Source organism: Crossiella sp. NPDC003009 (genome assembly GCF_053591555.1).
Genome location: NZ_JBSFUA010000031.1, coordinates 1 through 57,019, shown reverse-complemented (window position 1 = coordinate 57,019; position 57,019 = coordinate 1). Strand labels below are relative to the sequence as shown.

Annotated in this window: 49 protein-coding genes (1 of these 49 cut by a window edge); 15 read left to right on the top strand and 34 right to left on the bottom strand. The window is 71.4% G+C overall.

Annotated elements, in window-relative coordinates; translation table 11 throughout:
* The 3 genes from ACWDY5_RS27520 to ACWDY5_RS27510 all read right to left on the bottom strand — a co-directional run.
* Positions 1-842, bottom strand: the 5' portion of a protein-coding gene (locus ACWDY5_RS27520; protein WP_449725057.1) for a DUF58 domain-containing protein. The gene continues 133 nt to the left of window position 1, outside the view; 842 of the gene's 975 nt are visible here — the first part of the coding sequence; the start codon lies at positions 840-842; its stop codon lies beyond the left edge, outside the window.
* Entirely contained in the window at positions 839-1,921 is a 1,083-nt protein-coding gene (locus ACWDY5_RS27515; RefSeq protein WP_449725056.1) for an AAA family ATPase, read from the bottom strand. The genes ACWDY5_RS27520 and ACWDY5_RS27515 overlap by 4 nt, the downstream gene beginning before the upstream one ends.
* 130 nt (positions 1,922-2,051) lie before the next feature.
* Entirely contained in the window at positions 2,052-3,281 is a 1,230-nt protein-coding gene (locus ACWDY5_RS27510) for a cytochrome P450 family protein (protein ID WP_449725055.1), read from the bottom strand.
* 89 nt (positions 3,282-3,370) lie between these two features.
* Here ACWDY5_RS27510 and ACWDY5_RS27505 point away from each other — a divergent pair, with 89 nt between their 5' ends.
* On the top strand, positions 3,371-3,970 hold the full coding sequence (locus ACWDY5_RS27505) for a TetR/AcrR family transcriptional regulator (RefSeq protein ID WP_449725054.1): 600 nt from the start codon (positions 3,371-3,373) through the stop codon (positions 3,968-3,970).
* Here ACWDY5_RS27505 and mobA read toward each other — a convergent pair.
* Both mobA and ACWDY5_RS27495 read right to left on the bottom strand, forming a co-directional pair.
* On the bottom strand, positions 3,958-4,527 hold the full coding sequence (gene mobA, locus ACWDY5_RS27500) for a molybdenum cofactor guanylyltransferase (protein ID WP_449725053.1): 570 nt from the start codon (positions 4,525-4,527) through the stop codon (positions 3,958-3,960). The genes ACWDY5_RS27505 and mobA overlap by 13 nt on opposite strands.
* Before the next feature lie 9 nt (positions 4,528-4,536).
* Positions 4,537-4,986 carry a MarR family winged helix-turn-helix transcriptional regulator gene (locus tag ACWDY5_RS27495; RefSeq protein WP_449725052.1) on the bottom strand — a complete coding sequence of 150 codons (450 nt, stop codon included), beginning with the start codon at positions 4,984-4,986 and terminating at the stop codon, positions 4,537-4,539.
* 78 nt (positions 4,987-5,064) lie between these two features.
* Between ACWDY5_RS27495 and ACWDY5_RS27490 the strand changes: the two genes are divergently transcribed.
* Positions 5,065-5,652, top strand: coding sequence for a flavodoxin family protein (locus tag ACWDY5_RS27490; RefSeq protein WP_449725051.1), 588 nt, complete (start codon positions 5,065-5,067; stop codon positions 5,650-5,652).
* Positions 5,653-5,704: 52 nt separating this feature from the next.
* Here ACWDY5_RS27490 and ACWDY5_RS27485 read toward each other — a convergent pair whose 3' ends face one another.
* Positions 5,705-8,803, bottom strand: coding sequence for an NACHT domain-containing protein (locus tag ACWDY5_RS27485; RefSeq protein WP_449725050.1), 3,099 nt, complete (start codon positions 8,801-8,803; stop codon positions 5,705-5,707).
* Positions 8,804-8,963: 160 nt separating this feature from the next.
* Here ACWDY5_RS27485 and ACWDY5_RS27480 point away from each other — a divergent pair, with 160 nt between their 5' ends.
* Entirely contained in the window at positions 8,964-9,926 is a 963-nt protein-coding gene (locus ACWDY5_RS27480) for a DMT family transporter (RefSeq protein WP_449725049.1), read from the top strand.
* Here the strand turns inward: ACWDY5_RS27480 and ACWDY5_RS27475 are convergent.
* The 7 genes from ACWDY5_RS27475 to ACWDY5_RS27445 form a co-directional block, all read right to left on the bottom strand.
* A complete protein-coding gene (locus tag ACWDY5_RS27475) occupies positions 9,886-10,776 on the bottom strand; it encodes an SDR family NAD(P)-dependent oxidoreductase (protein WP_449725048.1) in 891 nt (296 codons plus the stop codon). The two genes, ACWDY5_RS27480 and ACWDY5_RS27475, sit on opposite strands and share 41 nt — an antisense overlap.
* Before the next feature lie 19 nt (positions 10,777-10,795).
* Positions 10,796-12,220 (bottom strand): rifampin monooxygenase, encoded by a 1,425-nt coding sequence (rox, locus tag ACWDY5_RS27470; RefSeq protein WP_449725047.1) that lies wholly within the window; start codon positions 12,218-12,220, stop codon positions 10,796-10,798.
* Positions 12,221-12,406: 186 nt separating this feature from the next.
* Positions 12,407-13,765 (bottom strand): NlpC/P60 family protein, encoded by a 1,359-nt coding sequence (locus ACWDY5_RS27465; protein WP_449725046.1) that lies wholly within the window; start codon positions 13,763-13,765, stop codon positions 12,407-12,409.
* 288 nt (positions 13,766-14,053) lie between these two features.
* Positions 14,054-15,592: an AMP-binding protein gene (locus ACWDY5_RS27460; RefSeq protein ID WP_449725045.1), complete on the bottom strand. Its 1,539-nt coding sequence runs from the start codon at positions 15,590-15,592 to the stop codon at positions 14,054-14,056.
* Between the two features lie 153 nt (positions 15,593-15,745).
* The gene (locus ACWDY5_RS27455; RefSeq protein WP_449725044.1) at positions 15,746-16,099 is read right to left on the bottom strand and encodes a glyoxalase; all 354 of its coding nucleotides are present in this window, start codon (positions 16,097-16,099) and stop codon (positions 15,746-15,748) included.
* Between the two features lie 16 nt (positions 16,100-16,115).
* The gene (locus ACWDY5_RS27450; protein ID WP_449725043.1) at positions 16,116-16,769 is read right to left on the bottom strand and encodes a hypothetical protein; all 654 of its coding nucleotides are present in this window, start codon (positions 16,767-16,769) and stop codon (positions 16,116-16,118) included.
* On the bottom strand, positions 16,766-17,485 hold the full coding sequence (locus tag ACWDY5_RS27445; RefSeq protein WP_449725042.1) for an ATP-binding cassette domain-containing protein: 720 nt from the start codon (positions 17,483-17,485) through the stop codon (positions 16,766-16,768). The genes ACWDY5_RS27450 and ACWDY5_RS27445 overlap by 4 nt, the downstream gene beginning before the upstream one ends.
* 192 nt (positions 17,486-17,677) lie before the next feature.
* Here ACWDY5_RS27445 and acnA point away from each other — a divergent pair, with 192 nt between their 5' ends.
* Positions 17,678-20,434 carry an aconitate hydratase AcnA gene (acnA, locus tag ACWDY5_RS27440; protein ID WP_449725041.1) on the top strand — a complete coding sequence of 919 codons (2,757 nt, stop codon included), beginning with the start codon at positions 17,678-17,680 and terminating at the stop codon, positions 20,432-20,434.
* Positions 20,435-21,129: 695 nt separating this feature from the next.
* Here acnA and ACWDY5_RS27435 read toward each other — a convergent pair.
* The 4 genes from ACWDY5_RS27435 to ACWDY5_RS27420 all read right to left on the bottom strand — a co-directional run bounded on the left by ACWDY5_RS27435 (position 21,130) and on the right by ACWDY5_RS27420 (position 24,915).
* Entirely contained in the window at positions 21,130-21,318 is a 189-nt protein-coding gene (locus ACWDY5_RS27435) for an MmyB family transcriptional regulator (RefSeq protein ID WP_449725040.1), read from the bottom strand.
* A gap of 252 nt (positions 21,319-21,570) precedes the next feature.
* Positions 21,571-22,422: a glutamate ABC transporter substrate-binding protein gene (locus ACWDY5_RS27430; protein ID WP_449725039.1), complete on the bottom strand. Its 852-nt coding sequence runs from the start codon at positions 22,420-22,422 to the stop codon at positions 21,571-21,573.
* 228 nt (positions 22,423-22,650) lie between these two features.
* Positions 22,651-24,261 (bottom strand): alpha/beta hydrolase, encoded by a 1,611-nt coding sequence (locus ACWDY5_RS27425; RefSeq protein ID WP_449725038.1) that lies wholly within the window; start codon positions 24,259-24,261, stop codon positions 22,651-22,653.
* An 81-nt stretch (positions 24,262-24,342) separates the two neighbouring features.
* Positions 24,343-24,915 (bottom strand): PadR family transcriptional regulator, encoded by a 573-nt coding sequence (locus tag ACWDY5_RS27420; protein ID WP_449725037.1) that lies wholly within the window; start codon positions 24,913-24,915, stop codon positions 24,343-24,345.
* A 54-nt stretch (positions 24,916-24,969) separates the two neighbouring features.
* On the opposite strand from ACWDY5_RS27420, the gene ACWDY5_RS27415 reads away from it, so the two are divergent.
* A complete protein-coding gene (locus tag ACWDY5_RS27415) occupies positions 24,970-25,683 on the top strand; it encodes a hypothetical protein (protein ID WP_449725036.1) in 714 nt (237 codons plus the stop codon).
* On the opposite strand, the gene ACWDY5_RS27410 is transcribed toward ACWDY5_RS27415, so the two are convergent.
* Positions 25,610-27,442, bottom strand: coding sequence for a LamG-like jellyroll fold domain-containing protein (locus tag ACWDY5_RS27410; RefSeq protein WP_449725035.1), 1,833 nt, complete (start codon positions 27,440-27,442; stop codon positions 25,610-25,612). The genes ACWDY5_RS27415 and ACWDY5_RS27410 overlap by 74 nt on opposite strands.
* 82 nt (positions 27,443-27,524) lie before the next feature.
* Complete coding sequence (locus ACWDY5_RS27405; protein WP_449725034.1) at positions 27,525-28,976, bottom strand: aminotransferase-like domain-containing protein; 1,452 nt, start codon at positions 28,974-28,976, stop codon at positions 27,525-27,527.
* An 86-nt stretch (positions 28,977-29,062) separates the two neighbouring features.
* Between ACWDY5_RS27405 and ACWDY5_RS27400 the strand changes: the two genes are divergently transcribed.
* Positions 29,063-30,238, top strand: coding sequence for a trans-sulfuration enzyme family protein (locus ACWDY5_RS27400; RefSeq protein WP_449725033.1), 1,176 nt, complete (start codon positions 29,063-29,065; stop codon positions 30,236-30,238).
* A gap of 162 nt (positions 30,239-30,400) precedes the next feature.
* Here ACWDY5_RS27400 and ACWDY5_RS27395 read toward each other — a convergent pair whose 3' ends face one another.
* Positions 30,401-31,021 carry a TetR/AcrR family transcriptional regulator gene (locus ACWDY5_RS27395; RefSeq protein WP_449725032.1) on the bottom strand — a complete coding sequence of 207 codons (621 nt, stop codon included), beginning with the start codon at positions 31,019-31,021 and terminating at the stop codon, positions 30,401-30,403.
* A gap of 72 nt (positions 31,022-31,093) precedes the next feature.
* Between ACWDY5_RS27395 and mca the strand changes: the two genes are divergently transcribed.
* Together mca and ACWDY5_RS27385 are read left to right on the top strand one after the other, a co-directional pair.
* Positions 31,094-31,945: a mycothiol conjugate amidase Mca gene (gene mca / locus ACWDY5_RS27390; protein WP_449725031.1), complete on the top strand. Its 852-nt coding sequence runs from the start codon at positions 31,094-31,096 to the stop codon at positions 31,943-31,945.
* 20 nt (positions 31,946-31,965) lie between these two features.
* Positions 31,966-32,421 (top strand): SRPBCC family protein, encoded by a 456-nt coding sequence (locus tag ACWDY5_RS27385; RefSeq protein ID WP_449725030.1) that lies wholly within the window; start codon positions 31,966-31,968, stop codon positions 32,419-32,421.
* On the opposite strand, the gene ACWDY5_RS27380 is transcribed toward ACWDY5_RS27385, so the two are convergent.
* From ACWDY5_RS27380 to ACWDY5_RS27350, 7 genes are all read right to left on the bottom strand, one after another.
* Positions 32,418-33,236 (bottom strand): hypothetical protein, encoded by an 819-nt coding sequence (locus ACWDY5_RS27380; RefSeq protein WP_449725029.1) that lies wholly within the window; start codon positions 33,234-33,236, stop codon positions 32,418-32,420. The two genes, ACWDY5_RS27385 and ACWDY5_RS27380, sit on opposite strands and share 4 nt — an antisense overlap.
* A 39-nt stretch (positions 33,237-33,275) precedes the next feature.
* Positions 33,276-33,746, bottom strand: coding sequence for a nitroreductase family deazaflavin-dependent oxidoreductase (locus ACWDY5_RS27375; protein ID WP_449725028.1), 471 nt, complete (start codon positions 33,744-33,746; stop codon positions 33,276-33,278).
* A 12-nt stretch (positions 33,747-33,758) separates the two neighbouring features.
* Positions 33,759-34,733, bottom strand: a complete 975-nt coding sequence (egtD, locus tag ACWDY5_RS27370; RefSeq protein WP_449725027.1) for an L-histidine N(alpha)-methyltransferase — start codon at positions 34,731-34,733, stop codon at positions 33,759-33,761.
* Positions 34,730-35,479: an ergothioneine biosynthesis protein EgtC gene (gene egtC / locus ACWDY5_RS27365; RefSeq protein ID WP_449725026.1), complete on the bottom strand. Its 750-nt coding sequence runs from the start codon at positions 35,477-35,479 to the stop codon at positions 34,730-34,732. Before egtC ends, egtD begins: the two co-directional genes overlap by 4 nt.
* A 2-nt stretch (positions 35,480-35,481) precedes the next feature.
* Entirely contained in the window at positions 35,482-36,828 is a 1,347-nt protein-coding gene (gene egtB / locus ACWDY5_RS27360; RefSeq protein ID WP_449725025.1) for an ergothioneine biosynthesis protein EgtB, read from the bottom strand.
* Entirely contained in the window at positions 36,825-38,072 is a 1,248-nt protein-coding gene (gene egtA, locus ACWDY5_RS27355) for an ergothioneine biosynthesis glutamate--cysteine ligase EgtA (protein WP_449725094.1), read from the bottom strand. Before egtA ends, egtB begins: the two co-directional genes overlap by 4 nt.
* A 434-nt stretch (positions 38,073-38,506) precedes the next feature.
* On the bottom strand, positions 38,507-41,047 hold the full coding sequence (locus ACWDY5_RS27350) for a PQQ-dependent sugar dehydrogenase (protein ID WP_449725024.1): 2,541 nt from the start codon (positions 41,045-41,047) through the stop codon (positions 38,507-38,509).
* A gap of 289 nt (positions 41,048-41,336) precedes the next feature.
* Between ACWDY5_RS27350 and ACWDY5_RS27345 the strand changes: the two genes are divergently transcribed.
* Positions 41,337-41,933, top strand: a complete 597-nt coding sequence (locus ACWDY5_RS27345) for a TetR/AcrR family transcriptional regulator (RefSeq protein WP_449725023.1) — start codon at positions 41,337-41,339, stop codon at positions 41,931-41,933.
* A gap of 5 nt (positions 41,934-41,938) precedes the next feature.
* On the opposite strand, the gene ACWDY5_RS27340 is transcribed toward ACWDY5_RS27345, so the two are convergent.
* Positions 41,939-42,646 (bottom strand): GntR family transcriptional regulator, encoded by a 708-nt coding sequence (locus tag ACWDY5_RS27340; RefSeq protein ID WP_449725022.1) that lies wholly within the window; start codon positions 42,644-42,646, stop codon positions 41,939-41,941.
* A gap of 80 nt (positions 42,647-42,726) precedes the next feature.
* Between ACWDY5_RS27340 and ACWDY5_RS27335 the strand changes: the two genes are divergently transcribed.
* Positions 42,727-43,515, top strand: a complete 789-nt coding sequence (locus ACWDY5_RS27335; RefSeq protein ID WP_449725021.1) for a sulfite exporter TauE/SafE family protein — start codon at positions 42,727-42,729, stop codon at positions 43,513-43,515.
* Positions 43,516-43,555: 40 nt separating this feature from the next.
* Here the strand turns inward: ACWDY5_RS27335 and ACWDY5_RS27330 are convergent, their stop codons facing one another.
* Positions 43,556-44,356, bottom strand: coding sequence for a S1 family peptidase (locus ACWDY5_RS27330; RefSeq protein WP_449725020.1), 801 nt, complete (start codon positions 44,354-44,356; stop codon positions 43,556-43,558).
* 20 nt (positions 44,357-44,376) lie between these two features.
* Entirely contained in the window at positions 44,377-45,825 is a 1,449-nt protein-coding gene (locus tag ACWDY5_RS27325) for an alpha/beta fold hydrolase (protein WP_449725019.1), read from the bottom strand.
* Between the two features lie 225 nt (positions 45,826-46,050).
* Between ACWDY5_RS27325 and ACWDY5_RS27320 the strand changes: the two genes are divergently transcribed.
* Together ACWDY5_RS27320 and ACWDY5_RS27315 are read left to right on the top strand one after the other, a co-directional pair.
* Positions 46,051-46,608 carry a TetR/AcrR family transcriptional regulator gene (locus ACWDY5_RS27320; RefSeq protein WP_449725018.1) on the top strand — a complete coding sequence of 186 codons (558 nt, stop codon included), beginning with the start codon at positions 46,051-46,053 and terminating at the stop codon, positions 46,606-46,608.
* Complete coding sequence (locus ACWDY5_RS27315; protein ID WP_449725017.1) at positions 46,605-47,882, top strand: cytochrome P450; 1,278 nt, start codon at positions 46,605-46,607, stop codon at positions 47,880-47,882. Before ACWDY5_RS27320 ends, ACWDY5_RS27315 begins: the two co-directional genes overlap by 4 nt.
* Before the next feature lie 23 nt (positions 47,883-47,905).
* Here the strand turns inward: ACWDY5_RS27315 and ACWDY5_RS27310 are convergent, their stop codons facing one another.
* The 4 genes from ACWDY5_RS27310 to ACWDY5_RS27295 all read right to left on the bottom strand — a co-directional run bounded on the left by ACWDY5_RS27310 (position 47,906) and on the right by ACWDY5_RS27295 (position 52,698).
* Positions 47,906-49,375 (bottom strand): peptide MFS transporter, encoded by a 1,470-nt coding sequence (locus tag ACWDY5_RS27310; RefSeq protein ID WP_449725016.1) that lies wholly within the window; start codon positions 49,373-49,375, stop codon positions 47,906-47,908.
* A 190-nt stretch (positions 49,376-49,565) separates the two neighbouring features.
* Positions 49,566-50,387 carry a sugar phosphate isomerase/epimerase family protein gene (locus ACWDY5_RS27305; protein ID WP_449725015.1) on the bottom strand — a complete coding sequence of 274 codons (822 nt, stop codon included), beginning with the start codon at positions 50,385-50,387 and terminating at the stop codon, positions 49,566-49,568.
* The gene (locus tag ACWDY5_RS27300; RefSeq protein ID WP_449725014.1) at positions 50,387-51,544 is read right to left on the bottom strand and encodes a dihydrodipicolinate synthase family protein; all 1,158 of its coding nucleotides are present in this window, start codon (positions 51,542-51,544) and stop codon (positions 50,387-50,389) included. The genes ACWDY5_RS27305 and ACWDY5_RS27300 overlap by 1 nt, the downstream gene beginning before the upstream one ends.
* A complete protein-coding gene (locus ACWDY5_RS27295) occupies positions 51,541-52,698 on the bottom strand; it encodes a Gfo/Idh/MocA family protein (protein WP_449725013.1) in 1,158 nt (385 codons plus the stop codon). The genes ACWDY5_RS27300 and ACWDY5_RS27295 overlap by 4 nt, the downstream gene beginning before the upstream one ends.
* Before the next feature lie 124 nt (positions 52,699-52,822).
* Between ACWDY5_RS27295 and ACWDY5_RS27290 the strand changes: the two genes are divergently transcribed.
* The 3 genes from ACWDY5_RS27290 to ACWDY5_RS27280 all read left to right on the top strand — a co-directional run bounded on the left by ACWDY5_RS27290 (position 52,823) and on the right by ACWDY5_RS27280 (position 56,480).
* The gene (locus ACWDY5_RS27290; protein ID WP_449725012.1) at positions 52,823-53,851 is read left to right on the top strand and encodes a LacI family DNA-binding transcriptional regulator; all 1,029 of its coding nucleotides are present in this window, start codon (positions 52,823-52,825) and stop codon (positions 53,849-53,851) included.
* Between the two features lie 227 nt (positions 53,852-54,078).
* Positions 54,079-55,440: a hemolysin family protein gene (locus ACWDY5_RS27285; protein WP_449725011.1), complete on the top strand. Its 1,362-nt coding sequence runs from the start codon at positions 54,079-54,081 to the stop codon at positions 55,438-55,440.
* Positions 55,437-56,480, top strand: a complete 1,044-nt coding sequence (locus ACWDY5_RS27280; protein ID WP_449725010.1) for a hemolysin family protein — start codon at positions 55,437-55,439, stop codon at positions 56,478-56,480. Before ACWDY5_RS27285 ends, ACWDY5_RS27280 begins: the two co-directional genes overlap by 4 nt.
* The last annotated feature ends 539 nt before the right edge of the window (positions 56,481-57,019 follow it).

Below are 57,019 nucleotides of genomic sequence, written 5' to 3'. Positions count from 1 at the left end.
CGGTGCGCGGCTGCCGCGGCGCCGAACTCCTTGCGCAGCAACGGGGTGGTGTGCACCTCGCGCTGTTTGCCGGTCTCCGGGTCGGACAGGACGACGGTTCCCACGTCGGGCAGCTCCACGTCTCGCGGGTCGAGCACCTCGATGGCCAGCAGGTCGTGCCGGGCCGAGAGCGCGCGCAGCGGGCGCTCCCAGGTCAGCGGGCCGAGGAAGTCGGAGATCACCACGGCCAGGCCGCGCCGCCGGGGCGGGCGGCGCAGCTGTTCCAGGGCCAGCGCCAGATCGCCGCGGGTGCCGTCGGGGGCGCGTTTGGTCTGCGCGATCCGGCGCAGCAGCCCGCTGCCGTGCGCCAGGCCACCGCGGGCGGGCACGCGTTCGGTGTGCTCGCCGGTGGAGACGATCGCGCCGATCCGGTTGCCGCCGCCCCCGGTCAGGTGGGTCACCGCGGACACCGCGGCCACCGCCAGCTCCCGCTTCTCGCAGGCGGCGGTGCCGAAGTCCAGGCTGGGCGAGAGGTCGACCACGACCCAGGTCTCCAGCTCGCGGTCGGCCACCGTCTCCCTGATGTGCGGCACGGTGGTGCGCGCGGTGACCGCCCAGTCCATCCGGCGCACGTCGTCGCCCGGCTGGTACGGCCGCGCCTCACCGGGCTCGGTGCCGGGACCGGGCACCAGGCCGAGGTGGTTGCCCTGCAACAGCCCGTCCAGCCTGCGCTTGACGGTCAGCTCCAGGGTGCGCAGCGCCACGTCCAGGCGGGACTCGTCCAGCGCTGGCGGGGCCCAGGACGGCCGGGTGGCGCGCACCGGCCCGGCGTCGGGGGTGTCGGGGCTGGGCGTGCCGGTCACGGGCGCTGGACCGGCGCGGCCTGCGGGACGATGGGCGCCTGCGGCGCGTGCTGCGGCTGCGGCAGCTGCGGGCGCGCGGAGACCTGGGGCAGCGGCACGGTCTGCAGCACCCTGGAGACCAGGTGGTCCATAGGCACGCCGTCGGCCAGCGCGTCGTAGGAGAGGACCAGGCGGTGCCGCAGCACGTCCGGCACCACGTCCACCACGTCCTGCGGCAGCACGTAGTCGCGGCCGCGGACCAGGGCCAGCGCGCGGGCGCCGGCCACGATGCCCAGGGTGGCGCGCGGGGAGGCGCCGTAGGCGATCCAGCCGGCCACGTCGCCCAGGCCGTGCTCGGCGGGCGCGCGGGTGGCCAGCACCAGGCGGACCACGTAGTCGACCAGCGCGTGGTGCACGAAGACCTTGCTGGCCACGCCCTGCAGCCGGGACAGCTCCTCCGGGCTGAGCACCTGGGACGGCTCCGGCGGGGTCACGCCCATCCGGTAGACGATCTCGCGCTCTTCCTCGGCGGTCGGGTACTCGACGATGATCTTGAACAGGAAGCGGTCGCGCTGCGCCTCCGGCAGCGGGTAGACGCCCTCGTTCTCGATCGGGTTCTGGGTGGCCAGCACCAGGAACGGGCTGGGCATCGGGAAGGTCTGGCCGCCGATGGAGACGTGCCGCTCGGCCATCACCTCCAGCATCGCCGACTGCACCTTCGCGGGCGCGCGGTTGATCTCGTCGGCGAGCACGAAGTTGGCCACCACCGGGCCCAGCTCCACGTCGAAGCTCTCGGTGCCCTGCCGGTAGATGCGGGTGCCGAGGATGTCGGCGGGCACCAGGTCGGGGGTGAACTGCAGGCGGGAGAAGGAGCCGCCGACGACCTTGGCGAAGGTCTCCACCGCGAGGGTCTTGGCCACGCCGGGCACGCCCTCCAGCAGCAGGTGTCCCTTGGCCAGCAGGCCCACCAGCATGCGCTCGACCAACCGGTCCTGGCCGACGATGACGCGCTTGACCTCGAACACGGTGCGCTCGAGCAGCTGTGCGTCGCGCGCGGGCGTGGTCGCGGCCGCGCCCTCGGCGTACCCGGGCTCGGTCACTGGCGAACCTCCTAGAACGAAGAACTGTGTACCGGCACATACCCCACTTGTGCCGGTACACAGCAAACCCCGCGTTGGGTATGACCCCTGTGAAAGACCTGGGCGAGCGCAGCGACGGGGTGAAGATCACTCAGTTGAGCTGGACGGGCAGCTCGGCCAGTGCGCGCATGCCGCTGACCCGCAGCTTGAGCTCCGCCGGCGGCACTGCGAGCCTGATCTCCGGGAAGCGCCGGATCAGGGTGCCGATGGCCACCTCGCCCTCCAGCCTGGCCAGCCGCGCGCCGAGGCAGAAGTGGATGCCGTGGCCGAAGCCGAGGTGCTTGCCCGCGTCCCTGGTGACGTCCAGCCGGTCCGGGTCGGTGAACAGCTCGGGGTCCCGGTTGGCCACCGGCACCGCGATGAACACCGCGCTGCCCGCCGGGATCACGGTGTCACCCAGCCGCAGGTCCTCGGTGAGCGCCCGGTTGAGGCCGGGGTTGATCGGGCCGTCGAAGCGCAGCAGCTCGTCCATGGCCGGGTTGAGCAGCTCGGGGCGCTCGCGCAGCAGCTGGAGCTGGTCGGGGTGGGTGAGCAGGGCGCGCATGCCCAGCGAGATCAGGTGGGTGGTGGTCTCGTGCCCGGCGAAGATCAGCAGCGCGGCCATCGCGACCATCTCCGCGTCGGTGAGCGCCTGGCCGTCGACCTCCACCGCGGCCAGGTCGCCGAGCAGGTCCGCCGCGGTCGCGTCGCCGCGCTTGCGGACCATCAGCTCGCGCAGGTACTCCCCCATCTCCAGCAGCTTCGGGATGTGCACCGGCGCCTGGGCGAGGTCGGCGAACAGCGCGGTCATCGCGTGCGACCAGTCCCGGAACAGCGCGCGGTCCTCGACCGGGGTGCCGAGCAGCTCGCAGATCACCGTGATGGGCAGCTGGAAGGCGAACTCCTCGATCAGCTCGACCGGCTCGGTGCGCTCGGCCAGCCGGTCCAGCAGCTCGGCGGTGATCTGCTCGATCCGCGGTCGCAGCGCGTCCACCCGGCGGGCGCTGAAGGCGCGCACCACGAGCTTGCGCTGCCGGGTGTGCTCCGGCGGGTCCAGGTGCAGCATCGAGCCGCCCACCAGCGCGCCGATGGCCATCAGCGCCTCGCCGATCTCCCCCGCCGGCGACTCCGCCGAGATCTCCGGCTGGTGGATGCGCACGGTGGTCTGCGGCGCGGCCAGCACCGCGACCGCGTCGGCGTGCCTGCTGACCGCCCAGTGCTGCCGGCCGCCGAGCTCCCAGAGCAGCTTGGGCGGCTGCGGCTCGGTGATCTCCGCGACCGCCGGCCCCAGGGCCGCCAGGGCCTCCGCGATGTGCTCGGTCTGGTCCTGCTTGGTCGACATTTCCCCTCCTCAGCGCACGTTCACTACGAACGTAGTACTACCGTAGCAGTGAATCTGTCGGCGGTGCGCGGGTGGGGCAGACTGTGCGGGTGCCACCCCAGAACGAGCAGCGCAAGAAGCACCTCGCGGACGCCGCGATCGACGTGCTGGCCCGCGAGGGCGGCCACGGCCTGACCCACCGGACGGTGGACAAGGAGGCCGGGGTGCCGACCGGCACGACCTCGAACTACTTCCGCACCAGGGACGCGCTGTGGTCGGCGGTGGCGCACCGGGTGGCCGAGCGGCACTGGGAGATCATCAGCACCATCGAGGGCTTCCCGGAGAAGATGGCCACACCGATCGAGGCCTCCGAGGCGATCAGCCTGATGCTGACCGGACTGGAGGAGGAGGGCCGGATCTTCAACCTGGCCATGCTGGAGCTGAACCTGGAGGCGATCCGGCGACCGGGCCTGCGGCCGACCCTGCACGAGCTCAACGAGCTGGTCACCAAACAGATGGGGATCAACCACCGGCTCCAGGCACTGCCGGATGACCGGGAGACCCTGGACCTGATCGGGATCTTCCTGCGCGGCTTGCAGCTGAGCATGCTGATGCCCTGGACCCTGGGCCAGGCCTACGATCCCTCGAAGCTGATCGAGCGCGCCTACGGGGCCATGCTGGCCAGCGCGCCACCGCCTCAGCCCGGGTGAGCCGCCCGCCAGGCGGCCAGATCCTCAGGCGTGTCCACGTCGCGCCCCTCCCGCACCACCGCGGGCACCTCGACGACGTGCAGACCGCCGAACACCGCGCGCAGCGGCGCATCGGCCAGCTCGGCCGGCATCGCCGCACGCAACGCGGCCAGCCGCCACACTCCGGTCAGCCACTGCTTCCGCCCGTCGGCCACCAGCACCGCGCCGTCCACACCGTCCACTTCGGACAGTGCCGCACACAGGCGGGACACCGTGGCGGCGGTGACACCCGGCTGGTCGGCGGCCAGCACCGCCACCAGACCGTCTACTTCGGACAGTGACGCCAGTCCGGCCCCCAGTGCCGCGAGCGGCCCCGATCCGACTGGTACCTCACGTGTCCAGGACACCGGACGGCTGACCGTCCGTTGTGGACCGACCACGACCACCCGCTCCGCCGCCGCGACGGCGGCCAGCGCGTGTTCGAGCAGGCTGCGCCCGCCGAGCAGCAGCCCCGGTTTGTCCACGCCGCGCATCCGGCTCGCCCTTCCCCCGGCGAGCACCACGGCCGTCAAGCGCACGTCCACCGCTCAGTTCGCCGCCCGCAGCGCGGCCACCGCGTCGGCCAGGTCGGGATCGTTGGCGGCCTTGTCCAGCGCGGCGCTGAGCGTCTCCCGGTAGACCGGTTCGGCCAGGGCCTGCCGCTCCCTGCCCTCGGGGGTGAGCATCGAGTACACGCCCCTGCGGTCGTTCTCGCAGGGGTCGCGCACGGTCAGCCCGGCCTCCTCCAGCCGCGCCACCAGCCGGGACACCGAACTCTGGTTGAGCCCGATGGCGTCGGCGAGCACCTGCATGCGCAGGCTGCACCCGTCCACCTCGGCCAGCCTGCTCAGCGCCCGGTACTCGGTCAGCCCGAGCCCGAACCGCCGTTGCAGGGCCTTGGCCAGCTCCTGCTCGATCCGCCCGTGCAGGGTGATCACCCTGCGCCAGGCCGGTTCGTCCACCGCGTCCCGCGCGGCCACTGTGTTCTCCGCTGTCACTGTCGACCCCACAACCACGCCCCTTGACCGGAGCCTACCTCCGGTGCAAGTATCCCGGTCAGAAGTACATGTAGGTGCATGCATCTACTCTATCCCCTAGAAAGGTCCCTTCTCATGCGCTCTTTCCTGTTTCTGCTCGGCAGCACACGCCAAGGTGGTAACACAGAGACATTGGCACGTAACGCAGCGGAAAATCTCCCTACGAACGTCGAGCAACAGTGGCTCAACCTGGCCGCGCTGCCCCTTCCGGAGTACGTGGACCGCCGCCATGCGCCCGGCAATCGTCTGCATCCCGCCCCGATCGGCACCGAGCGGCAGCTGCTGGACGCGACCCTGGCCGCCACCGACATCGTGATCGCCTCGCCCACCTACTGGTACTCGGTGTCCACCCCGACCAAGCGCTACCTCGACTACTGGAGCGACTGGTTCGACATCGAGGAGCTCGGTTTCAAGGGCCGGATGGCCGGCAAACGGCTCTGGGTGATCACCGCGCTGAGCGAGGAGCCGCACCAGGCGGACGCGCTGATCGACCAGCTCCGGCGGTCGGCGGCGTACTTGAAGATGGAGTTCGCGGGGGCGCTGACCGGGAACGGGAGCAAGCCGGACGACGTGCTGGCCGACACCGAGGCGATGAACAACGCGAAGGTCTTCTTCGCTTCGGTGTGAGCCGGTGACTGGGGGTTTGCCCGCTCTCAACGGGGAGAGCGGGCAACACGGCTCAGATGTAGCTGATCCGCACCCCGGGCCCCAGCTCGTCCAGGCCGCGGTAGGAGCCGTCGCGGTCCAGCCGCAGCCGGAGCTCCCGGCCGGCCAGCGCGCGCAGGTCGAGCGTCCTCTGAGGATTCCGGATCTCCAAGCTGCGCAACGGCAACCCTGCCAGCATCTCCAGCCTTTCGACGGCGAGCCCGTCGATGATCAGTGTCCGTATGTTGGGCATCAGGTCCGGCAGCCGGTGCGGCTCCTCGGCATCGGTCTCGGACAACAGCAACTGCCGAATGCTCGGCCAGGCCCGACCGGACGTGGTGCCCAGGGTCGCTCCTCGCCACAGGTTCAAGCGCCACAACGAGGTCAGCTCGTCCAGCGGGGAATAGTCCTCGATCCGCTCCAGCTGGTCCAGGGACAGGGTCTGCAGGCCGGGCAGCTCCCGGACGAAGCCGAGGTCAGGCATGGGCACGGAGCCGAACAGGGCCAGGTTGGCCAGGTGGGGCAACCGGGACAGCAGCTCGGTCCCCCGGTAGTCCTCGGCGGCGAACAGCTCCACCGTGTGCAGCAGCGGGTGTTCGAGCAGGGGTCCCAGGTCGATGGTCTCGTGCGAGAGGACGAGCCGGACCGTGGTGAGACAGGGCAGGCCCGCGATGATGTCCAAGGGCTCCAGGCCGCTGGGCATCAGGTCAACCTCCAGGCTGCGCAGGTTGGCCAGTCGGTCGAGGTGGGGCAGCAGGTGCTCGTCGCGCACCCGGATGTGCCCGTCCCGCAACGGGGCCCCGGCCAGCACCTCCTCGGCGTAGCGGGCGGGTTCGAAGTAGCGCCAGGCTGCGGCCAGCTCCTCCTGCACCCTGGGCCGGGGGTCGGCCGCGTACCCGCGCAGCAGCCGCAGCCCGTCCTCGTTCTCGGTGAAGGCCGCCGCCCGCACGGTGGCCGCCGCCGACGCCTCGGACAGATCGTCCACAGTGGACGGGAAGTAGCGCAGCACCCGGTGCCCGATGGCGGCCAGCGAACCGGCCTCGCGGACGCTGCGCGGGGGCACCAGGTGCGTCTCGATCAGGGTGTCCACCCGCGCGCGGACCGCGGGGTCCAGCTCCTCCACCGTTTCCAGGCAGGCGGCGGCGAGCAGGCGGAGGTGGCGGGCGCGGCGGGGTTCGGTGTCGGCGCGGTCCAGGATCTCGGTGAGCAGGGTGTCCGCCTGGGTGCGTTTGGCGTGGCCGCAGGCCATCACGATGGTCTCCCACCAGACGTCCAGGTGCGCCTGGGAGACCAGCTTCTCGATCCGGCCCTGCTCGGTGGCCTCGCTGGCGGCCAGGTACTCCTGGAAGGTGCGGTGCACGAAGTCGACCTTGCCCGGCACCGGTTCGCGCAGCACCCCGCTGCGCTCCAGCAGGTGGTCCAGGATCTGCCCGGCGGGGTCGGTGACGTTGGGCATGGCGAGCAGCTTGCGGGCCACGTGCTCCTCCGCGCGGGCCCGGTCCAGCTCGATCCGGTTGGCCTCGGTGAGCCGCCAGGCCATGTCCCGCAACAGGACCCGCTTGCGGCTGACGTCCAGCAGGCCGGCGATGCCGCGCTTGAGGTCCCTGGTCTCCAGCAGCATCTCCAGCGCGCGGCGGTAGAGCTCCATCCGGTTGCGCGGCAGTTCGCTGACCTGGTCCAGGTTCAGCGCGCACAACATGGCGCACAGCAACGGGTTCGCGGCCAGCACCCGCAGGTGCGGGCGGCTGGCGAGCTGGTTGAGCAGGCGGCGCTGGGCCGCGGGCAGCTCGGCCGGGTCGCCGGGCAGGCTGTGCGCGCGCTGGGCGGCCTCGTGCCAGCGGGCCACGAACCGGGTGATGTCCTCCCGGTTCATCGGTTCCAGGGTGACCGCGGTGAAACCCTCGGCGGCCAGCCACTTCGCCTCGGCCGCGGCGGGGCGGGCGGTGACCACCATGCGGGCCTTGGGGAACTCGCGGGCCAGTTCGGACAGCCAGGCGTGCACCTGCGGGCGGCGGTTCGGCGGCACCTCGTCCACCCCGTCGACCAGCAGGAGCGCGCTGCCCTCGTCCAGGCGGCGGTGCGTCCACAGTTCGGGCATCTCCGCCGAGCGCGCCGGCCAGGCGTCCTGGAGAAACTGCTCGGGACGCGGTAGGTCGCCGGTGGCGTGGCCGCGCAGGCGGATCACGAAGGGCACGCAGGAGTTCCAGTCCGCGAGCTGCTCGGTGAAGGCGGAACGGGCCGCGGTGACGGCGAGCCAGTGCAGCAGCGTGGTCTTGCCCGACCCCGCTTCGCCGCGCACGAACGCGCGGTCCGCGCCACCGAGTGCGGCCTCCACCCGGCCGCTGCTGGTGCCGCTGTCCCCGGTCTCGGCGAACCAGTGCCGGTCGGGGCGGCGGCGGGTGGCGCGGCTGTGCCGGTCCAGCACGCTGGCCACGCTCAGGCTCAGGTAGGCCGTGCTCAGCGCCAGCTTCGGCTGCTCGTGGGCGGCCAGGCCGAGCAGCGTCACACTGTCCAATGTGGACTCGATGTGCCGGAGGTAGGCGGCGGTGAACTCGGCGTCGTGGTCGGTGCCGCGCGGCGCGTGCAGGGTGGAGCGTGGGACCCTGGCCAGCAGCTCGTCCAGCTGGGCGGTCTGCGCGGTGAGCCGGGACAGCGTCTCGGCCAGCGCGCGCGGCGGCAGCGCGGGCAGGTGCTGGATGACCTGGGCCAGGTAGCGGCAGGACTGGTCCAGCGCGATGTCGTAGAGCTGGCCCGCGGCTTCGGCAAGGCCGGCCGGCGGCGGGCAGACCGAGCGGACGTGCGCGGCGAGCTTGTCGCCGTCGGCGTCGGTGGCGAAGACCAGCTCGTCGCTCAGCTCGACCTCGGCCAGTGCGTCGCCCGCACCGGCAAGGGCGGCGGCGACCTCGTGCGCCGGCAGGGACCTGAACCGGGTCTCCAGCACCAGTTCCAGGCGTTCGGCGACCTGGCCGCCGACGTTGCCGAGCAGCCGGTCCAGCTTGTTGCGCTGGATCGGACTGGCCAGTTCCTCCGCGGCCAGCTCAGCGAGGGTGGCGGTGCGCTGTCTGCGGGCCCGATGGCGGCGCAGCCAGGCGGTCACCGCCTTCTCGGCGATGATCTTGCCGAGGTCGAGCACTTCCAGCCCGCTGATGACGGCCTCCCCCAGTTCCGAATCCCGCGGACAGTGTCGAACGACCGGTCGGTCGGGTCAGCGGTAACCAGCACAAATCCGCCGTTCGGCCTAGGCCGGGAAATCCGCGCGACCCGAAGGCCCTGGTAGGTCAGACTCGGCGTACGTGACAGTTGTGGAGATCAGATCGCGGCGCGCGCTGGCGGTGGCGGCGACCGTGGCCGCCGGGGTTGGGCTGGCCGGGCAGGCCCGGTTGAACGGGGAGTTCGGCGCGCGGCTCGGGGACGGGATCGGCGCGCCGCTGCTGACCACCGCCATGGGCATGGTCGTGCTGCTGGCGCTGGTGCCCGCCTTCCCCGCCGGACGACGCGGCATCCGGCAGCTGCGGACCGCGGTGCGCGGAGGGCGGTTGCGCTGGTGGCACTGCCTCGGCGGGATCAGCGGCGCGCTGATCGTCGGCGGCCAGGGGATCACGGTGACCTCGCTGGGCGTCGCGCTGTTCACGGTGGCGATCGTGGCGGGCACCGTGGGCGGCAGCCTGGCCGCGGACCGGTGGGGGCTCGGGCCGGGCGGGGTGCGGCCGGTGACCGCGGCGCGGCTGGGCGGGGCGGTGCTGTGCGTGCTGGCGGTGCTGATCGCCGGGGCGGACCGGATCGGCGGCGCGAGCACCCTGGTACTGGTGGCGTTGCCGCTGCTGGCGGGGGTGACGGGGGCGGTGCAGTCGGCGTTCAACGGGCGGGTGGCCGCGGCCGCGGGCTCGCCGTGGCCGGCCACCATGGTGAACTTCGTGGTGGCCACGGCAACGCTGGCGGTGCTGCTGCTGGCCGGGTTCGCCGTGCGCGGCCTGCCCACCGGCGCTTTCCCGGCCGAGCCGTGGTTCTACCTGGCCGGGCTGATCGGGATCGGCGTGGTGGCGGTGGCCACCCTGGCCGTCGGCGAGATCGGGGTGCTGGTCTACGGGCTGGCGAGCGTGGCAGGGCAACTGCTCGGGGCGATCGCGCTGGACCTGGCGACCGGGCCGCAGCCCACCATCGCGACCTGGGCCGGGGCCGGGCTGACGCTGGTCGCGGTGCTGCTGGCGGCGCGGGTCAACCGAAGTCCGGTGCCAGCCCGGTCAGCTCCACGCTGAGATCCCACAGCCGGGTCGCCGCTGCCAGGTCGGCCAGCGGCCCGCGCACCGGTTCCACCCTGGGCGCGCCGCGGAGGCCGAACACCCTCGGCCCCCACAGCTGCCCGCCGCGCACGGCGGGGTCGAGCACCGCCCTGACCGCGACCCTGGCCGCCTTGTCCTTGCCGTGCAACAGGATCCCGGCCGGCCGGCCGAGCAGCCGCTGACCGGCGCCGCGCACGTGCACCGGCGGGCGGGACGGGGTGAGCGAGTCCAGTGCCCCGCCGGGGTGGGCGACCACGCTGCGCACCGGGCTGCCGGTGGCGCGCAGGCGGCGGTCCAGCTCGAAGCCGAAGAGCATCTGGGCCAGCTTGGACCGGGCGTAGGTGCGCTTGGGCTGGTAGTCGCGGGTGCTGTGCGGGTCGTCGAAGTCAACGGTCTCGGACTTGGCGGTGAAGCTGCCGGTGGTGACCACCCTGGCGGCCGGGGCGGCGGCGAGCAGCGGGGCGAGCAGGGCGGTGAGGGCGAAGTGGCCGAGGTGGTTGGTGCCGAACATCAGCTCGTGGCCCTGCGGGGTCTCCTGGCGCGGCGGGTCGTCGAGCAGCACCCCGGCGTTGTGCACCACCGCGTCCAGCCGGTCCAGCCGCAGACCGTCCACAGTGGACTTGAGCGAGGGCAGGTCGGCCAGGTCGAGCGAAACCTGGCCGACCTGGGCGCCGGGCACCCGTGCGCGCAGGGCGGAGAGCACGGCCTCGGCCTTGGCCGGGCTGCGACTGCCGAGCAGCACGGCGCACCCGGCAGCCGCTAGCTGTTCGGCGACGAAGTACCCGATGCCCGCGTTGCCCCCGGTGACCAGGACGGTGAACGACATCCCGCCACGCTAACCGACCTCACTCGACGGGCTTGCCGAACCAACGGGCCAGTTGCCGGTCCAGATCCCGCTGATCGTGGCCGATCCAGGACACGTGGCCGTCGGGGCGGAGCAGGACGCAGGGCACGTCCAGTGCCGCGGTGGGATCGGCGAGGTAGTCGACGCGGTCTGCCCAGCCGCCGACGGTCAGGCGTTCGGTGCGGTCCAGCAGCAGGCCGCGGCCTCGGTGCAGCAACCCGTAGAGGGTGCCCTGTTTCACCTCGATGTCGGGCAGGCGGCGGCCGAGCAGGTCGGGGCCTTCGCCGAAGTCGTAGCGGATGCCGATCGCGGTGATCTTCTCGATCAGGTGGCGGTTCACCTCGTTGAAGTCCATCAGCTCGGTGAACAGCCTGCGCACGGCCCGCGCACCCGGTTCGGTGCCGGAGAGCTCCAGCTGGGCGCGGGTGTTGTCCAGCACGTCCGCGGCCACCGGATGGCGTTCGGCCTGGTAGGTGTCCAGCAGCGGGTCCGGTGCCCAGCCGCGGACCTGCGCGGCCAGTTTCCAGCCGAGGTTGACCGCGTCCTGCACGCCGAGGTTGAGGCCCTGCCCGCCGAGGGGTGGATGGATGTGCGCCGCGTCGCCGGCCAGCAGCACCCGTCCGAGGCGGTACCGCTCGGCCAGCCGGGTGGCATCGCCGAAGCGGGACAGCCAGCGCGGGGAGTGCACGCCGAAGTCGGTGCCCGCGATGGCGCGCAGCCCCTGCCGGAAGTCCTCCAGGGTGGGCGGTTCCGCGCGATCGCTGACTCCCACGGCGGGAACCACCACGCGGTAGACCTTGTCGCCGAAGGGACTGAGACTGAAACTCTTGTTGGTCTGGTAGATCGCGGCGGCCTTGGCGGCGATCTCCTCCTGCGGCACACCCACTTCCAGCTCGCCCATCAGCGTCTCGGTCCGTGAGGGCTCGCCGGGGAAGCCGACGCCGAGCAGCTTGCGCACCGTGCTGCGCGCGCCGTCACAGCCGACGAGGTAGCGCGTGCGCAGCCGTTCACCGTCGGCCAGCTCGACGGTCACGCCCTCGTCGTCCTGCTCGACACCGGCCACCGCGCAGCCGCGCCGGACCTGCGCGCCCAGCTGGACCGCGTGTTCTTCGAGGAGCTGGACGATGACCGGCTGCGGAATGCCCAGCAGATAGGCGTGCGCGGAGTCCAGGCCCTGCGGCACGGGTTTGGCGATGGCGGCGAAGAAGCCGGCGGCCGGACGCTGCCTTCCGTGCGGCAGCAGGCGGTCCAGCAGTCCGCGCATCGCCATCAGCTCAAGACTGCGGATGTGCAGACCGACGATGCGGACGAAGGAAGCGGGCTCGGTGTCCCGCTCCAGGACGAGTACCCGCACATCGTGCAGCCGCAGCTCGGCGGCCAGCATCGCGCCGGTCGGCCCGCAGCCGGCGATGATCACGTCGAACATGGTGTTGCCTTTCGGGAGTGCCTTGGTGGCGGCGCTCCCGGCGACACCTACGTCAGTCGCCAGACCGGGACGGGAAGGGGAAGCACCCACATCGCTACAGCGGTCATGGGTCTCACCTCCTCGGGCGGTGTCGCGGTCCGCCGCAAGCTACAAGACCGCGCGCCACCCCGTCGACTCCTTTTCCGCCTAGACCAGGCGCACCGCGTACGGCATCAGGCCGCCGTAGCGCACCGGCGAGATCCGCACCCGCGCGCCGGAGTGCGGGGCCTCCACCATCCGCCCGCCGCCCAGGTACATCGCCACGTGGTGGATGCGGCCGTTGGTGGCCCAGAACAGCATGTCTCCCGCGGCCATCTGGGACAACGGCACCTTGCGGCCGTAGTTGTACTGGTAGCCGCTGTAGTGCGGCAGGTTGATGCCGATCCCGGCGTAGGCGTAGATCATCAGGCCGGAGCAGTCGAAGCCGACCTTGCGGTAGTCGCCGAAGGAGTCGGCCACGCCGCCGTCGCGGATGCCGCGGGTCGGGCCGGAGCCGTTGCCGCCGCCCCAGGCGTAGATCACGCCCAGCTGGGACAGCGCGCGGTTGATCGCGATCTGCACGCCGCGGCCGGGCGCGGGGGCGACCGTGGGCCGGGCCGCGGTCTGCGGGCGGGCGGCCGGGCGGTTCTGCGCGGCGGCGGCCGCGGCGGCCTTGCGGGCCTCCTCGGCCTCGCGGCGCTGCCGCTCCTCCTCCTCGCGCTTCTTGGCCGCCAGCCAGTCCTCGTAGCGCTGCCGCTGGCCCTGCAGGCCGGAGACGCGGTCGCGCGCCTCGAACAGCTGCTTCTCCACCGCGACCCTGGTGGCCTCGATCTCGTTGGCCCGCTGCTCCTGGGTGTTGCCCGCCTGCACGGCGATGGCCTGCGCCGCGTCGGCGACCCGCTTGGCCTGCTCGGCGGCGTTCTGCTTGGCCTCAGCGGCCTCCAGGGCCTTGCGGGCCATGGAGTCCTTGTTCGCCTTGTCCGTGCGCGCCTTGCGCATGACCTCCAGCACGTCGGCCTGCGAGCCGCTGATCAGCTCCAGCATCTCGGAGCGGTCCAGCACCTCCTGCGGGCCCTTGGCGGTCAGCAGCGCGCCGGTGGTGTCCAGCAGGTTGCCGTTCTGGTAGGTCGCGGCGGCGAAGGCGTCGGCCTTGGCGCGCAGGTCCTCCACCGACTTGGCGGCGGCGTCGGCCTCGGCGCGGGCGCCCCTGGCCTCGCTCTTGGCCCGGTCCGCGGCCTCCTGCGCGGCCTCCAGGTCGACCAGGGCCTTCATCGCCTCTTCGCGGCGCAGCTCCACATCGGCCATCAGCTCGGCCAGGCGGGCCTCGGCGCGGCTGAGCTCGTTGGTGAGCCTGCCGACCTCGCCCGCCTTGGAGTCGACCTGGGCGCGGCCGTTGCGGATGTCGGCGTCGCTCGGGTTGGGCGGTGGCGGCGGCACGGCCGCGCCCACGCCGGGCGTGCCGGCCAGCAGCACACCCGCGATCGCGGTCGTCACGAGCCCCAGAACCAGGTTCCGTCGCGTCGGCATCACGCCCACCTCCGAACCTTTCCTCCGCCGGTCGCGCCCAGCCGACAACGCCCGCTCGGCCTACACGCCGGGTACCGAACGGCAGCGGTCGGACACGCTGAGCAACTGTGACATTTCGTCCCACCAGTCGCCAGTGATCCCAGCATGAACACGCGCCTCATCCCTCACACGTGTCACATTTACTGGGGACACTGTCGCCCGAAAGAGGCATTCAGCACACGCGCCGTGCACAAAAAAGCTCGGGGCACGCGAGGTGCCCCGAGCTGCGGAAACGATTCGGTAAACGGTCTAGTTCACTTTGCGGTCCAAACCGGCCCAGTAGGGCTCGCGGAGCTTGAACTTCTGAATTTTCCCGGTCGCCGTACGCGGTATGGACTGACGGAACTCGACCGTCGTGGGCGCCTTGTACCCGGCGAGCTTCTCCTTGCAGTGCGCGATGATCTCGGCCTCGCTGACCTGCGCGCCCTCGCTCACCACGACCAGTGCCTTGATCGTTTCGCCCCATTTGTCATCCGGCACCCCGATGACCGCCACCTCAGCCACGGACGGGTGACTGAACACGCAGTCCTCGACCTCGATGGAGGACACGTTCTCCCCGCCGGTGATGATCACGTCCTTCTTCCGGTCGGAGATGCTGAGGTGGCCCTCCTCGTCCAGCGTGCCGCCGTCGCCGGTGTGGAACCAGCCGCCCTCCAGGGCCGCCTCGCTGGCCGCCGGGTTGTCCCAGTACCCGGCGAGCACGGTGTTGCCGCGGGCCAGCACCTCGCCGGTGTCGGAGATCTTGAGCCGCACGCCGATGCCGGGCGCGCCCGCGCGGGAGAGCTTGCGGGCCCGCTCCTCGGCAGGCAGGTCGAGGTCGGCGGGGCGGGTGCGGTTGAAGGTGAGGAACGGGGAGGTCTCGGTGAGGCCGTAGAGCTGCTGGAAGCTCCAGCCCAGCTCTTCCTCGATGCGCGCGATGGTCCGGGTGGGCGGCGGCGCGCCCGCGCACACGATGCGCACCCGGTCCCGGCCGGGGATCTCGCCGTCCCACTCCTGCGCGGCGTCCAGCACCAGGTTCCACACCGCGGGCGCCCCGCAGGCCAGGGTGACGCCGTGCTGCTGCACCCGGCGCAGGATCTCCGCGCCGTCGACCTTGCGCAGCACCACCTGCGGCACGCCGAGGCCGGTGGCGGCGAAGGGCATGCCCCAGCCGTTGCAGTGGAACATGGGCAGGGTGTGCAGGTAGACGTCGCGTTCCCAGACCCTGGCGTGCAGGCCGAAGGTCATCGCGTTGATCCAGATGTTGCGGTGGGTCATCTGCACGCCCTTGGGGCGGGCGGTGGTGCCCGAGGTGTAGTTGATGGTGGCGGTGGCGTCCTCATCCGGCGCGGCCCACGGGCGCGGCTCGGTGTCGAAGCGCATCACCTCGGTCTCGGTCTCTTCGCCGAGGATGTGCTTGTGCGGCGCGGAGATCCCGCTCAGCGCGGGGGCCAGCTCGGGGTCGACCAGCAGCACCGAGGCGCCGCTGTGGCCGACGATGTACTCGATCTCCTCCGGCCGCAGCCGGAAGTTCACCGGCACGCAGATCCGCCCGCTGGCCGGGACGGCGTGCAGCAGCTCCAGCAGCCGGGCCGAGTTGTGGCTGACCACGGCCACGCGTTCGCCCTCGCCTGCCCCGAGCCGGTCCAGCCCGGCCTGCCAGGCCCGCGCCCGCCGGGCCAGTTCGCCATAGGTGGTCGTCGGCACCGCCGCGGCCGGTTGGCTGGGTTCGTCGATCACCGCGGTGCTGGTGGGAAAGACGGTCTCCGCCCGGTCGAGGAAGTCGGCGACGGTCAACGGTACCCGCATCGTTGAGGCTCCTCCGGTTCGTCCGAATGGGCACAGACGGTAGCCAGCGTGGGTACCCGGTGTCAGCTCGCCTGATCCCCCTGCTGGGTGACGCAGCGGCGGGCGCGCGACTGGGGGCGACGAGCGGTCGGGTGGGTGGCGGCCCGCCCCGGCTCAGCCGGCCAGGAACTCCAGGCGGTTGCCCACCGGGTCGGTGGTGTGGAAGCGGTCGCGGCCGGGGATCTCGGCCGGGTCGGCCCACTTCACCTGGTGGCCCGCGCCGGTGAGGGTGGCGGCCAGGGCGTGCACGTCGGTGACGAAGGCGGGGTGCGCCTTGGCCGAGGGGCGGAAGCCCTCCTCGGCGCCGATGTGCAGCTCGCCGCCGCCGGGCACGGCGAACCAGCAGCCGCCGCGGGCGGCCAGCAGCGGCGGCTTGGGGATCTCGGTCCAGCCGAGCACGCCGCTGTAGTAGGCGCGCATGCTGTCCTCGCAGCCGGGTGGGCCGGCCAGTTGCACGTGGTGGATCATCGCGGTTCTCCTTGTCTCACAGTCGTTTGCGGCCGACGGCGTACACCAGGGCGGCCGTGGCGGCGAGCAGCCCCGCGGACAGCGCGAGGTTGCCGGTGAGCGCGGCCAGCGCGTGGCTGCCGTCGCTGCCCTCCAGCAGGGTCATCAGGTTGCCGATCGGCGGGACCCGGCCGAGGAAGACGACCAGGACCACGCCGAGCAGGATGGTGCTGACCGCGTGCACCGGGCGGTGCAGCAGCGGCCGGGCGCACAGCAGGCCGACCGCGACACCGAGCAGGCCGCTGCCCAGGTGCGCCAGCGCGCCGGCCAGCAGCAGGCTCGGTGGTTGCGGGCGCGGGTTGACCAGCAGCGGGACCAGCAGGGCGAGCGCGGTGAGCAGCAGCAGGGCCAGCACGGCCAGTGCCAGCAGCGCGGCCAGCACCCGGCCCCAGCCGCGCGCGGCGACCAGGGTGACCTGGCGCGCGACCGGGTCCTCCGCGTTGGCGATGACCATGGTCAGCGCGGCCGCGACCGGGTAGATGACCAGCGCGGTGCCCTGGTAGGCCGACAGCGGCGGGCCGGGGTCGCCGCTGTTGAGCATGCCCAGCACGGCCAGGAACACCAGCGCGGGCAGGAAGAAGGCCTGCGAGCGCAGCAGGTCGGCGGTCAGGTAGCGGAGCAGCGCGGTCATCGGGTGACCTCCGTGCCGCCGAGCTCGCGGGCGGTGGCGCGCAGCGCGTCGGCGGCGCGCGCGGGCACCCGCAGGGTCAGCTCGACCAGGTCCTCCGGCAGGGTGTCGTGCACCCGGACCCGGCCCTGCGCGATCTCCACCAGGCGGTCCCGGCGGACCAGCTCGTGGTGCTCCTCGTGGTCGATGAGCAGCACGGCGGCCCCCCGCGCGGCCTCCTCGGCGAGCAGCTCGCCCAGCACCCCGGCGGCGGTGGTGTCCAGGCCGGTCCACGGCTCGTCCAGCACCAGCAGGCCGACCGGCGCGAGCAGGGCCTGGGCCAGCGCGATCTTCTGCGTGTTGCCCTTGGACAGCCGGTTCATCGGCTCGTCCGGCTCCCCGGCGAAGGCCAGCCTGGTGAGCAGCTCGGTCATCCGGGCCTCGGTGGCCGCGCGGGACTGGCCGCGGACCGCGCCGAGGTGTCGGAGGTAGCCGATCGGGGAAAGCCGCAGGTGTGCCGGAAAACGTTCGGGCACGTAGCCCACCTGGGCCGGTCTCCCGCGCACCCGGCCCAGGCTGGGCTGACACACCCCGGCCACGACTCGCAGCAGGGTGGACTTGCCGGAGCCGTTGCGGCCGCGCACCACCGTGGTCTGCCCAGCGGTCAGCGCCAGGTCGACCTCGGCGAGCACCAGCGGGCCGCGTCCGTAGCGCTTGCCCACTCCCTCCAGACGCAGCATCCCCAGTCCCTTCGCGTCCCGGTGTGTCCGGCGACACGTGCCATGTAACCCGACACGCGCCACCCCCGGTTGAACGTGAATATAGGACAAGCGTACTGTTAGAGCCAGGAGGGCACGGCGGCGCGCTCGGCTCGGGTGCGCAAGACTCGCCCTCGTTCCCCGAACTTGCACCGCCGCGAGATGGAGTTGCACGTGACCGCACCCGTGAGCAAGGACAGCTTCGGCGCACGCGGCACGCTGACCGTCGGTGACGCCTCCTACGAGGTGTTCCGGCTCAGCGCCGTGGAGGGCGCCCAGCGCCTGCCGTACAGCCTGAAAATCCTGCTGGAAAACCTGCTGCGCACCGAGGACGGGGCGAACATCACCGCCGACCACGTCCGCGCGCTGGGCAGCTGGGACCCCAAGGCAGACCCCGCCACCGAGATCCAGTTCACCCCGGCCCGGGTGATCATGCAGGACTTCACCGGCGTGCCCTGTGTCGTTGACCTGGCCACCATGCGCGAGGCCGTCACCCAGCTCGGTGGCGACCCCTCGAAGGTCAACCCGCTGGCGCCGGCCGAACTGGTGATCGACCACTCGGTGATCGCCGACATCTTCGGCCGCCCGGACGCCTTCGAGCGCAACGTGGACCTGGAGTACCAGCGCAACAAGGAGCGCTACCAGTTCCTGCGCTGGGGCCAGACCGCCTTCGACGAGTTCAAGGTGGTGCCGCCGGGCACCGGCATCGTGCACCAGGTGAACATCGAGCACCTGGCGCGCGTGGTGATGACCCGCAACGGCCAGGCCTACCCGGACACCGTGGTCGGCACCGACAGCCACACCACCATGGTCAACGGCATCGGTGTGCTCGGCTGGGGCGTCGGCGGCATCGAGGCCGAGGCCGCGATGCTGGGCCAGCCGGTCTCGATGCTCATCCCCAGGGTGGTCGGCTTCAAGCTGCACGGTGAGCTGCCCCCCGGCGCCACCGCGACCGACCTGGTGCTGACCATCACCGAGATGCTGCGCAAGCACGGTGTGGTCGGCAAGTTCGTCGAGTTCTACGGCACCGGCGTGACCGCGGTGCCGCTGGCCAACCGCGCCACCATCGGCAACATGAGCCCGGAGTTCGGCTCCACCGCCGCGATCTTCCCGATCGACCAGGAGACGGTGGACTACCTGCGCCTGACCGGGCGCCCGGCCGAGCAGCTCGCGCTGGTCGAGGCCTACGCCAAGGAGCAGGGCCTCTGGCACGACCCGGCCACCGAGCCGGAGTACTCCGAGCACCTGGAGCTGGACCTGTCCACCGTGGTCCCGTCCATCGCGGGCCCGAAGCGGCCGCAGGACCGGATCGCGCTGTCGGAGGCCAAGGAGAAGTTCCACACCGACATCCGCAACTACGTCGCCGACGAGGACGGCGTGGACGAGGCCAGCGAGGAGTCCTTCCCGGCCTCCGACGCCCCGGCGCACAACGCCCGCGCCAACGGCGCCCGCCCGCACCACACGGTGCCGGTGACCCTGGCCGACGGCACCGAGACGGTGCTGGACCACGGGCACGTGGCGATCGCCTCGATCACCTCCTGCACCAACACGTCCAACCCCTCGGTGATGCTGGGCGCGGCGCTGCTGGCCAAGAACGCGGTGGAGCGGGGCCTGTCCAGCAAGCCGTGGGTGAAGACCTCCCTGGCGCCGGGTTCCAAGGTCGTCATGGACTACTACGAGAAGGCCCAGCTGCTGCCGTACCTGGAGAAGCTCGGCTTCCACCTGGTCGGCTACGGCTGCGTGACCTGCATCGGCAACTCCGGCCCGCTGCCGGAGGAGATCTCCAAGGCCATCAACGACAACGACCTGTCGGTGGTCTCGGTGCTCTCCGGCAACCGGAACTTCGAGGGCCGGATCAGCCCCGACATCAAGATGAACTACCTGGCCTCCCCGCCCCTGGTGGTGGCTTACGCCCTCGCGGGCACCATGGACCTGGACCTCAACACCGAGCCGCTGGGCAACGACCCGGACGGCAAGCCGGTGTTCCTGGCCGACATCTGGCCGACCCCGCAGGAGATCCAGGACGTCATCGCCAGCTCCATCAGCTCGGAGATGTTCGTCAAGGACTACGCGGACGTCTTCGCCGGCGACGAGCGCTGGAAGTCCCTGCCCACGCCGACGGGCAAGACCTTCGAGTGGGCCGGTGACTCCACCTACGTCCGCAAGCCCCCGTACTTCGAGGGCATGGAGATGGACCCGAAGCCGGTCACCGACGTCAGCGGCGCCCGGGTGCTGGCCCTGCTGGGCGACTCGGTCACCACCGACCACATCAGCCCCGCCGGTTCCATCAAGCCGGACTCCCCCGCGGGCAAGTACCTCAGCGAGCACGGCGTGGACCGCAAGGACTTCAACAGCTACGGCTCCCGCCGCGGCAACCACGAGGTCATGATCCGCGGCACCTTCGCCAACATCCGCCTGCGCAACCTGCTGCTCAACGACGTCCAGGGCGGCTTCACCCGCAACTTCCTGGCCGACGGCGAGCAGACCACCATCTACGACGCCAGCGTCGCCTACGCCGAGGCAGGCATCCCGCTGGTGGTGCTGGCGGGCAAGGAGTACGGCTCGGGCTCCTCCCGCGACTGGGCGGCCAAGGGCACCAGCCTGCTGGGCGTCCGGGTGGTCATCGCGGAGTCCTTCGAGCGCATCCACCGGTCCAACCTGATCGGCATGGGCGTGCTGCCCCTCCAGTTCCCGGAAGGCCAGACCGCGGCCACCCTGGGCCTGGACGGCACGGAGACCTACGACTTCACCGGCGTCACCGAGCTGAACAACGGCACCACCCCCCGCACGGTCAAGGTCACCGCGACCAAGACCGACGGCGACAAGGTCGAGTTCGACGCGGTGGTCCGCATCGACACCCCCGGTGAGGCCGACTACTACCGCAACGGCGGAATCATGCAGTACGTGCTGCGAAAGATGGTCCGCAGCTGAGTGACCCCGTAACCGGGGCTCAGAAAACGGAGCGGGCGGGAAGGCCGAAAGGTCTTCCCGCCCGCTTTTTCACGTATCGCGACCAAGAACCAGCGGCCGGGGTGGCTTCTCGAAAACCTGTCCGAAGTCTTGAGGTTCCCCATGCCCGTCAACCTGGAGAAAACTAACCACATCCCAGCGAGCAGACGCTCACAGCAACCGCCGCCAAGGCCACGCCACGTGACGGCGGCTGCTCGCTGGGATGTGGTTCGATTTCGGAAGGTTGACGGGCATGGGGAACCTCAAGACCCGCTTGCGTCTTGGCCTTTGACTTTGATTTCCCCCCATGCTTTGATCTCTGCCCGTCCGGCGAGGACGCTCTTGACTTTGATCTTCGCTTGCAACCCCGAAGATCAAAAGAATGTCCTCGCCGGACGGGCAGACCCCCGGAGGGGTTGACAAGTCAAGAGCCGGGACGAGCAGGTTGCGGGGTTGAGCAGGCTGCCGACTCAAGACCCAGCGTGCTCGCGGTCCTCTCGTCTTCTCCGCACGACCTTCCGACAGCGAACCACATCTCATCGAGCGGCCCCGGTCACGTTGCGGAGCTAGGGCGGCGGCAGGTTGCAGGGGCCGCTCGATGAGATGCGGTCAGCAGTCTCCAGGCCGTACGGAGAAGACGAGAGGCCCGCTTTGTGGGTTTTCAACCCCGGCCGGTCTCAATCCCGCGCGACGGTCGTGAAATCCCGCGAAGCGTCCGCGCCCCAGCTGGCCAGCAACCGCGACCCCTCCACCGGCTCCGACCCCGGTTCAGCGTGAGCCGATGCCGTGTTGTTCCAAGCCAGCACATCGGTCCGGCGGCCCCACACGTACGCGGGCACGCCTTCCACCGCCGCCAGCAGTTCCACAACGCGGGGCGTACCCGCTGCCGCTGCGGCGCGCTCCGGCGCTGTTTCGGCTTGGCCAGGTGCAGCAGGTGGGCGTGCTCGGACTCGGAGAGTCGCAGCGCGGGAGATCGCGTCCAGCACCTCGGCTGAGACGTTGCGGCCGTTGCCCTGTTCCAACCGCGTGTAGTACGCCACGGAAACTCCGGCCGGCCAGGCCAGTGGAACCCCGCGCCCGGCGGAGGTGAGGCTCCGGCGGGCGGCTGGGGCGCGCGTTCAGCGCTCGTTCACCTCCGGTGGCGTGGGCACCGGGTAGCCCGAGGGGCCGACGTGCTTGTCCAGGGACTTCTTCCACTCCCCTGAACTGATCATCTTCTCGATCGCGGAGTTGATCTTTCCCTTGCCCGAGACGTCGTCCTTGGCCAGCCCGATCCCGTACCGCTCGGGGTTGAACGGCTTGCCGACCACCTTCAGCAGCTCCGGGTTCTGCGCGGCGTACCCGGCCAGGATGACGTCGTCGGTGGTCACCGCGTCCACGTTGCCCAGCAGCAGCGCGCTGATGCACTCGGAGTAGCGGAAGTACTCCACCAGCTGGGTGCCCTTGGCGAAGCGGTCCTTGATGGTCTGCGCCGAGGTCGTGTTCGGCACCGTGCACAGCTTCTTGCCGTTCAACGACTCGGGGCCGGTGATGTCGTTGGTGGTCATGCGCACCAGCAGTCCCTGTCCGGCGATGAAGTACGGCCCGGCGAAGGCGATCCTGGTCTTGCGGTCCTCGGTGATGGAGAAGGTGGTGACCACCAGGTCCACCGACCCGTCCATGATCGCCTTCTCCCGCTCGCCCGCCCTGCTCTCCTTCCAGGTGATGTTGTCGGCCTGCACGCCGAGCTCGCGCGCCACGTACTCGGCGACGTCGACGTCGAATCCTTCGATTTTGCCTTCCCCCACCCGCTCGGACAGGCCAGGCTGGTCGTAGGCGATACCGATGGTGAGCTTCTTGGTCTTGGCGGCCCGGTTGACCACCGAGGCGTCCCTGGTTTCCTCCGGCGCGGCCCCGCACCCGGCGACCAGCGCCACCGCCAGTGCGGCGATCGCGGCCGCGCGCAGGCCGAGCCTGCCTGACTTGCGCATCTCCTTGTGTCCTCCCGCCCGTTCGTTCAAGGCGTGCAGTCTGGTCATGCGCGGGCAAAGGATTTCACCCCTCGTGACCGTTCCGATGCGGGCACGTTGCGCTGCGGCTACTCGACCGTCCGTTCTCCGAGATCATCCGAAAGTCGCTGGCCGGAAGGCTTTCCAGTTGGGGAATCGACAACGGCCCCGCCCGGCGAACCGGACGGGGCCGCGTCGTGCCTGAGCAGGTCAGGCGAAGGGCTGCGCGTTGGGCTGGCAGACGATCCCGTTCGCCGGGGCCTTCAGGTCGGCCAGGTAGGCGGTGGTCAGGTCGTCGACGCACTTGGAGCGGCCCAGGATCGCGTGGCCGAAGGAGTCCACGCTGACCAGCCGGGCCGAGCCGAGCTGCTTGGCCATCCGCTGCGAGAACGCGTACGGGGTGGCCGGGTCGTAATAGTTCCCGATCACCACGATCGGGTGCTCGGTCTTCTTGTGCCACGGCCCGGCGTAGCGGTCCGAACCACCCGGCCAGGTCGCGCACGGCACCGCGTCGAAGGCCTGGAACCGGCCGAAGGTGGGGAACTGGCGCTCCCAGATCTTCGCGATCACCGGGTAGGCGGCGGGCAGCCGCAGGTAGGGCTTGTCGATGCAGTTGACGCCGTAGAAGGAGTCGTCGCCGGTGTAGGGCGTGTCGGCCAGCGCGTCCAGGCTGTGCGGCGGCGTCTGCTTGGTCAGGAAGTCCGAGGGGGCTTCGGCCCTGTCCCGGTCCAGGGTGTCCACCGGGCTCATCGCGGTGTAGGCCTGCTGCAGCGCCACCGCCAGCGGCGCGAAGCGGTCCGCGGCGTACATCGCGGTGCTCACGTTGCTGGTGAAGGCGCTCAGCGTCAGCTTGGCGCCGGTGGGCAGGGTGATCGGCTCGCGCTGCAGCCGGGTGCGCAGCTCGTCGAACTTCTTCCGCGTGTCGCCCTCGCTGAAGGCGCACTTGGGCCCGGCCGCGGTGCAGCGCTTGAGGAAGCCGTCCAGGGCCAGCTCGAAGCCCTCGGCGCGCTGCCGGTCGGACTCCAGACCGTCGCCGGTGCGCAGCTCGGGGTCGACGTTGCCGTCGATCACGATCGCCCGCGTCTTGCTGGGGAACATGTTGGCGTAGGTGGAGCCGATCAGCGTGCCGTAGGAGAAGCCGACGAAGGTCAGCTTGGCGTCCCCGACGGCCTGGCGCAGCACGTCCAGGTCCCTGGCCACGTTCTTGGTGGACATGTGCCGGATCAGCGGACCGGCGTTGCTCGCACAGGCCTCGCTGTGGTCCTTGCCCGCCTGGACCGCGTCCTTGACCTCCTGCCGGGTGAACGGCACCGCGATCTGCCGGTCGCTGACCGCCTTGGCCTCCTCGGCGGTGGTGAAGCAGCGCAGCGGGCTGCTGCGGGCCACCCCGCGCGGGTCGAACCCGACGATGTCGAAGCGCTTGAGCACCTCGGCGCCGTAGCGCCGGTCCGCCCGGATCGGCCCTAAGTAGCCGGAACCGCCCGGCCCGCCCGGGTTGATGAACATCGAGCCGATCCGGCGCGCCGGGTCATCGGCCAGCCGCCGCAGCAGCGCGATCTCCACCGAGCCGGTGGAGGGCTTGCGGTAGTCGATCGGCACCTTGTAGGTGGCGCAGCCGAACCGGGTGCGGTCGGCCTGCGGGTCGTTGACGAACACCGCGTCCGGGCACGGCGCCCACTTCACCGACTCCAGCGCGAACCGCTCGGTGCTCTCCTGTTCGGGCGCCGCCGCGCCGGTGCCGGTCAGCGCGGTGGCCGCGACCACCGCCACTGCGGTCACCGCCCCCGCCCCGCGCAGCCATGGGAAACCCTGTCGGGCCACCGCGTACTCCTTAAGCTGGGTCGAACACAAGTTTGTGTCGAACCCTCACAGCTCGCCATCGCAGCGGCAAGAACAGGCATTTCACTGAATGCGGCCGAGCAGTGCCCCGGTGTCCCAGCCCAGCGTGCCGGCGTCCAGCTCGGCCAGCAGCCCGCGCACCCAGCGCAGCTCCGCCTCGGCCATCGCCCGCAGGTACTCCTCCTCCACCAGGAAAACCCTGGGCAATCCCTCGGGCGCGGGCGGCGGCTCGGCCAGCCGCGCCGCCAGCACCCCGGCGCGCGCGGTGAGCCACCCGGCGACCTCGGCCACCGGGAACAGCGCCAGGAAGGACAGGGCCGCCGGGAACTCCGGGAACTCCCGGGCCGGCGCGCCCAGCATCTCGCGCATCCACCCCGCGAACAGCTCGCGCCCGGCCGCGGTGATCCGGTAGACCCGCCGGTTCGGCCGGTTGCCCTCGCTGCCGCGCTCCGCGACCTCGACCATCCCGTCCCTGGTCAGCCGGTCCAGCGCCTGGTGGATGCTGTTGCGCTGCTCGACGTTGACCACCCGGTCCTTGCCGCGCTCCTTGATCAGCTGCTGCATCCGGTAGGCGTGCATGGGCTCCTCGGCCAGCAGCGCCAGCACCACGAACGCCAACGGTGATCGTCGAGTCATGGTCGGCATACTGTCATTAGTCATACTATGTCTAGTTACTGTATAACTATCGCCATGGACCTTCGTCTGCTGACCAGAGGGGGCGCGGTCGCCGCGCTGATCGGCACGCTCGGCTACGCCGGACTGAGCGCGCTGCACGGCAACCCGCCGATCGAGGACCCGGCCGCCACCCTGGAGTTCGTCGCCGCCCGAGCGTGGTGGCGGGCAGCCCACTACGGCACGATCGCCGCGCTGCTGCTGTGGCTGGGCGCGTTCGGGGCGGTGACCCGCCTGCTCGCGCCGGGCGACCGCGGCGGGCTCGGCCGGTTCGCGCTGGGCGTGGCCACCTGCGCGGCGGCGGTGTTCGCCGTCTACTACAGCCTGCACGGCTTCGGGCTGCCCGCGCTGGCGCAGCGGTGGACCGCCGCCCCCGGCCCCGAGGTGCTGACCGAGACCAGGGCGGTGCTCACCGTGCTCGGCAGCACCGCCTTCACCGCGCAGGCGCTGCTCGGCCTGACCGTGCTGCTCTACGGCCTGGCCATGGCGTTGGGGCGCGGGTTGCCGCGCTGGCTGGGCTGGGCGGGCGCGGTGGCCGGCCTCGGCTGGCTCAGCGGCGCGCTGCTGGTCGACTTCGCGGTGATCGTGCCGTTCACCGTGGCCGCCTGGGCCTGGATGATCACCACCGGAGTCGCCCTGTGGCGGCAGGGCGAGTCCGTCAGCGCCCGGTCAGGAACTCCTCCCTGCGCAGCGGACGGTCCACGATCCGCAGGTCGCCGAGCCACCCGGTGAAGCTCTTCTCCACCTTCCGGTCATAGGCGTAGGCGCCGACCAGCCAGCCGCCGACCGCCGCCGGGATGCCGACCGCCGGCGTGTCGGGGTTGCGCAGCACCGGCGCGCCGTCGACGTGCAACACGCTGCGCCGCCCGTCGTTGACCACCGCGACGTGCCACCAGTGCGCGCGCGGCAGCTCGTGTCCCCAGTTGGTGGACAGGCCCTCCTGGTTGCGCGGGAACACCGCCCACTGGAAGGCGGCCCCGTCGGAGAGGTTGAGCGTGGCCAGCGGCTCCCTCGGGTCGTCGCCGGTCTTGCCCGCGTCGGCGCCGGTGGCCACCGTGCTGAACAGGCCGCACCAGGCATGCCGGTGGTCGAAGTCCTTGGGCAGCTTGACGAAGGCCTCGATGGTGTAGCCGCGCGGGAAGGTCAGCTTGGTCAGCGGCGCGTCGGCGGCGGTGCGCAGGTAGCCGCCGCCGTGCATGCGCAGGCTGCCGTGACCGGGCTGGTCCGGGTGGTGCTCCTCACTGTGGCTGAGCGCGTCGGAGGGCGCACCGGGCAGGGTGGCGCGGGTGAGGTGGTTGCCGTTGCCGGAGAGGTCGGCGAAGCGCTCGGCGTCCTCGAACCGCCAGTAGGCCACCGTGCCGGGGATGACCACTTCGGGCGCGGGCCGGGCCGGGCGCACCGGCGGCGGGGCGAACCGGCGGAACCGCTCGGTGAAGTCGATCTCCACGGTGAACCGGTCGGCCGCGCCGGTGCGGCGGATCTCCTGCTGCTCCAGCACGTTCAGCCGTTCCGGGCGGCGCCGCAGCAGCCAGGGCGCGACGGTCTCCACGTCGATCACGTTGCGTGCCAGGTCGAAGTGGTAGAGCCGCAGCATCGCGCCGCCGCCGTAGTAGCGGTCCTGGTAGTTGGTGATGTGCAGGTGCACCTCGTTGCCCGCCTTGTTGCGCAGCGTGGTGCGGCCGGGCGGCCAGAAGTGGCCGTTGAGGGTCAGGAAGATCCGGTCCTCACCGGCGATCAGCTTGTCCCACATCAGTTTCCCGGCGGCGGAGAGCTCGGCCTCGCCGGTGCCGCCGTCGGCGTGCACCAGCTCGTGCGTGGTCAGGATGACCGGCAGCCCGGGATGCTTGTCCAGCACCTGCCGGACCCAGGTGTAGCCGACCGCGGAGACCCGCCAGTCCAGCGCCAGCAGCAGCCATTCCCGGCCACCGGCGCGGAAGACGTGGTAGCTGTTGTAGCCGCCGGGCGAGGCGCCGCGGAAGGTCGGTGAGTGCTCGAACCGCTTGGGGCCGAAGGCATCCAGGTACGGGCTGCGGCCGCGCTGGTCGTCGGTGCGGGAGTTGATGTCGTGGTTGCCGGCCAGCACGCTGTACGGGAAGCGCTTTCGGTCCAGCACGCGGAAGGCCCGGCCGGCCTCGGCGACCTCGTCCGGCAGGCCGTTCTCGGTCACATCGCCCAGGTGCGCCAGGAACACGATGTTGTGCTCCTTGGCCTGGTCCAGCACGTGCTCGAAGGTGGCTTCCAGGGGTTCCCGGTCGCCGCGGTCGCGGTCGAAGAGGTACTGGGTGTCCGGCACCACGGCCAGGGTGAAGCGCGGGTTCTCCACGTCCGCTGGACCCGCCGCCGCGCTGGTGCCCTCCCCGCTGTGCCGCGCGTCGTCCTCGGGCGTGGCCTGGGCGCTCAGTCCCGCGCCGCCCAGCATGGTCGCGCTCATACCGAGCAGTCCGGTGGTGCGCAGGAACGCGCGCCGGTTCGCCGAGAATCCGTCACTCATGAGCGGATGTTAGGAACATCAACATAGATGGGTACAAGCCCGAGTCGGAACAAGGGCCGAACGCAGGGTTAACCGACCCAGATCACACGACCATCGCATGGACCGCGGCCGGGCTGTGCCCCGTTCGCCGGTAGGCCCGCCAGGCCGCGGCCAACCGGGTGACGCTCTCGGTCAGCTGCTCCGGCGGGGCGGTGAACGGGATACGCAGGTGGTCCGCGCCGCTGCCGTCGGTGGCCAGCGCGTCCCCCGGCAGCACCGCGACCCCGTGCCGCAGCGCGACCTGCGCGTAAGCCGAGGCGTCGCAGCCCGGCAGCCGCACCCACAGGCACTGCCCGCCACCGGCACGCCGGAACCGCCAGCCGGGCAGCTGCTCGGCCAGCTGGGCGCACAGGTGGTCGTGCCGGGCCCGCAGCTGCGCGCCGCGGCGGGCCGCGATCTCCGGCAGCGCGGGCAGCAGCTCGGCGGCGGCGAGCTGTTCCAGCACCGCGCTGCCCAGGTCGTGGATGGACTTGATCCGGGACAGCTGGGCGATCTGGCCCTCCGCGGCCCTGATCCAGCCCACCCGCATGCCGCCCCAGACCACCTTGCTCAGCGAGCCGACGGTGATCACCGCGCCGGGCGGGGCGAAGGAGGCCAGGTTCGGCGGATCCTCACTGCCGTCAAGGGAAAGCCCGGCCAGGATGTCGTCCTCGATCAGCGGCACGCCGTGCTCGGCGGCCACCTCGGCGATCCGGCGGCGGGCCAGCGTGGGCACGGTGGCGCCGGTCGGGTTGTGGTGGGTGGGGTTGAGATAGGCCAGGCCGGGGCGCTCAGCGGCCACCGCGGCGGTCCACGCGGCCACGTCCAGGCCGTCCGGCCCGGTCGGCGCGGCGCGGACCAGCGCGGCGGCCTCCCGGAACAGCTCCAGCGCGCCGGGGTAGGTGGGGGCCTGCACCAGCACCTGGTCGCCGGGCTCCAAGAACAGCCGGGCGAGCAGCGCCAGCGCCTGCTGGCCGCCGGTGGTGACCAGGATCTGGCCGGGGTCGGTGGGCAGGCCGCGGCTGGTGTGCCGCTCGGCGAGCGCGGCGCGCAGCACGGGGTGGCCCAGCGGGTGGTAGCCGATGTCGCCGCTGTCCAGCTCGGGCAGCATCGGCAGCGCGCGCTGGTAGGCCGCGGCCAGCTCCGGCGGCGGGCCGTGCGGGGCGGCGCAGGCCAGCGGCAGCACGTCGTCGAGCGGTTCCAGGTAGTTCAGGAACAGCGGGCTGGCCGGGGCGATCTGGGCGCCGCGCCAGCCGGAGAGCACCGCGGGCGCGACCCAGGTGCCCCGGCCCTGGTGCCGTTCCAGCTTGCGTTCCTGGCGCAGCCGGTCGTAGGCGGCGACCACCGTGGTGCGGCCGACGGCGAGCCGCTCGGCCAGGGTGCGGTCCGGCGGCAGCGTGGCGCGCGGGGGCAGCTGGCCGGAGTCGATGAGCTGGCGCAGCCGCTCGGCGAGCAGCAGGTACAGCGGACCGCGCCCGGCCGACCAGCGGCCCAGCTGTGCGACGAGCCGGTCCACCGGCCAAGGTATTGGCTCCATAGGCAAACCAATCTACCCGGGATTGGCGCTGTCCCCGCCCCTGTTGCCCGAGCAGGCTGAAACGCATGACGTCCACGCGCCCCGAGACCCGAGCCGTCCACATCACCGCCCCGGCGCTGCCGAACTCGCGCCCCATCAGCGTGCCGATCTACCAGGCGTCCAACTTCGCCTTCGACGACCCCGACGCGCTGGCCGCCGCACTGGACTCCCCGGAAACCGGCTTCGTCTACAGCCGCTACGCCAACCCGACCACCAGGGCCCTTGAGGAGACGGTCGCCGCGCTGGAGGGCGGGGTCGGCGCGGTGTCCACCGCCTCCGGCATGGGCGCGATCAACTCCGCCCTGCTCGGCCTGCTGCGCAGCGGAGACCACGTGATCGCGCAACGGTGCCTCTACGGCGGCACCTTCGCCACCCTGGCCGACCTGACCGCCCGCTTCGGCATCGAGGTCACCTACATCCCCGGTGACGACCCCGCCGAGGTCGCCACCGCCGTGCGCCCCAACACCCGCCTGCTGTACCTGGAAACCATCGCCAACCCGGTCACCAGGGTCATCGACCTGCCGGCCTTCCTGGCCGAGGGCAAGGCAGCGGGCCTGACCACCATCGTGGACAACACCTTCGCCACCCCGCTGCTGTGCCAACCCCTGGCGCACGGGGCGGACATCGTGCTGCACTCGGCCACCAAGTACCTGGGCGGCCACAGCGACGTCACCGGCGGCATCCTGGCCTTCGCCGACGAGGACGTGCACCGCAAGCTCTGGCACCACGCCATGGAACTGGGCGCGATGGCCGATCCCTTCGCCGCCTGGCTGACCATCCGCGGCATCCAGACCCTGCCGGTCCGGATGCGCCAGCACTGCGCGAACGCCGCCGTGCTCGCCGAACGACTCGCGGAGCACCCGGCGGTCACCGCGGTGCACTGGCCGGGATTGGTCTCACACCCGGACCACGGGGTGGCCACGCGGCTGCTGTCCGACTTCGGCGGGATGATCGCCTTCGAGCTGGCCGGTGGGCGGGAGGCCGGGCACGCGTTCAGCAAGGGAGTGCGGGTGGTGCAGCTGGCGGCCTCGCTGGGCGGGGTGGAGACCACGGTGCTGCACCCGGCCAGCACCTCGCACCGGCAGCTGAACGAGGAGGAGCTGGCGGCGGCCGGCATCGGGGCCGGGATGGTGCGGCTGTCGGTGGGGATCGAGCACGTCGAGGACCTGTGGTCGGACATCGAGCAGGCACTGCCGGTGTGAGCCGCTAGGCGCTGATCCTTTCCACGAGACTGGGCGTCCGGTGCCGGCGAACCCCACTGGGGGTCATCGGATGCCCGATGGGTGACGTTCCCGCGGCGGCGCACCGCCCGTCGCACTGCCCGGGAACGCCACCCGCGCCGCGCCGTCACCCGCGCCGCAGCCTCACTTGCGCGGCGCGAAGTCACCGATCGACGGCCGGAGCAGCTCGAACACCGCCCGCCCCGTCACCAGCAGGCGTTCGGCCAGCTCCTCGTGGCTGACCCCGGCCTGGATGGCGCGGAAGGCGTCCTCGAACAGCACCCGGTGCGCGCCGGCCAGCTGTCCGGCCACGGCGCGGACCAGGAAGTCGTCGGCCGCGGTCTCCTCGGCGGCCAGGGTGGCGGCCAGCGCGTGTTCGCGGGCCTCGTGCAACTCGCGCAGGCGGGCCAGCAGGGTCGGCGAGTCGTTGATCATCCAGATGAAGGCCGGTTCGGCGAAGCCGAGCAGCGGGTCGTGACGCGGGATGGCGGCCAGGTACGCCGCCCGCAGGGCCGCCCAGGCCGAGACGCCCTTGGCCCTGGTCCGGACCGTGTTGGCCAGGCTGCTGGCCAGTTCGGCGTGGATGTCCAGGACCAGGTCTTCCTTGCGTGGGAAGTGGTTGGTCACGGTCATCTTGGCCACCTTGGCCGCGGCGGCGACCTCGGCGATGGTGACCGCCTCGAAGCCGCGCTCGATGAACAGCCGGGTGGCCAGGTCCGAGATGGCCTGCCGGGTCTCCCGCTTCTTCTGCTCCCGCAGTCCCATGCGCCCAGGATAGCTTAGGTCGGACCTACTAATAGGTTTGACCCATCGATAGGTCGGACCTAAGTTTAGGTCATGCCCAACTTCCGCTTGCTGTCCGTGCACGCCCATCCCGATGACGAGTCCAGCAAGGGCGCGGCCACGCTGGCGCACTACGCGAGCCTCGGCGTGGAGATCCTGGTGGTCACCTGCACCGGCGGCGAACGCGGCGACGTGCTGAACCCGGCGCTGGACCGCCCCGAGGTGCGCGCCGACCTGCCGGCGATCCGGCGACGGGAGATGGCCGAGGCCGCCCGGATCCTGGGCGTCCGCCAGCACTTCCTCGGCTTCCCCGACTCCGGCCTGCCCGCCAACGGCGAAGAACTCCCCCGAGACTGCTTCGCCACCCGCCCCCTCACCGAGATCACCGCGGCTCTGGTCCGCCAGATCCGCGCGTTCCGCCCCCACGTCGTGCTCACCTACGACGAGACCGGCGGCTACCCGCACCCCGACCACCTGCGCACCCACGAGGTCACCCTCGCCGCGATGGCCGCCGCACCCGATGCGACCCAGTACCCGGAAGCCGGACCCCCTTGGCAGCCCAGCAAGCTCTACTACCACGCCGGACTCAGCCGAGCCTGGTTCCAGGCCCTGCACGAGGCCATCCTCGCCAGCGGCCGGGACTCGGCGATGGGCGAGGTGCTCGCCGAACTCCCGCCCGACCCACCGCACCCGATCACCACCAAGATCCACTGCCCCGAGCACTTCGCCACCAGGGACCGGGCCCTGCGCGCGCACGCCACCCAGTCCGACCCCGCCCACCCGTTCTTCGCCCACCCCAGGGACCTGGAACGCGAGGTCTGGCCCACCGAGGACTACCACCTGGCCTGGTCCAGAGTGCCGACGACCATCCCGGAGTCGGACCTGTTCGCCGGACTACGGGCCTGAGTCATGGGTAGCGTGGCTACATGCTCACTATCGAGGTCACCGAGACGATCGGCTGCACCCCGGACGAACTGCTCGAGTTCGTCATGGACGCCCGGCGCTACGCCGAGGTCGACCGCAAGATCCGCCCCGTGGTGTGGATGCGCCGCGACGGCGACCTGACCGAGTTCGCCTTCCGGTCCCGCCTCGCCGGCCTGCCGGTGCCGCCCACCGTGTCCCAGATGCGCCGCACCCCCGGCGAACGGGTCGACGTCCGCCTGGCATCCGCCCCCGCCAACCGGCTGACCCGGCTGTTCTCGGATTTCGACGCGAGCTTCGTGTGCACCCCGGTCGATGGCGGGACCCGGCTGACGCGGACGCTGAACTTCCACTTCCGGCCGTGGCTGCGCTGGCTGGAACCGGTGCTGCGCCGCAAGGTGACCGGGGAGGTGGCGGAGGAGGTCCGGCTGGCGAAGCGGTACCTGGAGGGCAGGGTTTAGCCGGGCGCGGGGGCGCGGTGCAGGGCGAGGACGCAGGGGCGGTCGAAGCCGGCGCGGTCGATGTGCAGGGTGAAGCGGGTGGTGCCGAGGGCCAGGACGGCGGTTGGCACCGCGGGGTCGGGGGCGGGGCGAGCGGAGTCGGCGGGCGTGCCGGTCGGCTGGGCTGAAGCGGTGGTGGGCCGGACGGAAGTGGCGGTCGGGTGAGCTGGGCCGGCGGTGGGCTGGGCAGGAACGGTAGTCGGCCAAGGGAGGCCGGCAGTGGGCCGAACGAGAGCGGCGGTCGCATGGGCGGGCTCGGCACCGGGCCGAACGAGAGCGGCGGTCGCCTGGGCGGGCTCGGCACCGGGCCGCGCGGAAGTGGCGGTCGGCTGGGCGGGCTCGGCACCGGGCCGCGCGGAAGTGGCGATTGGGTGAGCTGAAGCGGCGGTGGGCTGGGCGGAAGTGGCGGTCGGCTGAGCCGGGGTGGTGGTGGGCTGGGTGGGCTCGGTACCGGGCCGCGCGGGAGCGGTGGCGGACCGGGTGGCAGCAGCAGTCGAGCGGACGGCGAGGCCTTCGACGGTCAGCACTTCGACCGGCACCCCGGGCGCGGCGGCCAGCTCAGCGGCCGGCCACTTTGGGCGGGGCGTCACGGGGCACAGCTGCGCGGCGAAGGCGAGCTCGTCGTAGTCGGTCATCGCCTCGGCGACCGCGGTGGCCACGTCCTCGATCGGGTTTCCCCTGCGCAGCAACGGGACTACCACCAGCGCGGTCGCCGCCAGCACCCCCGCTCCCGCCAGCAGCCAGAGCTTGCGGGGCGGGGACGGGGGTGCGGCCACGGGGTGGAGTGGACCGTGGGCGGGCCGGGAGGGGTCCCGCTACTTCTTCCGGAGCAGGAAGACGCGGATCTCCCGGTCGCCCGCGCGTTCGGCGTAGGTGTCGTAGGCGGGCCAGACCTTGACGATCTCGGACCAGACCTTGGCGCGCTCCTCGCCGGTGACCAGGCGGCCGGTCACCGGGAACTGCTTGGCGCGCAGGGTGATCTGCGCGTCGGGGTTCGCCAGCAGGTTCGCCGACCAGGCCGGGTGCTGCTGCTGGCCCCAGTTCGAGCCGGTGACGATGAACTCCTCGCCGTAGGGCACGAACAGCAGCGGCACCGACCTCGGCTGACCGCTCTTGCGGCCGGTGGTGGTCAGCAGCAGCGCGGGCAGGCCGAGCAGCTCGGACACGCTGATCTTGCCCTTGGTGCGCTGCTGGATCTTGACGTCCAGGGGGACCAGCTTGCGGCCGAGCTTGGCGAACCACTCCTGGCGGCCGAGTTTGACCGTCAGGTTGCGAACAAGATTCATGTTTAGACCTTATTACCCCTCCGCGCGGGCGAGCGAGACCCCGAACCTACCGGCCGGGTCGGTCCACCATTTGCGCAGGTCGAAGCCTGTCGCGGCGAGCTCGCGGCGGACACCGGACTGGCGGAACTTGGCCGAGACCTCAGTGCGCAGCTCCTCCCCCGCGTCGAACTTGACCTCCAGGCCCAGTTCCTCGACCCGCACACTCATCGCCTTGGTGGCGCGCAGCCGCATCTCGATCCACTCCCAGTCCTCGTCCCACACCGCGACGTGCTCGAAGGCCTCCACCTCGAAGTCCGCCGCCAGCTCCCGGTTGAGCACCCGCAGCACGTTGCGGTTGAACTCCGCGGTCACGCCCTGGCTGTCGTCGTAGGCCCGCACCAGCGTGTCCGGGTCCTTGACCAGGTCGGTGCCCAGCAGCAGCCACTCCCCCGGCTTGAGGGTGGCGCGGACGCCGGCGAAGAACTCGGCGCGTTCGGCGGGCAGCAGGTTGCCGATGGTGCCGCCCAGGAAGGCGACCAGCCGCCTGCCTCCGACCGGGAGCTGGTCCAGGTGGCGGGTGAAGTCGCCGACCACGCCGCGGATCTCCAAGCCGGGGTAGTCCTCGGTCAGCGCCTGGGTGGACTGGACCAGGGCGGCGGCGGAGACGTCCAGCGGGATGAACCGGCGCAGGGAACCATTGGCGCGCAAGGCGTCCAGCAGCAGTCTGGTCTTGGCCGAGGAGCCGGAGCCGAGCTCGACCATGGTCTCCGCGCCGGTGGTGGCGGCGATCTCGTCCGCGACCGCGGTCAGCACCTCGCGTTCGGCCCCTGTCGGGTAGTACTCGGGCAGCTCGGTGATCTGCTCGAACAGCTCGCTGCCGCGTTCGTCGTAGAACCACTTGGGCGGCAACGTTTTCGGGTTGGCGGTCAGTCCACTGAGGACATCGGCGCGCAGCGCGGTGGCCGCGTCGTTCTCGGTCAGGTGGATGTCGAGCACGGGCAGGGTCATCGAAGATCCTCTAGGGGAGTCGTGTCCAGAGTGGACGGAGTGGCTACCACCAGGTGCCGGTCGGGAACCGGCTGCCAGTCGCGCTCATCAGAGGGTTCCGAGGCGACGATCACGGAACTTCCCGTGTGGCGCACGGACAGCGAATGCCACCAGGTGGTGGCCACGATGCTCGTGCCATCGGTCAGCAGGAGGTTGAGCCTGGAGTCCGGGGCGGCCTCCGCCACCGTCCGGACCAGGTCGGCGACCGCGGCCGCGGCGGGTTCGCCCGCGCGCAGCCGGTTGCGCAGCACGGCCCACAGCAGGGCCGAGTCGGTCGCGGCGTCCAGGGTCATCAGGTCGGTCACCGGCAGCGCCCCGGCCAGCGCGGCCAGTGAGTGCGGCCAGCCGGTGACCCGGCCGTTGTGGCTGAACAGCCAGCGCCCGTCGGCGAACGGGGCACTGGCGGTCTCGGTCACCGGCATGCCGACGGTGGCCGAGCGCACCGCTGCCAGCACCGCACCAGAGGACACCGCACCCGCCCAGGACGCGAACGCAGTGTCCGTCCACAGTGGACGGTCACTGCGGTGCCGGACCGGGTCGGCGCCGGGCGTGGGGTACCAGCCGACGCCGTAGCCGTCGGCGTTGACCGTGCCGCCGCCGCGCATGTCCGCGGGCGCCCAGGACTGCCGCAGCAGCGAGTGCGGCGGGGTCAGCACCAGGTCGACCAAGGGCATGGCGGGGCCAAGGTAAGCCAGATGGCGGCACACGCCTAGCGGTCCACTTCCCCTTGGCGGACATCGCGTGCGCACCTGAACCCGCTGAAGATCTGTCTGCGGATCGGGTGGTCCCAGTTGCGGAAGGTGCCGCGCACCGCGACCTGGTCGGTGCCGAAGCTGCCGCCGCGCAGCATCTTGTAGTCACCGCCGAAGAAGACCTCGGAGTACTCCTGGTAGGGGAAGGCGGCGAAACCGGGATAGGGCCGGAAGTCGCTGTCCACCCACTCCCAGACATCGCCGATCAGCTGCCGCACGCCCAGCGGGGAGGCCCCGTCCGGATAGGACCCGGCGGGCGCGGGCCGCAGGTGCCGCTGGCCGAGGTTGGCGTGCTCGGGCCCGGGATCCTCATCGCCCCAGGGATAGCGGCGGGAGCGGCCGGTGGCCGGGTCGAAGCGGGCCGCCTTCTCCCACTCCGGCTCGGTCGGCAGCCGCTTGCCCGCCCAGGTGGCATATGCCTTGGCCTCGTGGAAACTGACGTGCACCACCGGTTCGTTGTCCGGCAACGTCTCCAGCACGCCGAAGCGGCGGCGCAGCCAGCCGTGGTGGCCGTCGGCGCGCCAGAACAGCGGGGCGGAGAGGCCGGCGCGCTGGCGGTGTGCCCAGCCCGCCTCGGTCCACCAACGCTGGTCCTCGTAGCCGCCGTCGGCGATGAACTCGCGGTAGGCGCCGTTGGTGACCGGGGTGGTGTCCAGGAAGAACGGGTCCACGTGCACGGTGTGCGCCGGTCGTTCGTTGTCCAGCGCCCACGCCTCGGTGGAGGTGCCCATCTCGAAGCGGCCGCCCGGGATGAGCACCTCGGCGGGTAGTTTGTCCACATCGGACGGTGGGTCCGGTGGTGGCGGGGCGTGCAGGGCGGCCGCGCCGACGCGGAGCTGGTGGGTGGCCAGCATGGTCTCGTCGTGCTGCTGCTCGTGCTGGGCGATCATGCCGAAGGCGAACGCGCCGTCGAGGAGCCGCCCGCCCTCCAGCGGGGAGGTGTCCAGCACGTCCAGGACCTTCTCCCGGACCTCGCGCACATAGGTCCGGGCCTCGCGCGGGTTGAGCAGCGGGAGCTCCGGGCGGCCCGCGCGCGGGTGTTTGAAGGCGTCGTAGAGCTCGTCGATGTCGGAGCGGACCGGCTCGCGGCCGCCGACGTCGCGGACCAGCCAGAGCTCTTCCTGGTTGCCGATGTGCGCCAGGTCCCAGATCAGCGGGGACATCAGTTTTGAGTGCTGCTTTACCAGGTCGGACTCGTCGACGGCGTTGGTCAGGGTGGTGCTGCGGGCGCGGGCGCGCTGTAACGCCTCGCCGACGGATCCGCGTAGCTTCTCGATGGGCAGCTCAGTCGGGTTGATGGTCATGCCAGCTCCTCGGCGGCGCCGACCGGAGCACGGCCGGCCAACAGGTATCCCACTGTCTCCTCGACCAGCGCCGCGGTGGCGGCTGGCAGCCCGAGCTCGGGCAACGCGCGCAGCGCCAGGTCGAAGACCTGTGGCGCCACCATGGCCAGCACCGGATCGGTCAGCCCGTGCCGTGCCGCCTCGTGCCAGCGGTCGGCGGCCGCGCTGACCGCGTCCAGCGCGCTGTCCACTGTGGACTCGCGGTGGAACAGGGCGAGCAGCAGCGCCACCGGGACCACCCATTCGCCGGTCGGCTGGGTGTCCAGGTAGCGGATCTCGAGATACCCGCGCGGGCGGACCGGCGGGAACATGGTGGTGAGGTGGTAGTCCAGGTCGTCGGTGGTCGGACGGCGGTCCAGCGCGCCGTCGGCCCACGCGCCGAAGGTCAGGCCCGGCGGGGCGTCCCAGCAGGTTCCCGGACGCCGCAGGCAGATCACCGGCGTGTCCATCACCCGCCGCGCCCAGTCGCCGCCGGGGTCCTCGCTGACCTCGCCCGCGCGGGTGCGGTTGGGGTCGGTGCCGAACAGGGCGCGCATCCGGGCCGAGGCCCAGCCGGTGCGGCGCCCGGCGAACTCGGCGGAGTTGGCGAAGGCCGCCAGCATCAGCGGTCCCAGCGCGTGTGCGGTGGCCCAGCGGGTGGCGACCCGGCCGGGTTCACCCGCGTCCACGCACACCTGGAGTCCGGCGGTGCTGCACATCATGGTCCGGCCGTCCGGGCCACGCCGGTTGAACGCGGACTCCATCGCCGCGTAGCGCGGGACCTGGAGCAGGCGGTTCGGTAGCCGGTGCGCGTCGATGCCGTGCTTGCCCAGCCGGAGACCGGCCGAGCGGAGGAGTTCGACGAGGTAGGCGATGTCGGCGGTGGCCACGGGCAGCAGGCCCGCCAGGCTCGGCGCCGGTTGGGTGGAGATCTCGACCTGGCCACCGGGTTCGACGGTGATCAGGGAGCCGTTCGGGAGCGGGTGGTGCGGGCTGTCCGGCGCCAGGAGGGGCGGCGCGTGGGTGCCCAGAGCGTTACGGAGCGTGTCGGTGGTGAGTGGGCGGCGAGGGTGGTCCGTGTGGTGCACGGTCCATTCCAGCTCGACGCCGACGAGGGCGGGTGGGCCGGTTTTGAAGCAGACAGAAGCGACATATGCCTCTGCTTCCGCTCGGTCGTGGAGCGGTTGGGCTTGCGGTTCGGCGAACGTTGTTGTATCGGACGACAGCACTTTTGATCACCCCTTGTGATCGACCGACATCCGAAGCTACACGGCGAAGGTGAACCTCGCACTCCGTCGTTCTGGTTGCCGGCCGGGGGCGCTGGGGTGTCGCTGGGGCGCGGTGGATTTCTTGATTTGGTATGGGGCCCCTAGGCCATCCCTGATTGGGCTGAAGGGGCAGGCTGGTGAGGCCTGCCCAATCGCTGGGCTAGCTTATGGGATGGCCTCCCCCCAAACAAAATCAAGAAATCCACCGCCACGCTGTTGGTTGTGTTGCGCTGACGATTTTGGCGGTTCGCTGTTCGTGTTTCTACCTGCGGCTTTACTTCGTTCTTGGTTCCGGCCTTGGGGCGAGGCTTTCCGGATGCGAAATTGGTGTTGCCGCTGCCAGGGCGGGGTGAAGTTCCTCGCCCCGGCAGCGGTTTTCGGTCAATTGTGGGTCAGCCTGCCTTGGCGTTGGAGCGGCCGCGCAGGACGGTGTTGGCGGTGCTGTTGGCCTTGATCGCGGACTCGATCTGGGCCATGGAGGAGGTTGCCGTCAGGCCGGGGATGGTTGTGGTGTTCTGGGCGTACAGGGTGAAGGTGTAGGGGTTGGTGTTGCCGCCGGGGCAGGGGCCGAAGAACTTCTGGGTGTTGGCGCCGCTGCCCATGGCCTTCTGCTTGGCGCCGCCCTGGCCGGGGACGGCGAAGCCCGCTGGGAGGTTGTCCGGCAGGCCCAGGGTGGCGGCTGGGATGTCCCAGATCGCCCAGTGGAGTTTGTTGCCGTTGTTGACCCGGTCGGCGAAGACGATCGCGTAGGCCTTGGCGCCGGTGGTGCCCGCGCCCCAGGACAGGGGCGGGCTGGGGTCCTGGCCGGCTACCTTGTCGCCGGCGCAGGTGTGGCGGGTGGGGATCATCGCGTTGTCGGCGAAGGCTGAGCTGGTCAGCTTGAAGTCGCCGGGCTGGGGGTCGCCGCCGGAGTACTGGACGTCGATGCGCAGGATGCGGTCGTTGCCCGCGGTGCCGTCCTTGTCGGTGCTGGTGGTCAGCCAGATGTCGCCCTGCTTGTCCACCTCGACCGTGCGCAGGCGGCCGTAGCTGCCCTGGAAGTAGACCTTCTGCTCGACCAGGTTGGCGTTGGCGTCGATGCGCATCCGGTAGATCCGCTCGCCCTTGGTGGTGGCGACGAAGACGTGGTCGTTGATGATGGTCAGGCCGCTGGGGCTGGCGGCGCTGGTGGACCAGGTCTTCTTCGGCGGGATGGTGCCCGCGCAGCCGGTGCCGTGGATGCTGGTGGTGCCTTCGCACTTGTCCCAGCCGTAGTTGCCGCCCTTGGTGATCAGGTTGACCTCGTCCTGCTGGGAGTTGCCGAACTCCGAGGCCCACAGCCTGCCCTGGGAGTCGAAGTCCAGGCCCTGCACGTTGCGGTGGCCGTAGCTCCAGATCGCCTTGCCGGGGAAGGGGTTGTCGGCGGGGATGGTGCCGTCGGGGTTCAGGCGCAGGATCTTGCCCGCGTTGTTGTTCAGGTTCTGCGCGTTCGGGCCGTTCTGCGCGTCGCCGGTGGAGACGAACAGGTACTTGCCGTCGGGGCTGAAGCGCAGCCTGCCGCCGTTGTGGAAGCGGCTCTTCGGGGTGCCGCCGAGCAGGGTCTGCCAGCCGGAGAGGGTGTTGCCGGTCAGCTTGGCCCGCACGAGCTGGTTGCCGGAGCTGGCCGTGTGGTAGATGTACACAAATCCGTCGGCAGCGAAGTTCGGGGAGATCTCCAGGCCCAGTGCGCCGCCCTCGCCGCCGGTGCTCTGCGCGCCGGGGATCTTGCCCAGCACCGTCTTCTGGCCGGACGGGGTGACGCGCAGGACGTTGAAGGTCTCCCGTTCGGTCACCAGCGCGGAGCCGTCGGGCAGGAAGCCCAGGCCCCAGGCCACGTCCACGCCGCCGGCGATCTGGCTCACCGCGCCCGGCTCTGGCACGCCGGTGCCGCCGCTGGTGCCCGTGGTCACCGTGATCGGGGCGGAGAGGTCCGAGCGGTTGCCCGCGGCGTCCCTGGCGCGGACCTGGAAGGTGTAGGCCTTGCCTGGCTGCAAGCCCGCCGCGGTGTGCGTGGTGGTGTTGCCGTCGGCGGTGCCGGTCTGCTCGCCGTCGGTGAGGATCTCGTAGCCGGTGACCTTCACGTTGTCGGTGGAGGCGGTCCAGGCCAGGTCGACGCTGGTGGCGGTCTTGCCTGGCGAGCGCAGCGCGCCGGGCACGGTGGGCTTCTCGTTGTCCGGCGGGGCCGCGTCGGTGCGCACCGGCACCGCGTTGGAGGCCGGGGAGACGTTGCCCGCGGCGTCCTTGGCGAAGACCGTCCAGTCGTAGAGGGTGTCCGGCTCCAGGTTCTCCACCGTGGCCGCCAGCACCGCGCCGACGCTCTTCATCAACTGGCCGTGCTGGTAGATGTCGTAGCCGGTGACGCCGACGTTGTCACTGGCCGCGTCCCAGGCCAGCGAGACCGAGGTGGCCGACTTGCCGGTGGCGCGCAGGTTCGGCGGCGCGCCGGGCGCCTGGGTGTCGCTGCTGTCCACGGTCAGCTTGTCCAGGTTCGGGCCGCCGTCGGCGGTCACCGCGGTGGCCCTGATCTTGTTCGCGCCCGCCTTCAGCGGGGCGGTGATGTTCTTGGTCGCCCAGGTGGTCCAGGCGCCGGTGCCGCCGAAGGCCAGGTCGTTGGCCACGGTCGCGCCGTCCACGGTGACATCCAGGGCCCGGTTGGCCGCGGTGCCGTTGGCGTAGCGCAGGGTGAGGGCGTGCGTGCCCTCGGCGGCCGCGTTGACCGTCCACTCGACGTAGCCGCCGGCCGCGTTGGCGTAGTTGACGAAACCACGTCCGGTGAACCCGGCGTGGTTGGACTCCACCACGCCCTGGGAGACGGTGGCGTCCTCGGCCTGGTAGTCGGTGGGCGCCGCGCTGGCGGCGGGAGCGGCGGAGACGGCGAAGGCGGCCAGCGCCACCGCGATGGAGGCCGCGGTCACACGTCGTGACCGGGCTGGACTCGTTGCCACGGTTACCTCACAGCTTGCGGAGAAGCGGTCGTCTGCAGGGGGCGGCGGAGGTGCGCGAGCTGGCGGACTCACCTGGGTACGACAAGACCAACTGGGAGAGTAAATAAAGTTTCCAATCCTGCGGCCGAATGACACCACCGCCCGGCGAGACTGTCAACGGCCGGACGGCGGGAAATGAAAGCGTTTGCGATCAGCGGCGGACTGTGAAGTACGTACGTACGGTTTGCACCGGCCCGGTGCGGACTGTCACGATCAGTCCGTGCCACGGGTAAGCCAGGACCACCTCGACGCGCGCCGCCGCCAGATCCTCGACGGCGCGCGGAGCTGCTTCGCCCGCTATGGCTACGAGGGTGCCACGGTCCGCCGCCTGGAGGAAGCCACCGCGTTGTCGCGCGGAGCCATCTTCCACCACTTCCGGGACAAGGAGTCGCTGTTCCTGGCCCTGGCCGAGGACGACGCGCTCCGGATGGCCCAGGTGGTCGCCGAGCAGGGCCTGGTGCAGGTGATGCGCGAGCTGCTCAAGCACGAGTCGCACGAGGGCGGCGAGCACCCCGCGGACTGGCTGGGCACCCGGCTGGAGGTATCCCGGCGGCTGCGCACCGACCCGGACTTCCGCAGCCGCTGGGCCGAGCGCTCCGAGGCGCTGACCGCGGCCACCCGTGCCCGCCTGCAACGGCAGCGCGAGGCCGGGAACCTGCGCGACGACGTGGACGTGCACGTGCTGACCGCGTTCCTGGAGCTGGTGCTGGAGGGCCTGGTCTCCCACCTGGCGATGGGGCTGCCGGCCGACGACCTGGACCCGGTGCTGGACCTGGTCGAGGAGACCGTCCGCAGGCACCGCCGCTCGACGCCGTAGCCGGGTCAGGAACCGGGGCTCGCGTCGGTGAGGAGCTCGCCGAGGGCGGCCCTGGTGCGGCGGACGTGCTGGCGGGCCAGTTCGGCGGCCAAACCGGCGTCGCGGTTGCGGATCGCGGTGACCAGGGCCTGGTGCTCGGCGATGCTGTCCGCGCCGCGGGCCGGGGCCACCGCGGCGAAGTAGAACCGGACCCGTTTGGCCAGGCCCTCGCGGATGCCGGCCAGCACCTCGTTGTGCGCGCAGGCCGCGATCGCGGCGTGGAAGTGCTCGTTGATACTGGGCAGGCGTTCCGGCTCCTCGCAGTCCAGCGCCTCCCTGCCCAGCGCGACCAGCTCGGTCAGCCTGGTCAGCTGCGGCTCGGTGCGGCGCAGCGCGGCCTTGGCCGAGATCTCGCCCTCCAGCACGGTCCTGGCCTCGAACAGGTCCACCACCTCCTGGGCGGACCAGGTGCGCACGCAGGCGCCCTCGCGCGGGCGCTGCTCGATCCAGCCCGCCACGTCCAGCGCGCGCAGCGTCTCCCGGACCGGGACCCGGCTGACCCCGAAGTGGCGGGCCAGCTCGTCGGCGTCCAGGCGCTGGCCCGGCGCCAGGGTGCCGTCCAGGATCGCCTCCTCCAGCAGGCGGTAGAGCTGGTTGCCCAAGGGGGTCGGCGCGCTGAGTCCGGGCAGCTCGGTTACCTTGGCCGTCGGCGATTTTTTGCGCGGCCTGGGCACGAGCGCCTCCTAGTTGCCATATCAACAATCCGCCACAAATACTGTAGCCAGTTCCGCCAGCCGCCAAACCGAGGAAGCGCATGCCCGACCAGCTAGACCAGGTCCAGCAGTCCCCACTCCGGCAGGCCCCGGTCACCCTGCTCGCCATCGGGCTGACCAGTGGTCTGCTTTCCGGCCTCTTCGGGGTCGGCGGCGGGGTGCTCATCGTGCCCGCTCTGGTGCTGCTGGCTGGTTTTGGCCAGAAACTCGCGCACGGCACCTCGCTGGCCGCGGTGGTGCCCATCTCGATCACCGGCGCCATCGGCTACGCCATGGAGGGCTCGGTCAACTGGGTGGTGGCCGCCCTGCTCGCGGCCGGGTCCATGGCGGGGGCGCTGATCGGCACCTGGCTGCTGCACGTGCTGCCGGTGCGCTGGCTGCGCTACGGCTTCGCCGCGCTGCTGCTGCTCACCGCGGTGCGACTGGGTTTCGAGACCCCGCACCGGCTGGCCGAGGCGGAGCTGGACGTCGGCGGCGCGGTGCTGATGCTGGCGCTGGGGCTGCTGGTGGGCACGCTGTCCGGGCTGTTCGGCGTCGGCGGCGGGATCATCATGGTGCCCGCCATGATCCTGCTCTTCGGCATCAGCGACGTGGTGGCCAAGGGCACCTCGCTGCTGGTGGTCATCCCGACCGGGATCACCGCCACCGTGCAGAACCTCAAGCGCGGCAACGCCGATCTGCGCTCGGCCACGCTGCTCGGGCTGGCCGGGGTGGTCTCGGCCTACGGCGGGGTGCGGCTGGCGCTGCTGCTGCCGCCCAGGGTGTCGGTGCTGCTGTTCGCCGCGCTGCTGGCCTTCACCGCCTACCGGATGGTGCGGACCAAGGACTGAAGGCCAGACCGACCGGCCTGGCCTCCAGCGGAAATCCGGCTCAGGGCTTGGGCAGCAGGCAGCCCGCGCGGTGCAGGTCGAACCGGTTGCCCGGCCCAAAACAGCCCACCAGCCAGTGCGTCTGGGTGGCGTAGCCGATGCCCTTGCGCACGGTGATCCGGCCGTCGCGGTCCATCTCGCACGGGTTGTTCGCCGTGCACTGCTCGCCTTCGCGGTTGCTGGTGTTGTTGATGGCCACGATCTCACCGCTGGCCGCGTCCACCACGGGCGAGCCGGAGGTGCCGGGGCCGGTCTTGCAGTCCGGGGAGTAGCGCACCACGTCCTTGGTGACGTAGCCGGTCTCCAGCACCCGGTAGGCGAGCTGGTCGATCTTGCAGGAGAAGATCTGCTGCCAGCTGCCGGAGACCACCCGGATGTCGGCGCCGCGGGCGGGTCGCTTGGCCGAGACGGTCAGCGGGCGGACGCCCTGCCTGGCCAGGTCGGCGTAGCTGTCGTGCAGCCGGTAGAGCGCGAGGTCGGTGCCGGTCATGGTGGCGTAGAGGGCGCGCGCGGCGTGCACCCCGGCGACCACCTTGCCGGAGGCGTCGAGCAGGTCGAACAGCCGGTGCGATGGCTGGTCCACCAGCACCTCGTCCGGCACCGGGCGACCGTGCTCGTAGCAGTGGCCGTTGGTCAGCACCAGGGCCTTGTCGTTGTCGCGGGAGCTGGGCATCCGCACCACGGAGCCGGAGCAGCCGTTGACGTTGACCGCGCCGGTGAAGTCCACGGTCGCGGCCTGGGCGCTGGGGGCGGCCAGGAGCAGGCCCGCGAGGGCAGCGCCGAGGGCAGGGAGAGTGCGCATGGGAGAGGTCCGTTCCTGGGTCAGCGGGTGCCGGGGCAGCTGCCCTCGGTGGTGCGGCCGGTGCGGAAGAAGTCGACGGCCTTGGCCGCGCAGGGGATCTTGGACAGCGAGCCGTGCGAGTCGTCCAGCACGGTCAGCAGCGCGCCGCCGACGGCGTTCCTGGTGGCCACGGTCCACGGGTAGGGCGTGCTGCCCTCGTCGAGGTGGCCCACGTGCTGCAGCGGGCTCTTGCCGCGCACCGGCTGCAGGGCCTGACCGGGCCACGGCCACTCGGCACACCACACGGTGAGGTTGCCGCCGCCGGTGGCCGGGTAACGCCGCTGCCGCTCCTCGTTGTTCGCCCAGATCGCGTCGAAGTCCCTGGCGCCGGTGCCCTGGTTGCACATCATCGCGTTGTACTGCAAGGCGTTCATGCCCTTGTGCGGGTCGCCGAGGCCGAAGGTCCGCTTCGTCAGCTGCTCCGGCGCCGGGGCGGGCGCGCCACCCTCCAGCGCCTTGGCCAGCTCGCTCGCGGCATGGCCGTAGCCCGCGGGGCTGGCGCTGAAGTGGCTGCTCGCCCACTCCGCGTCCAGCCGGGTCTCGCCGACCATGCGGGGGTTGCGGCCAAGCTCGGCGCGCAGGTCGAACAGGGTCTTGCGGACCGCGGCCCCGGTGCTGCCGAAGTGGTACTCCTGGTCGTGCTTGGCCAGCCAGGTGAGCAAGGCCGGGAACGCCGCCTCGGACTGCTTGTCGATGCTCTCGTCCATCCAGGTGTGGTCCTGGACCGGCGGCATGCCGGAGTCCAGCAGCATCTTGTCCACCCGGTCGTCGAACAGCGCGCGGAAGCGGGTGCCGATCAGGGTGCCGTAGGAGATGCCGTAGAAGCCGATCTTCTGCTCACCGAGCGCGACGCGGAAGGCGTCCACGTCGCGGGCGGCGTTGTCCGGGGTGAGCTGCCGGACGAACTCGGGATCCTTTGCCGCGCAGAGCTTGTTGAGCCCGGCCTCGTAGTCGAAGCTGTTCTTGGCGCGTTCCTTGGCGGTGGCGGTGGGCGGCAGCACTCCGGGATCGGGCGCCTGGCAGGAGATGGGCTCGCTGTAGCCGGCGCCTCTGGGATCCATGCCGACGAAGTCGTACTCGGTGTTGAGCCCGCTGATCCGCCGCTCGGTCATGTCGTGCGGACCGGTGAGGTTGCCGATGCCGGGACCGCCGGTGCTGAAGAAGATCGCGCCCTTGCGCTTGGCCGGACCGGTGGCCTTCACCCGGCTCACCGCGACCGTGGTCTTGCGGCCCTGTGGTTTCGCGTAGTCCAGCGGAACCGTCAGCTCCGCGCACTCGGTCTTGGTGTCGTCCTTGTACGGCCAGTCCTTCGCGACTTGGGCGCAGGGCTGCCAGTTGAGTCCCGGTGCCGCCTGGGCCGCGGGCGCGGGTAGCACGGCGACCGCGGCGGCCACCATCCCCAGGCGCAGGACCCTCGTTGTTGTGATCATGCCAGCACGCTAGGAACGCGTTGTCCGCGTTCCGTGCGCACGGTGTCACGGGTTCGTCACAGGCGGGTTCAGCCGCGCAGCACGGCGAGTGATGCGCACCACGGGACGCGTGTCCTCAGCCGCGGTACCAACCAAATGGCCCTATCCGCACCCGCCATCCGGCTGCTTGCCCAGGACGTGGAGTGACGACACAGTGGAACAAAGTTGTTCCAGATGGGGCAGGGGATGTCCACCACACCACGCGGTACCCGCACCCGGAGCCGGGTGCTCGACGCCGCCGCCCGCCTGCTGGCCAAGGACTCCGGCGCCAGCCTCGGTGAGATCGCGGCGGCCGCGGGCATCGGCCGCACCACCGTGCACCGGCATTTCCCGACCAGGGACGTGCTGTTGCAGGCGCTGGCCTTTGACGCGCTGGCCACCATCGCCGAGGGCCTGGCCGAGGTCGACATGACCGCCGAACCGCCGGAGCGCGCCCTCTCGCAGCTGGCCGCCGCGCTGCTGCCGATGGGGCCGAGGGTGTCCTGGCTGGCGAATGAGAGCGCGCTGGCCAGGGACCGCGAGGTGATGGCCGGGTTCGAGCGGCTGGCCGAGCCGCTGCGCGCGCTGGTGGCGCGGCAGCAGGCGAGCGGGCACTTCACGCCGAAGCTGTCGCCGAACTGGGTGGTGCAGGTGTTCGTGGCGGTGGTCTGCGCGGCCTGGGAGGCCGTGGACAACGGCGAGCTCGCGCCCAAGCAGGCGCCGGAACTGGTGGTGGAGACCGTGTTGAGAGGCATCGCCCGATGACCGTGCTGACACACCTGCGGGAACAGCTGACCTTCCTGACCCACCGCGCCCTGCTGTGGGGCGGCTCGGCGCTGGGCGACCCCGGCGCGCGGCTGGTCCGCCGCGGCACCGGCGACCCCTATCCGCTCTACGAGCAGATCCGCGCGGCAGGCCCGCTGGTGCGCAGCCGGTTCGGCTTCTGGGTGACCACCGAGCACGCGCTGGCCGCGCGGGTGTTCCGGGACGACCGCTTCGGCATGCGCCACCCCGACGCGCCCCCTGCCGTGCGCGCCGAGGACGAGCTGGTGCACCCCATCGAGGACTCGTTCCTGATGATGGACCCGCCGGCGCACACCCGGCTGCGCAGGCTGGCCGCGCCCTGGTTCACCTCGCGCGCGGTGGTCAAGCACACCGAGCGGATCGAGCAGACCGTGCGGGCCAGCCTGGAGGAGTTCGGCGGCGAGGTCGACCTGATCCCGGCCTTCGCCAACCGGGTGCCGGTGCAGGTGATCTGCGACCTGCTCGGCGTGCCCACGCCGGAGCACGAGCGCTTCCGCGGCTGGGCGAACCGGATAGCGCCGGCCTTCGACGGGGTGCACTCCGTCGGGGAGCACGAGCGGCTGCGCCAGGTGATGGCCGAGCTGCAGGAGTTCTTCACCGAGCTGATCGCCTTCCGCCGCCGCCACCCGGCCGAGGACATCCTCAGTGGACTGGTGCACGCCAAGGTGGACGGGGAGCCGCTGAGCAACCGGGAGCTGCTGGCCACCAGCGGACTGCTGCTGCTGGCCGGTTTCGGCACCACGGTGAACCTGATCGGCAAGGGCGCGCTGGCGCTGCTGACCCACCCGGAGGCGCTGGACCGGCTGCGCCACGATCCCGGTCTGGCCGGGGCGGTGGTGGAGGAGACGCTGCGCTACGACCCGCCGGTGCACCTGACCGAGCGCTTCGCCAGGACCGAGGTGGAGCTGGGCGGACAGCGGATCCGGCGCGGTGAGCAGGTGGTGCTCTCACTGGCCGGGGCGAACCGGGACCCCGCGGTGTTCGCGGACCCGGCGAAGTTCGACCCGGCCCGGCCCAACGCCAGGGAGCACCTGGCCTTCTCCGGCGGCATCCACTTCTGCGTCGGCGCGGCACTGGCCCGCCTGGAAGGCACGATCGCGCTGCGCGAGCTGTTCCAGCGGCACCCCGGCCTGGAGCTGGCCGGGCCGCCACAACGCGGCGACGGCCGGACGCTGCCGATGCTGACCAGCCTGCCGACGCGCTGCCCGCGCCGGGCGGCCAGTTCGGCGGCCTGACCCGGTGCGGGCAGCGGGGTGCGTCAGTTGACGCCGTGCATCAGCCGCTTCACGCGGTTGGCGCCGATCCACAGGCAGACCGCGAGCAGGATCGCCGCGCCGCCGAGCAGACCGAAGTAGGCCAGCTCGGACATGGTGGTGGACAGCGGCGCGATCTGGCCCGCGATGCCGTTGCCGGCGGCGGTGGCCAGGAACCACAGGCCCATCATCTGCGAGGCGAAGGCGGCCGGGGCCAGCTTCGTGGTGGCGGACAGGCCCACCGGGGACAGGCACAGCTCGCCGACGGTCTGCACCGCGAAGACCAGCAGCAGCCACAGCGCGCCGACCTTCTCGCCGCTGAGCCCGGCCACCGCGAGGATGCCGAAGGACGCGCCGACCAGTACCAGCGCGACGGCGAACTTGCGCGGGGTGGTCGGCTGCCGGGTGCCCATGCGCAGCCACAGCGCGGCCACCAGCGGGGCCAGCAGCACGATGAAGGCCGGGTTGACCGACTGGAACCACGGCGCCGGGAACTCCCAGCCGAAGATGTTGCGGTCCACCCGCTCCTCGGCGTAGATGTTGAGCACCGTGCCGGCCTGCTCGAAGATCATCCAGAACAGGGTGGCGCCGATGAACAGCGGGATGTAGGCCTTGACCCGGTCCCGCTCCACGTCGGTGGTCTTGCCGCTGCGCAGCATGAACACGAAGTAGCCCGCGGGCAGCAGGATGGACAGCAGGCTGATCAGGTCGACCACGCCGCCCACGGCCAGCCAGCCCAGGGAGATGGCGGCCACGATCGCCAGCACCACCGCGATCACGATGCCGACCAACCGACCGATGATCTTGGCGCGGTGGTCGTCCGGCAGCGGGTTGGTCGGGCGCAGACCGGCCTCGCCGAGGTTCTTGCGGGTGAGCACGTACTGCAGCAGGCCGAAGAACATGCCGACCGCGGCCGCGCCGAAGCCCACGTGGTAGCCCCACTGGGCGGCCAGGAAGCCGCACAGCAGCGGCGCGATGCCGCCACCGATGTTGATCGACATGTAGAAGATGGTGAACCCGGCGTCGCGGCGCGGGTCGTCCTCGGCGTAGAGGCGGCCGACGATGCTGGAGATGTTCGGCTTGAGCAGGCTGGTGCCGAGCACGATGAGCACCAGACCGAGGTAGGTCGTGGACGCCCCGGCCGGGATGGCCATGCTGATGTGCCCGAACATGATCAGGATGCCGCCGTAGAGCAGCGCCTTCTGCGCGCCGAGCAGCCGGTCGGCGATCCAGCCACCGGGCAGGGACCCCATGTACACCGCGGCGGCGTACACCGAGCCGACCGCGATCGCGGTCTCCTTGGGAATGCCCAGGCCGCCCTCACTCACGGCCTTGTAGAGGTAGATGACCAGCAGCGCCTTCATCCCGTAGTAGGAGAACCGCTCCCACATCTCGGTGAAGAAGAGGCTGGACAGCCCTCGTGGTTGGCCGAAGAAGCCGCGTTGCGGCGCCGCTTCGTTGACGGTCGCGCTCACGGTGAGGTCCCTCCTGATGTCACACCGCCCGGGTCAACCGGACCTGTCAAGGGCGAAAGAGTACGCGCGTCCGATTTCGCCCGACAACGGCCCGTGTTTCACCGAATTGAGGGACACTAAAGACCCTGGTGACACGGGTCTCATTCACCGGTAAAAGGTTTGGTCGGCACCGGTGCCAGATTTGAGCGGTTCAGCCCGCCGTCAGTCCAGGCAGCACCAGTTCCCGGTGCGCCGCGACCACCCTGGCGAACACCTCATCCGGATCCGCCGCCCAGACCTCCTCGTGAAAGACCTCCACCTCGGCCACCCCGGCATAACCGGCCGCGGCCACGCACCGCCCCAGATATCCGAAGTCGATATGCCCCTGTCCCGGAATCCCGCGCCCGGCCAGCACATCCGCCGGCAATGGCGTGATCCAGTCGCATACCTGGTACAGCGCGATCCGCTCCCCCGCCCGCGCGATCTGCGCCTCGACCTCCGGGTCCCACCACACGTGCACGGTGTCCACCACCACCCGCACCGCCGGGCTCCCGATCGCCTCCACCATGTCCAGCGCCTGTTTCAGCGTGGACAGCACGCCTCGGTCCGCGCAGAACACCGGGTGCATGGGCTCCAGGGCCAGCACGACATCCCGTTCCGCGGCGTACGGGGCTAGTTCGGCCACCGCGTCCGCCACCCGGGTCCGAGCGGCCCGCAGGTCGCGGTCGAACAGGCCGCCGACGACCAGGACCAGGGACTGCGCGCCGAGCTCGGCGGCCTCGTCGATGGCGCGGCGGTTGTCGGCCAGGGCCTCGGACTGGTTCGCCGGGTTGGTGAGGAAACCGCCCCGGCACAGGGAGGAGACCTCGAGGCCGGACTCCCTGACCTCGCGGGCGGTCCGGGTCACGCCGTGGGTCTGCACCGGCTCACGCCACAGGCCCACCGCCGGGACCTCGTGGCGCCGGCAGGCCGCCAGCAGCTCCGGGACGGACAGGCTGCGCACGGTCATCTGGTTCATCGACAGGCGGTGCATCACAGGCCTCCGGCCGTGGCGAGCAGGGCGGTCCAGCGGTGCGCGGCCAGGTCGGGGTCGGGCAGCAGGCCGGTGCGGTCGGCCAGGCGCAGGACCTCGGCCAGGTGTGGCAGGGAGCGGGCGGACTGCGCGCCGCCGACCATGGCGAAGGCGGGCTGGTGGCCGGTCAGCCAGGCCAGGAAGGTCAGGCCGGTCTTGTAGTGGTAGGTGGGGGTGGCGAACAGGTGGCTGGACAGCGGGACCGTGGTGGCCAGCTGGGCGCGGAACCCCGCGGTGTCCCCGGAGTCCAAAAGGGACAGTGAGGCGGCCGCGATCGGCGCGATGCCGTCCAGGATGCCGAGCAGGGCGTCGCTGTGGCCCTGCTCGTCGCCGGCGATCAGCTCCGGGTAGTGGTAGTCGTCGCCGGTGTAGCAGCGCACGCCCTCGGGCAGCCTGCGGCGCAGGCCGATCTCGTGCCCGGCGTCCAGCAGCGAGACCTTGATCCCGTCCACCCTGGACCGGTGCGCGCAGATCAGGTCCAGGAAGTGCCCGGTGGCCTCGGGGACCTCCGTCGATCCCCAGTAGCCGGTCAGCGCGGGGTCGAAGGCGGGGCCGAGCCAGTGCAGGATCACCGGGCCGTCGGCCTGGCCCAGCACCCGGTCGTAGACCCGGTGGTAGTCCTCGGCCGAGCGCGCCGCGGCGGCCAGTGCCCTGCTGCACATCAGGATCGGCTGGACCTCGGCCTCGGCGGCCACCGCGAGCTGTTCGAGGTAGGCCTCGGCGACCTGGTCCAGGGTGGCCGGTCGGGTCAGCTGGTCGGTGCCCACCCCGGCGGCGATCCGGCCGCCGCAGGCGCGGGCCTCCTTGGCACTGCGGCGGATCAGCTCGGCCGCGGTCGGCCAGTCCAGGCCCATGCCGCGCTGGGCGGTGTCCATCGCCTCGGCCACGCCAAGGCCGTGCCGCCACAGGTGGTGCCGGTAGGCCAGGGTGCTGTCCCAGTCCAGGGCGGCCGGGGCGCCGGGGGTGTTGTCGGCGAAGGGGTCGGCGACCACGTGCGCGGCGGCCAGCACCTGCCGCGAGGTGGCCGCCCTGGCCGGCCGCGACCAGCGCCAGCCGCCGGTGTCGAGTGCGTGGCGGCGCAGGGTGCCGTCGGGCTGGGGCAGCAGGACCTCGGTCACGTCAGCTCCGGAACGCTCAGGCGGCGGCCCTCCGCCGAGGACCGCAGGCCCAGCTCGGCCAGCTGCACCCCTCGGGCGGCGGTGTGGAAGTTGTGCGGGTAGGCCGCGGCGGGCTCGGGATCGGCCAGGTGCCGCAGGAACTCCGTCCACTGCGCCTTGAACCCGTTGTCGAAGACGGTGTTGTCCGGCACCGGCTGCCACTGCGCGCGGAACTCCGACTCCACCGGCAGGTCCGGGTTCCACACCGGTTTCGGCGTGTGCGCGCGGTGCTGGGCCACGCACTCGCGCAGCCCGGCGACCGCGCTGCCCTGCACACCGTCCACCTGGAACTCGACCAGCTCGTCCCGCCGCACCCTGGTGCACCAGGAGGAGTTGACCTGCGCGATCACCCCGTCGCCGAGCTCGAAGATGGCGTAGGCGGCGTCGTCGGCGGTGGCTTCGTAGGGCCGGCCCTGTTCGTCCCACCGTTGCGGGACATGGGTGACCGCCCGCGCGGTGACCGCGGTGATCGGCCCGAACAGGCCCTCCAGCAGATAGCTCCAGTGCGCGAACATGTCCAGCACGATGCCGCCGCCGTCCTGCGCGCGGTAGTTCCAGCTGGGCCGCTGCGCCTGCTGCCAGTCGCCCTCGAACACCCAGTAGCCGAACTCGCCGCGCACGCTGAGCACCCGGCCGAAGAAGCCGCCGTCGATCAGCCGTCGCAGCTTCTGGATGCCGGGCAGGTACAGCTTGTCCGCGACCACCCCGTGCCGGATGCCCGCGGCCTCCGCGGCCCGCGCCAGCGCCAGCGCGGCCGGCACGTCCGGCGCGATCGGCTTCTCCGCGTAGACGTGCTTGCCCGCGGCGACCGCCCGGTGCACCGCCTCGGCCCGCGCGCTGGTCACCTGCGCGTCGAAGTAGACCTCGACCGCGGGGTCGGCGAGCACACCGTCCACATCGGTGCTCCAGTTCGGCAGGTCGTGCCGGTCGGCGATGTCCTTGAGCTTGGCCGGGTCCCTGCCCAGCAGGACGAGCTCCGGCAACAAGGTGTCCCCGTTCGGCAACCGGACGCCGCCCTCGGCGCGGATGGCCAGCAGGGATCGCACCAGGTGTTGCCGATATCCCATCCGCCCGGTAACCCCGTTGAGTGCGATCCCGATGGGGCGCACCGACATGTCGACCTCCCGTGAACTTCGGCGGCAGTCTGGAAAGCGCTTTCCAACACGCTACGGTCACCGGATCGCCACCGTCAAGGCGCGCGCCCGCTACTCTGCGTACCGCGAGTATGGAGGTAGACCAGTGACGCAACGGCAGGTCACGCTGGCCGAGGTGGCCAGACAGGCGAGCGTGTCCTTGGCGACCGCGTCCCGGGTGCTCAACGGCAGCACCCGGCAGGTGAGCACCGAGCTGCGCGACCGGGTGCTGACCACGGCGCGCGTCCTGGGTTATCTGCCCAACGCCTCCGCGCAGGCGCTGGCGCGCAACTCCAGCGTGCTGGTCGGCCTGGTGGTGCACGACATCGCCGACCCGTACTTCTCCTCCATCGCCGCCGGGGTGACCAGGGTGGCCGAGGAGAACGGGCTGATCGTGGTGCTCGGCACCACCAACCGCGACCCCGGCCGCGAACTGGCGCTGCTGTCCACCCTGCGCGCGCACCGGGCCAGGGCGATCGTGCTGGCCGGCACCAGGACCACCGACCGCAACACCACCGCGCAGCTGGCCGCCGAGGTGCAGGCCTTCACCGCCCAGGGCGGCAGGCTGGCCTGCGTGTCCCAGGCCAGGCTGCCCGCGGACACGGTGATCCCGGCCAACAAGCTGGGCGCCACCAAGCTGGCCCGCGCGCTCGTCGAGCAGGGCCACCGCCGCTTCGCCGTGCTGGCCGGGCCACCTGAGCTGGTCAGCGCCCGGGACCGGCTGGCGGGCTTCCGGGCCGGGCTGGCCGAGTCCGGCATCGAGCTGGGCGCCGAGGACGTGCTGCACGGCGGGTTCACCCGCGACGGCGGCTACGCGGCCGCCGAGCAGCTGCTGGCCAGGAAGACCCGGGCGACCTGCGTGTTCGCCGTCAACGACGTGATGGCGCTGGGCGCGATGGCCGCCTTCCGCGCGGCCGGGCTGACCATCCCGGCGGACATCTCGGTGGCCGGGTTCGACGACATCCCCACCCTGTCCGACCTGGTGCCCTCGCTGACCACGGTGCGGCTGCCGCTGGAGGAGATGGGCGAGCGCGCGGCCCGGCTGGCGCTGGATGAGGACCCGCCGCCGCAGGCCCGGTCGGTGCGGGTCAACGGCGAGGTCGTGCTGCGTGACTCCACGGCTCCGCCGCGCTGATGGTCCCACCAAGAGGGGACATGGGTCACAGCTTTGCCGCCGAACCGCGTTTGTCCAGCGCTTACACTGGGTACGATCCGCGCACGCGGATCCGATTCTGTGATCCATCCTGTTTGAGGAGTGAAGCACCCCGTGCCAGACGCGCGGTCCCCCGGAAACAGTAGCGAGCCGGGGGAAAGCCCCGGCTGTCATAGCAACCCGGACACCCGTCTCCTCGGAGGCCCGAGGTGACCGGAACGCTTTCCATCGTGCTCAGCCTGGTCGGCCTGGTGGTGCTGACCCTGGGCACCGGCCTGTTCGTGGCCGCTGAGTTCTCCCTGTCCGCGCTGGAGCGCAGCACTGTCGACGCGCACGCGCGTGATGTCGGCGACCGCAGGGCCAAACAGGTCCAGCACGCGCACCGGACGCTGTCCTTCCAGCTCTCCGGCGCCCAGCTGGGCATCAGCATCACCACCCTGGTCACCGGTTACCTGGCCGAACCGGCGCTGGCCCGGCTGTTCGGCCCGTTGCTGAGCTGGCTGGGGCTGCCCCAGTCGGCCTCGCTGGTGATCGCCCTGGCGCTGGCCGTGCTGATGGCCAACGTGCTGTCCATGGTCTTCGGCGAGCTGGTGCCCAAGAACCTGGCCATCGCCAGGCCGCTGCCCACCGCCCGCGCCACCGCGGGGCTACAGGCCGGGTTCTCCCGGACCTTCGGCTGGGTGATCACCGGGCTGAACGGGGCGGCGAACTGGATCGTGCGCATGTTCGGCGTCGAGCCGGTGGAGGAGCTGCGCTCGGCGCGGTCCCCGCACGAGCTGGGCTCGCTGGTGCGCACCAGCGCGGTGCGCGGCACCCTGGACAAGAGCACCGCCACCCTGCTGGACCGGTCGCTGCGCTTCGGCGACCGGCTGGCCGACGAGCTGATGACACCGAGGGTGCACGTGCAGGCGCTGCGCTCGGACGCCAGCGTGCTGGACCTGATTGAGCTGAGCCAGCGCACCGGGTTCTCCCGGTTCCCGGTGCACAGCGGCGACCTGGACGACGTGATCGGCGTGGTGCACGTGAAGCAGGCATTCGGCGTCCCGGTGGCGCAGCGCGACACCACCAGGGTCGCCTCGCTGGCCCGCCCGGTGCCGACGGTGCCGGACACCCTGGAGGGGGACGCGCTGCTGGACCGGTTGCGCGCCTCGGGCCTCCAGGTGGCGCTGGTGGTCGACGAGTACGGCGGCACCGCCGGGCTGGTCACCCTGGAGGACCTGGTGGAGGAGATCGTCGGGGACGTGCGCGACGAGCACGACCGCGGCGAGGTCAACCCGGTCCGCCCGCTGGGCAAGCAGAGCTGGATGGTCTCAGGTTTGCTGCGCGGCGACGAGGTGGCCGAGGCCACCGGTTTTGACCTGCCCGACGGCGACTACGAGACCATCGCCGGGTACGTGCTCTACCGGCTGGGCCGCATCCCGCAGGTGGGCGACGAGGTCCGGCACGACGGCTGGCGGCTGACCGTGATGCGGATGGACCGCAACCGGATCGCCGAGCTGCGGGTCACCCGCGTGCTGGAGCAGCCCGCCCCGACCGGCGCCGTGGTCGCGCCTGAGGGGGTGCGGGCATGAGCGGCGGAGTGGCCCTGCTGGTGTCGGTGCTGTTGCTGGCGCTCAACGCTTTCTTCGTGGGCGCGGAGTTCGCCCTGATCAGCGCCCGCCGGGACCGCCTGGAACTGCTCGCGGACGCCGGCTCGGCCGGGGCGCGCACGGTGATCGCGGCCAGCGAGCGGATCTCGCTGATGCTGGCCGGGGCGCAGCTGGGCATCACGCTGTGCTCGATCGCGCTGGGCGCCATCGCCAAGCCCGCGGTGGCCGCGCAGCTCAGCCCGCTGCTGGTGCCACTGGGCGTGCCGGAGGCGGTGGCCGACGTGCTGGCCTTCGTGGCCGCGGTGCTGATCGTGGTAATGCTGCACATCGTGCTCGGCGAGATGGTGCCGAAGAACATCGCCATCGCGGGCCCGGAACGCACCTCGCTGCGCATGGTGCCGGCGCTGGTGTTCTTCGTCCGGGTCGTCCGCCCGGTGATCAGCACGCTGAACTGGCTGGCCAACGGCGTGCTCCGGCTGCTCAAGGTGGAGCCGAAGGACGAGCTGGACAGCGCCTACACCCCCACCGAGCTGTCCGAGCTGATCGCCGAGTCCCGCCGCGAGGGCCTGCTCGACGACTCCGAACACCGCAGGCTCACCCAGACCCTGTCCTCGGCCCAGCGCACGGTGGCGGATGTCCTGGTCCCCCTGGACAAGCTGACCACGGTCCCGGAACAGCCCACGGTCGGCGACGTGCAACAAGCGGTGATCAGCACCGGCTACTCCAGGTTCCCGGTCCGCACCAGCACCGGCTCGGTCCGCGGCTACCTGCACGTCAAGGACGTCCTGGACCTGGCAGGCGCGGACCCGGCCACCCCGGTCCCCCGCAACCGCATCCGCGGCCTGCCGGAACTCCCCGCCGACGCCCGCCTGGACGAAGCGGTCGCCGCCCTGCGCCGAGCCCAAAGCCACCTGGCCGGCGCGGTAGCCGCCGACGGCACCATGCTCGGCGTAGTAGCCCTGGAAGACCTGGTAGAGGAGTACGTAGGCACAGTCCGAGACGCAACCCACGTCCCCAGCTAGCCACACGCGGACCAAGAACGGCCAACCCCCCGGCGAACACCTCCCGCTCCGCGCTCGCCGGAGGGTTGGCCGTTCTGGCACACGGGGGGATTTTGGCCGTCGCGGCACGGAGGGTTGGCCGTTGCGGAGGGGGTTGTGGCCGTGCTGGACGGAGCATTGGCCATGCCGGACGGAATGTCGGCCGAACTGGGACGGGGCGTTCGCCGACGTGGGGCGAGGCGTTGGCCAGCGTGGGACGGGGGGTTGGCCGACGAGGGGCAAGGCGTTGGCCAGCGTGGGACGGGGGGTTGGCCCGAGCGGCGTATCCAGCCCGCGGCCACGGCGCGCGGCTCATCACCTCGCGGAGACTTGTTGCGAAGAGGCGTGGCGCGCCAGCGACACGGCGGGCTCTTGACCAGGCGACGGGTTTGATTTTTTCGCGTCGTGTGTTCGTGACCTCGACACTCCGAAGCTTGCTTCGCGTGTGCCGGGGGGGGGGACAAAACAATAAGTTTCGGAAAAAAAACCCCCGCCCGGCGCGCCCAAGTTTGAGCCCCCAC

Bases quoted from the DNA above. Each gene is read 5' to 3' on its own strand.
- ACWDY5_RS27510 (WP_449725055.1), bottom strand. From the start codon at position 3,281: ATGTCGACCAAGCAGGACCAGACCGAGCACATCGCGGAGGCCCTGGCG.
- ACWDY5_RS27490 (WP_449725051.1), top strand. From the start codon at position 5,065: ATGCATCTACTCTATCCCCTAGAAAGGTCCCTTCTCATGCGCTCTTTC.
- ACWDY5_RS27475 (WP_449725048.1), bottom strand. From the start codon at position 10,776: ATGTCGTTCACCGTCCTGGTCACCGGGGGCAACGCGGGCATCGGGTAC.
- rox (WP_449725047.1), bottom strand. From the start codon at position 12,220: ATGTTCGACGTGATCATCGCCGGCTGCGGGCCGACCGGCGCGATGCTG.
- ACWDY5_RS27465 (WP_449725046.1), bottom strand. From the start codon at position 13,765: ATGCCGACGCGACGGAACCTGGTTCTGGGGCTCGTGACGACCGCGATC.
- ACWDY5_RS27460 (WP_449725045.1), bottom strand. From the start codon at position 15,592: ATGCGGGTACCGTTGACCGTCGCCGACTTCCTCGACCGGGCGGAGACC.
- ACWDY5_RS27455 (WP_449725044.1), bottom strand. From the start codon at position 16,099: ATGATCCACCACGTGCAACTGGCCGGCCCACCCGGCTGCGAGGACAGC.
- ACWDY5_RS27450 (WP_449725043.1), bottom strand. From the start codon at position 16,769: ATGACCGCGCTGCTCCGCTACCTGACCGCCGACCTGCTGCGCTCGCAG.
- ACWDY5_RS27445 (WP_449725042.1), bottom strand. From the start codon at position 17,485: ATGCTGCGTCTGGAGGGAGTGGGCAAGCGCTACGGACGCGGCCCGCTG.
- ACWDY5_RS27430 (WP_449725039.1), bottom strand. From the start codon at position 22,422: ATGCGCAAGTCAGGCAGGCTCGGCCTGCGCGCGGCCGCGATCGCCGCA.
- ACWDY5_RS27420 (WP_449725037.1), bottom strand. From the start codon at position 24,915: ATGACTCGACGATCACCGTTGGCGTTCGTGGTGCTGGCGCTGCTGGCC.
- ACWDY5_RS27415 (WP_449725036.1), top strand. From the start codon at position 24,970: ATGGACCTTCGTCTGCTGACCAGAGGGGGCGCGGTCGCCGCGCTGATC.
- ACWDY5_RS27410 (WP_449725035.1), bottom strand. From the start codon at position 27,442: ATGAGTGACGGATTCTCGGCGAACCGGCGCGCGTTCCTGCGCACCACC.
- ACWDY5_RS27400 (WP_449725033.1), top strand. From the start codon at position 29,063: ATGACGTCCACGCGCCCCGAGACCCGAGCCGTCCACATCACCGCCCCG.
- ACWDY5_RS27395 (WP_449725032.1), bottom strand. From the start codon at position 31,021: ATGGGACTGCGGGAGCAGAAGAAGCGGGAGACCCGGCAGGCCATCTCG.
- mca (WP_449725031.1), top strand. From the start codon at position 31,094: ATGCCCAACTTCCGCTTGCTGTCCGTGCACGCCCATCCCGATGACGAG.
- ACWDY5_RS27385 (WP_449725030.1), top strand. From the start codon at position 31,966: ATGCTCACTATCGAGGTCACCGAGACGATCGGCTGCACCCCGGACGAA.
- ACWDY5_RS27375 (WP_449725028.1), bottom strand. From the start codon at position 33,746: ATGAATCTTGTTCGCAACCTGACGGTCAAACTCGGCCGCCAGGAGTGG.
- egtD (WP_449725027.1), bottom strand. From the start codon at position 34,733: ATGACCCTGCCCGTGCTCGACATCCACCTGACCGAGAACGACGCGGCC.
- egtB (WP_449725025.1), bottom strand. From the start codon at position 36,828: ATGACCATCAACCCGACTGAGCTGCCCATCGAGAAGCTACGCGGATCC.
- ACWDY5_RS27335 (WP_449725021.1), top strand. From the start codon at position 42,727: ATGCCCGACCAGCTAGACCAGGTCCAGCAGTCCCCACTCCGGCAGGCC.
- ACWDY5_RS27330 (WP_449725020.1), bottom strand. From the start codon at position 44,356: ATGCGCACTCTCCCTGCCCTCGGCGCTGCCCTCGCGGGCCTGCTCCTG.
- ACWDY5_RS27325 (WP_449725019.1), bottom strand. From the start codon at position 45,825: ATGATCACAACAACGAGGGTCCTGCGCCTGGGGATGGTGGCCGCCGCG.
- ACWDY5_RS27320 (WP_449725018.1), top strand. From the start codon at position 46,051: ATGTCCACCACACCACGCGGTACCCGCACCCGGAGCCGGGTGCTCGAC.
- ACWDY5_RS27315 (WP_449725017.1), top strand. From the start codon at position 46,605: ATGACCGTGCTGACACACCTGCGGGAACAGCTGACCTTCCTGACCCAC.
- ACWDY5_RS27305 (WP_449725015.1), bottom strand. From the start codon at position 50,387: ATGCACCGCCTGTCGATGAACCAGATGACCGTGCGCAGCCTGTCCGTC.
- ACWDY5_RS27295 (WP_449725013.1), bottom strand. From the start codon at position 52,698: ATGTCGGTGCGCCCCATCGGGATCGCACTCAACGGGGTTACCGGGCGG.
- ACWDY5_RS27280 (WP_449725010.1), top strand. From the start codon at position 55,437: ATGAGCGGCGGAGTGGCCCTGCTGGTGTCGGTGCTGTTGCTGGCGCTC.